The 57,671-nt window shown below is 69.6% G+C and carries 55 protein-coding genes (1 of these 55 running past the window's edge); 37 read left to right on the plus strand and 18 right to left on the minus strand.

The annotated features are described in order from the left end of the window. Positions 1–577 precede the first annotated feature (577 nt). The 4 genes from P2L57_RS29265 to P2L57_RS29280 all read left to right on the plus strand — a co-directional run bounded on the left by P2L57_RS29265 (position 578) and on the right by P2L57_RS29280 (position 4,838). Positions 578–841, plus strand: coding sequence for a hypothetical protein (locus tag P2L57_RS29265; protein ID WP_275819488.1), 264 nt, complete (start codon positions 578–580; stop codon positions 839–841). 2 nt (positions 842–843) lie between these two features. After that, positions 844–1,548 (plus strand): hypothetical protein, encoded by a 705-nt coding sequence (locus P2L57_RS29270; protein ID WP_275819490.1) that lies wholly within the window; start codon positions 844–846, stop codon positions 1,546–1,548. Beyond that, the gene (locus P2L57_RS29275; protein ID WP_275819492.1) at positions 1,532–2,074 is read left to right on the plus strand and encodes a hypothetical protein; all 543 of its coding nucleotides are present in this window, start codon (positions 1,532–1,534) and stop codon (positions 2,072–2,074) included. The genes P2L57_RS29270 and P2L57_RS29275 overlap by 17 nt, the downstream gene beginning before the upstream one ends. A gap of 94 nt (positions 2,075–2,168) precedes the next feature. Continuing rightward, the gene (locus tag P2L57_RS29280) at positions 2,169–4,838 is read left to right on the plus strand and encodes a DEAD/DEAH box helicase (protein WP_275819494.1); all 2,670 of its coding nucleotides are present in this window, start codon (positions 2,169–2,171) and stop codon (positions 4,836–4,838) included. A gap of 215 nt (positions 4,839–5,053) precedes the next feature. On the opposite strand, the gene P2L57_RS29285 is transcribed toward P2L57_RS29280, so the two are convergent. The 5 genes from P2L57_RS29285 to P2L57_RS29305 all read right to left on the minus strand — a co-directional run bounded on the left by P2L57_RS29285 (position 5,054) and on the right by P2L57_RS29305 (position 10,856). Continuing rightward, positions 5,054–6,289: a hypothetical protein gene (locus P2L57_RS29285; protein ID WP_275819496.1), complete on the minus strand. Its 1,236-nt coding sequence runs from the start codon at positions 6,287–6,289 to the stop codon at positions 5,054–5,056. A gap of 125 nt (positions 6,290–6,414) precedes the next feature. Next, a complete protein-coding gene (locus P2L57_RS29290) occupies positions 6,415–6,978 on the minus strand; it encodes a GNAT family N-acetyltransferase (protein WP_275819498.1) in 564 nt (187 codons plus the stop codon). A gap of 260 nt (positions 6,979–7,238) precedes the next feature. Further along, complete coding sequence (locus tag P2L57_RS29295; protein ID WP_275819500.1) at positions 7,239–9,746, minus strand: hypothetical protein; 2,508 nt, start codon at positions 9,744–9,746, stop codon at positions 7,239–7,241. A 70-nt stretch (positions 9,747–9,816) separates the two neighbouring features. Further along, positions 9,817–10,440 (minus strand): hypothetical protein, encoded by a 624-nt coding sequence (locus tag P2L57_RS29300; protein ID WP_275819502.1) that lies wholly within the window; start codon positions 10,438–10,440, stop codon positions 9,817–9,819. A gap of 143 nt (positions 10,441–10,583) precedes the next feature. Then, positions 10,584–10,856 (minus strand): hypothetical protein, encoded by a 273-nt coding sequence (locus P2L57_RS29305; protein WP_275819504.1) that lies wholly within the window; start codon positions 10,854–10,856, stop codon positions 10,584–10,586. A gap of 772 nt (positions 10,857–11,628) precedes the next feature. Here P2L57_RS29305 and P2L57_RS29310 point away from each other — a divergent pair. The 11 genes from P2L57_RS29310 to P2L57_RS29360 all read left to right on the plus strand — a co-directional run bounded on the left by P2L57_RS29310 (position 11,629) and on the right by P2L57_RS29360 (position 23,502). Beyond that, a complete protein-coding gene (locus P2L57_RS29310; RefSeq protein ID WP_275819506.1) occupies positions 11,629–11,955 on the plus strand; it encodes a hypothetical protein in 327 nt (108 codons plus the stop codon). A gap of 284 nt (positions 11,956–12,239) precedes the next feature. Continuing rightward, positions 12,240–12,425: a hypothetical protein gene (locus P2L57_RS29315; RefSeq protein WP_275819508.1), complete on the plus strand. Its 186-nt coding sequence runs from the start codon at positions 12,240–12,242 to the stop codon at positions 12,423–12,425. Positions 12,426–13,406: 981 nt separating this feature from the next. Then, a complete protein-coding gene (locus P2L57_RS29320) occupies positions 13,407–14,303 on the plus strand; it encodes a hypothetical protein (protein WP_275819510.1) in 897 nt (298 codons plus the stop codon). A gap of 110 nt (positions 14,304–14,413) precedes the next feature. Then, the gene (locus tag P2L57_RS29325) at positions 14,414–14,818 is read left to right on the plus strand and encodes a hypothetical protein (protein ID WP_275819512.1); all 405 of its coding nucleotides are present in this window, start codon (positions 14,414–14,416) and stop codon (positions 14,816–14,818) included. After that, positions 14,815–15,849 (plus strand): conjugal transfer protein, encoded by a 1,035-nt coding sequence (locus P2L57_RS29330; protein ID WP_275819514.1) that lies wholly within the window; start codon positions 14,815–14,817, stop codon positions 15,847–15,849. Before P2L57_RS29325 ends, P2L57_RS29330 begins: the two co-directional genes overlap by 4 nt. Continuing rightward, on the plus strand, positions 15,849–16,148 hold the full coding sequence (locus P2L57_RS29335; protein ID WP_275819516.1) for a hypothetical protein: 300 nt from the start codon (positions 15,849–15,851) through the stop codon (positions 16,146–16,148). Before P2L57_RS29330 ends, P2L57_RS29335 begins: the two co-directional genes overlap by 1 nt. Next, positions 16,145–16,768, plus strand: coding sequence for a hypothetical protein (locus P2L57_RS29340; protein WP_275819518.1), 624 nt, complete (start codon positions 16,145–16,147; stop codon positions 16,766–16,768). Before P2L57_RS29335 ends, P2L57_RS29340 begins: the two co-directional genes overlap by 4 nt. Continuing rightward, a complete protein-coding gene (locus tag P2L57_RS29345) occupies positions 16,768–19,365 on the plus strand; it encodes an ATP-binding protein (RefSeq protein WP_275819520.1) in 2,598 nt (865 codons plus the stop codon). The genes P2L57_RS29340 and P2L57_RS29345 overlap by 1 nt, the downstream gene beginning before the upstream one ends. Beyond that, positions 19,362–21,854 carry a hypothetical protein gene (locus P2L57_RS29350; protein ID WP_275819522.1) on the plus strand — a complete coding sequence of 831 codons (2,493 nt, stop codon included), beginning with the start codon at positions 19,362–19,364 and terminating at the stop codon, positions 21,852–21,854. The genes P2L57_RS29345 and P2L57_RS29350 overlap by 4 nt, the downstream gene beginning before the upstream one ends. Beyond that, positions 21,851–22,891 (plus strand): bifunctional lytic transglycosylase/C40 family peptidase, encoded by a 1,041-nt coding sequence (locus tag P2L57_RS29355; protein WP_275819524.1) that lies wholly within the window; start codon positions 21,851–21,853, stop codon positions 22,889–22,891. The genes P2L57_RS29350 and P2L57_RS29355 overlap by 4 nt, the downstream gene beginning before the upstream one ends. Beyond that, positions 22,888–23,502, plus strand: coding sequence for a hypothetical protein (locus P2L57_RS29360; RefSeq protein ID WP_275819527.1), 615 nt, complete (start codon positions 22,888–22,890; stop codon positions 23,500–23,502). Before P2L57_RS29355 ends, P2L57_RS29360 begins: the two co-directional genes overlap by 4 nt. A 395-nt stretch (positions 23,503–23,897) precedes the next feature. On the opposite strand, the gene P2L57_RS29365 is transcribed toward P2L57_RS29360, so the two are convergent. The 3 genes from P2L57_RS29365 to P2L57_RS29375 all read right to left on the minus strand — a co-directional run bounded on the left by P2L57_RS29365 (position 23,898) and on the right by P2L57_RS29375 (position 25,441). Further along, positions 23,898–24,179 (minus strand): hypothetical protein, encoded by a 282-nt coding sequence (locus tag P2L57_RS29365; protein WP_275819529.1) that lies wholly within the window; start codon positions 24,177–24,179, stop codon positions 23,898–23,900. 113 nt (positions 24,180–24,292) lie between these two features. Continuing rightward, positions 24,293–24,841 carry an ATP-binding protein gene (locus tag P2L57_RS29370; RefSeq protein ID WP_275819531.1) on the minus strand — a complete coding sequence of 183 codons (549 nt, stop codon included), beginning with the start codon at positions 24,839–24,841 and terminating at the stop codon, positions 24,293–24,295. A 27-nt stretch (positions 24,842–24,868) separates the two neighbouring features. After that, positions 24,869–25,441: a hypothetical protein gene (locus tag P2L57_RS29375; RefSeq protein ID WP_275819533.1), complete on the minus strand. Its 573-nt coding sequence runs from the start codon at positions 25,439–25,441 to the stop codon at positions 24,869–24,871. Positions 25,442–25,658: 217 nt separating this feature from the next. Between P2L57_RS29375 and P2L57_RS29380 the strand changes: the two genes are divergently transcribed. Further along, positions 25,659–26,558, plus strand: a complete 900-nt coding sequence (locus P2L57_RS29380) for a helix-turn-helix domain-containing protein (protein ID WP_275819535.1) — start codon at positions 25,659–25,661, stop codon at positions 26,556–26,558. Then, positions 26,558–26,782, plus strand: coding sequence for a DUF397 domain-containing protein (locus P2L57_RS29385; RefSeq protein WP_275819537.1), 225 nt, complete (start codon positions 26,558–26,560; stop codon positions 26,780–26,782). The genes P2L57_RS29380 and P2L57_RS29385 overlap by 1 nt, the downstream gene beginning before the upstream one ends. A 170-nt stretch (positions 26,783–26,952) precedes the next feature. On the opposite strand, the gene P2L57_RS29390 is transcribed toward P2L57_RS29385, so the two are convergent. From P2L57_RS29390 to P2L57_RS29405, 4 genes are all read right to left on the minus strand, one after another. Continuing rightward, entirely contained in the window at positions 26,953–27,414 is a 462-nt protein-coding gene (locus tag P2L57_RS29390; RefSeq protein WP_275819539.1) for a GNAT family N-acetyltransferase, read from the minus strand. A 61-nt stretch (positions 27,415–27,475) separates the two neighbouring features. Next, on the minus strand, positions 27,476–28,798 hold the full coding sequence (locus P2L57_RS29395; RefSeq protein ID WP_275819541.1) for a UDP-glucose dehydrogenase family protein: 1,323 nt from the start codon (positions 28,796–28,798) through the stop codon (positions 27,476–27,478). Positions 28,799–28,899: 101 nt separating this feature from the next. Further along, complete coding sequence (locus tag P2L57_RS29400; RefSeq protein ID WP_275819543.1) at positions 28,900–30,138, minus strand: SIR2 family protein; 1,239 nt, start codon at positions 30,136–30,138, stop codon at positions 28,900–28,902. A 36-nt stretch (positions 30,139–30,174) separates the two neighbouring features. Further along, entirely contained in the window at positions 30,175–31,476 is a 1,302-nt protein-coding gene (locus P2L57_RS29405; RefSeq protein ID WP_275819545.1) for an aminotransferase class III-fold pyridoxal phosphate-dependent enzyme, read from the minus strand. A 224-nt stretch (positions 31,477–31,700) separates the two neighbouring features. Between P2L57_RS29405 and P2L57_RS29410 the strand changes: the two genes are divergently transcribed. From P2L57_RS29410 to P2L57_RS29500, 19 genes are all read left to right on the plus strand, one after another. Next, entirely contained in the window at positions 31,701–33,143 is a 1,443-nt protein-coding gene (locus P2L57_RS29410) for an NsdA family TPR-like regulatory protein (protein ID WP_275819547.1), read from the plus strand. A 208-nt stretch (positions 33,144–33,351) separates the two neighbouring features. Beyond that, positions 33,352–33,891 carry a hypothetical protein gene (locus tag P2L57_RS40360; RefSeq protein ID WP_308292524.1) on the plus strand — a complete coding sequence of 180 codons (540 nt, stop codon included), beginning with the start codon at positions 33,352–33,354 and terminating at the stop codon, positions 33,889–33,891. A 105-nt stretch (positions 33,892–33,996) separates the two neighbouring features. Then, positions 33,997–34,509 carry a hypothetical protein gene (locus P2L57_RS29420; protein WP_275819549.1) on the plus strand — a complete coding sequence of 171 codons (513 nt, stop codon included), beginning with the start codon at positions 33,997–33,999 and terminating at the stop codon, positions 34,507–34,509. Continuing rightward, complete coding sequence (locus P2L57_RS29425) at positions 34,506–36,770, plus strand: type IV secretory system conjugative DNA transfer family protein (protein WP_275819551.1); 2,265 nt, start codon at positions 34,506–34,508, stop codon at positions 36,768–36,770. The genes P2L57_RS29420 and P2L57_RS29425 overlap by 4 nt, the downstream gene beginning before the upstream one ends. Continuing rightward, positions 36,770–37,723 (plus strand): replication-relaxation family protein, encoded by a 954-nt coding sequence (locus tag P2L57_RS29430; protein ID WP_275819553.1) that lies wholly within the window; start codon positions 36,770–36,772, stop codon positions 37,721–37,723. Before P2L57_RS29425 ends, P2L57_RS29430 begins: the two co-directional genes overlap by 1 nt. A 343-nt stretch (positions 37,724–38,066) precedes the next feature. Beyond that, on the plus strand, positions 38,067–38,843 hold the full coding sequence (locus P2L57_RS29435) for a hypothetical protein (RefSeq protein WP_275819555.1): 777 nt from the start codon (positions 38,067–38,069) through the stop codon (positions 38,841–38,843). A 170-nt stretch (positions 38,844–39,013) separates the two neighbouring features. Continuing rightward, positions 39,014–39,946, plus strand: a complete 933-nt coding sequence (locus tag P2L57_RS29440) for a hypothetical protein (RefSeq protein ID WP_275819557.1) — start codon at positions 39,014–39,016, stop codon at positions 39,944–39,946. Positions 39,947–40,384: 438 nt separating this feature from the next. After that, on the plus strand, positions 40,385–40,828 hold the full coding sequence (locus P2L57_RS29445; RefSeq protein WP_275819559.1) for a hypothetical protein: 444 nt from the start codon (positions 40,385–40,387) through the stop codon (positions 40,826–40,828). Between the two features lie 35 nt (positions 40,829–40,863). Beyond that, positions 40,864–41,784 (plus strand): ATP/GTP-binding protein, encoded by a 921-nt coding sequence (locus P2L57_RS29450; RefSeq protein ID WP_372515977.1) that lies wholly within the window; start codon positions 40,864–40,866, stop codon positions 41,782–41,784. A gap of 24 nt (positions 41,785–41,808) precedes the next feature. Beyond that, positions 41,809–42,483 (plus strand): SAF domain-containing protein, encoded by a 675-nt coding sequence (locus tag P2L57_RS29455; protein WP_275819561.1) that lies wholly within the window; start codon positions 41,809–41,811, stop codon positions 42,481–42,483. A gap of 4 nt (positions 42,484–42,487) precedes the next feature. Beyond that, the gene (locus P2L57_RS29460; RefSeq protein WP_275819563.1) at positions 42,488–43,351 is read left to right on the plus strand and encodes a CpaE/TadZ family protein; all 864 of its coding nucleotides are present in this window, start codon (positions 42,488–42,490) and stop codon (positions 43,349–43,351) included. A 155-nt stretch (positions 43,352–43,506) separates the two neighbouring features. Beyond that, the gene (locus P2L57_RS29465) at positions 43,507–44,910 is read left to right on the plus strand and encodes a TadA family conjugal transfer-associated ATPase (protein ID WP_275819565.1); all 1,404 of its coding nucleotides are present in this window, start codon (positions 43,507–43,509) and stop codon (positions 44,908–44,910) included. Beyond that, a complete protein-coding gene (locus tag P2L57_RS40365) occupies positions 44,907–45,842 on the plus strand; it encodes a type II secretion system F family protein (RefSeq protein WP_275819567.1) in 936 nt (311 codons plus the stop codon). The genes P2L57_RS29465 and P2L57_RS40365 overlap by 4 nt, the downstream gene beginning before the upstream one ends. Further along, positions 45,839–46,735, plus strand: a complete 897-nt coding sequence (locus P2L57_RS29475; protein ID WP_275819569.1) for a hypothetical protein — start codon at positions 45,839–45,841, stop codon at positions 46,733–46,735. Before P2L57_RS40365 ends, P2L57_RS29475 begins: the two co-directional genes overlap by 4 nt. Positions 46,736–46,781: 46 nt before the next feature. Continuing rightward, positions 46,782–46,985 carry a hypothetical protein gene (locus P2L57_RS29480; RefSeq protein WP_275819571.1) on the plus strand — a complete coding sequence of 68 codons (204 nt, stop codon included), beginning with the start codon at positions 46,782–46,784 and terminating at the stop codon, positions 46,983–46,985. Between the two features lie 44 nt (positions 46,986–47,029). After that, complete coding sequence (locus P2L57_RS29485; protein ID WP_275819573.1) at positions 47,030–47,440, plus strand: TadE/TadG family type IV pilus assembly protein; 411 nt, start codon at positions 47,030–47,032, stop codon at positions 47,438–47,440. A gap of 163 nt (positions 47,441–47,603) precedes the next feature. Continuing rightward, positions 47,604–48,173 (plus strand): TadE/TadG family type IV pilus assembly protein, encoded by a 570-nt coding sequence (locus tag P2L57_RS29490; protein WP_275819576.1) that lies wholly within the window; start codon positions 47,604–47,606, stop codon positions 48,171–48,173. A 62-nt stretch (positions 48,174–48,235) separates the two neighbouring features. Then, positions 48,236–48,622 (plus strand): pilus assembly protein TadG-related protein, encoded by a 387-nt coding sequence (locus P2L57_RS29495; protein ID WP_275819578.1) that lies wholly within the window; start codon positions 48,236–48,238, stop codon positions 48,620–48,622. A 34-nt stretch (positions 48,623–48,656) separates the two neighbouring features. Next, positions 48,657–52,181 carry a LysM peptidoglycan-binding domain-containing protein gene (locus P2L57_RS29500; protein ID WP_275819580.1) on the plus strand — a complete coding sequence of 1,175 codons (3,525 nt, stop codon included), beginning with the start codon at positions 48,657–48,659 and terminating at the stop codon, positions 52,179–52,181. 315 nt (positions 52,182–52,496) lie between these two features. Here P2L57_RS29500 and P2L57_RS29505 read toward each other — a convergent pair whose 3' ends face one another. Then, entirely contained in the window at positions 52,497–53,771 is a 1,275-nt protein-coding gene (locus P2L57_RS29505; RefSeq protein WP_275819582.1) for a DUF2637 domain-containing protein, read from the minus strand. Between the two features lie 263 nt (positions 53,772–54,034). On the opposite strand from P2L57_RS29505, the gene P2L57_RS29510 reads away from it, so the two are divergent. Next, the gene (locus P2L57_RS29510; RefSeq protein ID WP_275819584.1) at positions 54,035–54,181 is read left to right on the plus strand and encodes a hypothetical protein; all 147 of its coding nucleotides are present in this window, start codon (positions 54,035–54,037) and stop codon (positions 54,179–54,181) included. Positions 54,182–54,307: 126 nt separating this feature from the next. Here the strand turns inward: P2L57_RS29510 and P2L57_RS29515 are convergent, their stop codons facing one another. The 5 genes from P2L57_RS29515 to P2L57_RS29535 all read right to left on the minus strand — a co-directional run. After that, positions 54,308–55,219: a hypothetical protein gene (locus P2L57_RS29515; RefSeq protein WP_275819586.1), complete on the minus strand. Its 912-nt coding sequence runs from the start codon at positions 55,217–55,219 to the stop codon at positions 54,308–54,310. Then, the gene (locus P2L57_RS29520; RefSeq protein WP_275819588.1) at positions 55,216–56,073 is read right to left on the minus strand and encodes a ParA family protein; all 858 of its coding nucleotides are present in this window, start codon (positions 56,071–56,073) and stop codon (positions 55,216–55,218) included. Before P2L57_RS29520 ends, P2L57_RS29515 begins: the two co-directional genes overlap by 4 nt. A 221-nt stretch (positions 56,074–56,294) precedes the next feature. Next, positions 56,295–56,426 (minus strand): hypothetical protein, encoded by a 132-nt coding sequence (locus P2L57_RS29525; RefSeq protein WP_275819589.1) that lies wholly within the window; start codon positions 56,424–56,426, stop codon positions 56,295–56,297. A 115-nt stretch (positions 56,427–56,541) separates the two neighbouring features. After that, positions 56,542–57,093 (minus strand): hypothetical protein, encoded by a 552-nt coding sequence (locus P2L57_RS29530; RefSeq protein ID WP_275819591.1) that lies wholly within the window; start codon positions 57,091–57,093, stop codon positions 56,542–56,544. Beyond that, positions 57,090–57,671, minus strand: the 3' portion of a protein-coding gene (locus P2L57_RS29535; RefSeq protein WP_275819593.1) for a hypothetical protein. The gene runs 102 nt beyond the window's last position; the window shows 582 of its 684 coding nt (coding positions 103–684); its start codon lies beyond the right edge, outside the window — the gene reads right to left on this strand; it ends in the stop codon at positions 57,090–57,092. Before P2L57_RS29535 ends, P2L57_RS29530 begins: the two co-directional genes overlap by 4 nt.

Genomic DNA, 57,671 nt, shown 5'->3' on the forward strand with positions numbered 1-57,671 from the left:
CCCCCCCCCCCCCCCCCCCCCCCCCCCCCCCCCCCCCCCCCCCCCCCCCCCCCCCCCCCCCCCCCCCCCCCCCCGCCTTTTCCAGCCTAAGACGGCATACGAGATGAGTCATAGTCTCGTGGGCTCGGAGATGTGTATAAGAGACAGCCTACGGGTCGTAAAGACGACAACCCCCTCCGGGGGTTGAAACAATTCCTCCGGAATTGTTTATGAATTCCTCCGGAATTCATGCAAGATGCTGGGGGGTGGTGCGGGCGGGTTCGGCATGTGCTGGCCTTCTTATGGTGATGGTTCAAGCTAGCGGGCTGCAAGGAGAGGTGACGGTGAGTCGACTGCTGCCTGTCTGGAGCGGGTCCCGGTGATGCGGTGCCAGGTCCTGACCTGGTGTCACCGATGCCTACCTGGACTGACCTTGCGGTCCAGGTTCAAGGGCAACGATACCCTGAGTACCCTTTTCGTGTCTACCTTGCCGTTCCTGATGCATCACCCCATGATGCGGGGTAGAGTCTGTGAAAATACAGCACCTCCCCCGGAGCCAGGAGGCCCGGGTAATTCCGATCACAGGAATGGCCACACCATGCAGGTTGAGGAATTCACCGCACGCGAAGTCATCCGCCAGTCCGTGCAGAAGAAAGCCACGGACATAGACCGGGAAGAGGCAGCCGCGGAGACCGATAAAACCCGAGACTGGGAACACCAGGCAGAGCGCGGAATCAACGAGCCGGGACGTCTGGACACCCTGCGCTGTGCTGAGTGGAAGCACACCCAATACCGCTGCGTCGGTTACGTCATGACGCAGCATCACGAGGAAGACTCCCGCACTGATGACGGGGTGGTGTGACCATGCCCGAGTCCGAGCGGTGCAGCAGCGACCCGGTACGCCGGGTCTCGCAGTACCAGACCGCCGCGGTCAACGCCCGGCTGCGGCTGTTGGCCATCCTTGCCGCCTCGGGCCTGTCCGCGGACGAGGCGGACGAGTTGGTGGGCGCGTTGGAGGCCGGGGCCGTCGCGAGCGCCCACTGCGACGTAGTCGAGTTGGAGGGCAACGCTCCCGATGAGCGGGGCGAGGCGTACGAACACGGCTGGTTCGACGGCACCACGAAGATGACCGGCCAGCTGGTGCAGATCGCCGACCGGACCTGGGAGCAGCGCGGCCGGGCCGCCGGGACGGCCGCGCTGTCCGTGCACCTTGCGGATGCCCGGCAGCAGGAGCGGGCGGAGTTGCTGCGGCTGCGGGCGTTCGTGGACCAGATGCTGGAGCAAACCCACCCGAACACCATGGAGCGGCGGCGGGTGTTGGAGGTGCTGGGTGAGGCTGGCGGTCTGTGTACCGCGCGCACCGTCGAGCACTCCACCGGGGATGTCATCGTCTGCACCCGGGAGGCCGGCCACTCCAACCCCGATGACAAACCTTCTTGGCAGGAGGGGAAGCCTGGCGGCTGGCACCACGCCAATGTCTCCATGTGGGACGACTCGTCCGCCTCCTCGCACCCGCACCAGCCGACTGGCGCCGGGGTCGAGGAGGCCAGTCGTGATCTGGAGCAGTGAGGACCTGGCGCGGGATGCCGTGCGGCGGCAGGGCAGGGGCATGTCCGCCGCGCGTGTGGCAGAGGCCGTCGCCGAGGCCGCTGTACGGGAGCGCGAGACGGCGGAGCCGTTGCGCTCTCCTGTCGGGGCGGAGCGGCCTTGGTGTGCGCCGGATCCGGAGGAGCTCGCCGAGCTGTGGGCTGCCAAGCATGTCGAGTGGTGCCGGGTCCACGTCTTGATGGAGGTCTCGGGCTGGGAGACCTACGACCCGGAACGTGACGGCAGAGGTTGTGCGTGGGCCGCCGAGCGGGAGGCGCGGCGCGCGCAGGCCCTGGCCGAGCACGCCGCTCAGCAGGAGCGGCGGCGGGAGGCGGCGGACGAACTGCGCACGGAGCTGTGGCTGTCCGCGGGCCCCAGTCGGCGGTTGCGGTCGGCCGCGGACTGGGCCGGCCTGACTGCGCAGGATGTCCTGGCGCAGTTGGCGGAGCGCGTGGTCGTCGGCGAGGACGGCATGGTATCGGTCGCGCCCTTCCTGCCGTCGCGATGATCCTCCGTTGCGAAGGACCGCTGTAGATGCTTGGCATAAGCGTGGACAGCGAATTCGTTGGATTGCTGGGATTGTGGAGAATGGAGGGGTGCGAATGAGTGAGATTCCGCTTTGGCGGCATCAGGCGGAGGCCTTGGACGCGATTATCCGGGGGCTCTCGGTGCCGCTGGACGGGGTGGTGCCTGCCCGGGGTCTGCGCGGGACGGTGGTGTCGTCCACGGGGTCGGGCAAGACGATCACGGCGGCCACGGCGGCGCTGCGGATGGTGCCCCGGGGGCTGGTGGGGGTGTTGGTGCCGACGCTGGATCTGCTGACACAGACCGCGGAGGCGTGGCGTGCGGTGGGGCACAAGGGCCCTGCGGTGGCGGTGTGTTCGTTGGGTGCTGACCCGCTGCTGGAGGCACTGGATCTGCGGTGCACGACCAATCCGACGCAGTTGGCGTTGTGGGCGAGCAGCGGGCCGATGATCGTGTTCGCGACCTACGCCAGCTTGTCGCCGCAGGGCCTGGAGGACGACCAGGGCAGCGAGAGTGTGGCCGCGCCGGGCGTGCTGGAGCGGGCCATGCGCGGCAGCTACGGGCAGCGCATGGGCCCGTTCGACCTCCTGGTGGTCGATGAAGCCCACCGCTCTTCGGGGGACTTGGGCAAGGCGTGGGCGGCGGTGCACGACCAGGAGCGGATCCCGGCGGTGCGGCGGCTGTACATGACGGCGACACCACGCCTGTGGGCAGCCTCCCCCACCGCTGCCGCAGTAGCGGGCCAGGAGGGCGGGCAGAGCGGCTCGGGGGCCTTGGGTGGGCGTCTGGTGGCCTCCATGGATGACGTCGAACTCTACGGTCCCGTGCTGTACGAGCTTGGGCTGATGGAGAGTGTGGAGCGGGGCGTCCTAGCCTCGTTCGAGATCGACGTGCTGGAGATCCGGGATCCCGAGGCACCCGGCCCGGATGCCTCGGTGGAGGAGGTGCGCGGCCGGCGTCTGGCTTCCTTGCAAGCCGCGTTGCTCAAGCATGCTGGCACTATCGGTGCCCGCTCGTTGATGACGTTCCACAGCCGCACTCTCGATGCGATGGCGTTCGCCCGCGCACTGCCGGAGACGGCTGCCGAGCTGCACGAGACGGATCGGGCCATCTACCCGAAGCGGGTGGGTGCGGAGTGGCTGTGCGGGGAGCACCCGGTGGCCCACCGGCGGGTGGTGCTGGACCGGTTCGCCGACGGCCTGGACGCCGAAGGGTGGGTGACCGACATGGGCATCCTGGCGAGTTGCCGGGTGCTGGGCGAGGGTGTCGACATCCGCGGCACACGAGGTGTCGGTGGCGTGGTGTTCGCCGATACCCGTAGTTCGCCGGTGGAGATCGTGCAGATCACCGGCCGGGGCCTGCGTCAGCATCCGGGCGAGGGGAAGGTGGCGCGGCTGATCGTGCCGATCTTCCTGCAGCCGGGCGAAGACCCGCAGGACATGATGGCGTCCGCGAGCTACCGCCCTCTTGTGGCCGTGTTGCAAGGACTTCGGGCTCATGACGAGCGGATCATCGAGCGCATGGTGTTGCGGACCAGCACCGCCCGCGGGCAGGCCACTTCCGTGGTCGCCCTCGATCCCCAGCACGAAGAGGAGCAGGAAGCACAAGAAGAAGTCGACGGCGAGGGTGCGGGCGGCGAAGACGTCAGCGTGCCCGAGGGCGGGGGCGAGGGCGGCGAAGAGAGCGCCGTGCGCAGCGAGGCCGGTGGTGGCCAGGAGGAGGAGCCGGAGGCGGCCGGAGTGCCGTTGCTGCGGTTCTCCCTGCCGCGCAACCCCGACGTGATCGCCGATTTCCTGCGCACCCGGGTGCTTCGGCCGGACTCCGAGGTGTGGCTGGCGGGTCTCAACGCCCTGCGCAAGTGGGGTAAGGCCCACGGCGACGCGCAGGTGCCTTTGGACGCCGTTGTCCCGATCGGGGCGACCGAGAGTGACGGTGAAGACGGCAACGGCAACGGGACGTATGCGCTGGGGGCATGGGTCAGTGAGCAGCGGCGGGCTTTTCGTGCGGGGACGCTCAAGGCGTGGCGCGTCGAGCTGTTGAATGAGCTGGGCATGGTCTGGTCGGTCGCGGACGCACGGTTCTACAAGAACCTCGCCGCGGCCCGGGCCTACTTCACGGTGCACCACAGCCTCGCAGCACCCAAAGACGCGTCCATCGACGGGGTAGCGGTAGGCCAGTGGCTGGCCAACTGCCGCAAAACCGGGGGGCTTGGCACGGACGAAGAGCGCGCTGCTGACCGCCGCCGGGCGTTGGAGGCCATCGACCCCGACTGGAACCCACAGTGGCCGATCGACTGGCAGCGGCGGTACGCCGCACTCGCCGCGGTGGTGGCCGACGGGGCGACGCTCGCGGAACTCCAGCCCGGCGTCACCATCGCCAGCCAGGACATCGGCGCGTGGCTGGAGGCGCAGCGTGAGGGCTGGGAGCAGTTGAGCGATGGGCAGCGCGAACGCCTGGCCGCACTCGGCGTCGAACCGCTACCCGCGCCGAAGGAGGACCCGGCGAAGGCCCGTAAGAGTGGCATGGGGGCCTTCGAACGAGGGGTTGCGGCCCTGCAGCAGTACAAAGCCCGCACGGGCTCTGTGACCGTTTCAAGGGGGCATGTTGAGACCGTTGTCATCGGCGGCGAGGAGCACGCTGTGAAGCTGGGCGTCTTCCTGTCGAACAGCAGGTCGAGGCGTGCCAAGCTCACCTCCGACCGGCTCCGGGCGCTGGCCGAGTTGGGGCTGGAGTGGGCCGCGGTGTGACGTCGCCGTGCGCGGGAGCGGCCCCGGCCGTACTGCGTCCCGCCGTCAACGGGGACCGGGGCCTAACCCGCGCACTCCACACCGGCACGGGCCGAGGGGCAGCGTAGTCCGTGCGTGAGCGCGTCCCATCGGCCAGCCTCGGCCGTGAGCAGCGCGTCCAGTCCAGCCAACCAGTCGCTGGCCGAGTTGGGGCTGGACTGGGCATAGCGGGCTGGCTAGTCGACGAGATACGTCTTTTCGCTCATGAGGAGTGGGGCGTCGGCGGGGCCTTTGATGTAGGGGCCTCGCCAGATGATGCGGTGCTCGCCTGCCTTGGGGTACCACTGGCGGACCTTGTGCATCCTTACAGGCCACCGGTGGTGATAAGCCCTCACCTGACGCCCCTCGTCAGCGGCAGCGGCCTGGGAGGCAGTCCTGGGCGCGGTCAGGCGAACGACGCGGACATCTTCCAGGCGGGGCCTGGGGGCACCAGATGAATGGGCCAGGTCCGGTTCGGGAGCGCCAAGACGGGTGACCTGGGTAGAGCCTTGAGCGGTCAGTCGCCAGAACGCGAAGATATACCGGCGGGTGAAGTCGTCGTGCTGGTCGTCGACCTGTCCGCCGGTCCACTCCCCCACGTCGGGGGTCGGCTCGGCCCGCCACTGCGCCTGCTCACGGATGTGCAACTGGCCCTGGCGTGCCAGGGCTGAGCGCTCGTGCAGTTCCTCGGTGGACAGGTTGCTGAGATAGCCGTCCCCGCGCATGCCCTCGAATCCGTCGGGGACCAGGGGCGGGCAGGTCCACCCGGACACCTTGGACGCGGCCAGGAACTCCCGCCATGCCTCGTTCTGCACCGGCCCGTCACGGTCCATGAAACCGGCCACCTGCACGCCGGGCGCGGCCTGAAGCGGGCTGCCGTTGTGCAGCTGGGCGAAGTGCCAGGCGTAGGCGCGGATGTCGGACAGCGCCCCGGTGCGGTTGACCAGCACCACCGGTTCGGGGAGCACCAGCAGCCCGCAGGGCGCGGGCAGGTCGGTGTCGCGCTGGAGAGTGAGGGTGTCGGCGATTTCGAGGGTGGCGGCCGCGGCCATGGCGGCGGCGTGCGCTGCGGGCGAGACGATGAAGACCTCGGCCTGGCGCAGCATTTTCAGCGTCCGCTCGTACTGCCACTTGACGTGCCGGTCGAGGTCGTCGGAGAACGGGGGCTGCACCCCGATCCCGCCGAAGGCGATGGTTAAGGCGAACTGACGGGCCTCGGCATCGCTCATCCCGCTCGCCATGCCGGCGTTGTAGGCGTCGCTCAGCGCGGTGGCGGCATGCTGCTTCACCATGGCCCGCACCATCGGATGGCCGGGCAGATGCGTGAGCGTGTCACGGCGCAGCAGGTGCGCCTGACGCGCCGCGCTGGCCGCAGACCACTGTGCCCCCCTCTCCCGCGTCCGCTCCTTCTTCGCCCGGCTGGCCTTGCCCATAGCCGTCCCCTCCCGCACGGTGATCTCGATCTACCTGCGAGCATGCCCCGGCACAGGCCGGACGACAGGCAGATGCGGAAATCCGCGCACGGGTCCTCACCGGCTCGGGACCGAACCGGTGGTGCTCAGTGCTCCTGTGGGCCGACTGCCGGCTTCTGCCAGCGGCTGGCCAGCAGGCCGTAGAGAAGGGTGTCGGTCCATTCGCCGGTGTTGATGTTCAAGGTGAACTCGGGGCGCCGGCCTTCGAGATCGAAGCCGACGCGTTCCAGCAGGCGGGCCGAGGGGGTGTTGCGGGCGTCGCATTCGGCGGAGACCCGGTGAAGTCCCCAGCGGAAGAGGTGGTCCAGCACGGCGCGGACAGCTTCGGTGGCGTATCCCTGGCCGTGCAAGCCCGGAGCGAGGGTGTAGCCAAGGTCGGCCTGCAGGCGGTTGGCGTGAAGGTTCACGCCGAGGTCACCGACCATGCTCCGGTCGGCTTTGAGTTCGATGGCGTACTGGAACCAGCCGGGCTGCTCGGGGTCCTGTTCGCTGTAGACCCGGGCCTGGTCGGTGGCAGCCTCTGGGGTGAGGGGCGAGGGCCATGCCTGGTAGCGGGCTATGTCCGGGTCATTGCGGTAGGCCGCCATGGGAGCCGCGTCGCGGATGCGGAAACGGCGCAGGACCAGGCGCTCGGTCTCGATCTCGATCATCAACGCAGTGTCACACGCAAGGGCGAGAGGACACTGGTCACCGAACGAAGGGGACTGCGGGCCTGGACAGCTACCTCCCGCCGCGTATGGCCGTCATGGCGCGGAAGGTAGCCGAAGTCCTAGAGGAACCGCAGCGGACTCCCCCGTGACACCTGCGGGTTCGGCGTCGTCGACGGCGCACCTCCGAAGACGGGCCCCAGGGGATGGCATGGCCGACCCCCTGGGCCCGTGCTGCGTTGTGGAGTTGCCGACTCGATCGGTCAGAACAGCGTGAGTGCGTCCCATCGGTCAGCCTCGGCCGTGAGCATCGCGTCCAATCCGGCCAACAGGTCGGCCGCCTCGGCGCTCACGTCGCGCTCCTCGGCCAGCAACGCTCCATCGGTGCCCGCCTCGGGCTCTTCGGCCGGCACCGGGCCACCGGGCAGAGCGGAATAGGCCGGCGCCGGATTCCCCTTGCAGATGCTGGCCAGTCGTGCCCGCTGCTCCCCGATCCCATGGGCCGCCGCTCGCTGCGCACGGCTGATGCGGTCGCCGAGCTGCCCGTCAGTCACGACCGGAGCGGCTCCCGCCTCGGCCTGTGAGACGTCGTCCACCAAGGTCCGCCCGGTTGCGTTCCACTCCCTGCACTTCCCGCAGCGCGCCTCCACCGGGTACACCCCCGCGCACTCGGTGCACGGCGCCAACTCGGCCGCATGACGCGCCTCGCGGGCCTTCCGGGCCTGCTCTTCCTCGGCTTCCGCCGCCGCGATCCGCGCGTCACTCTCCGCCCGCATCCGCTCAAGCCGCACCGACCACGCGTCCATCTCCGCGTGCCACGCGGCCCGGCGACGCGCCTCCTCCGCCCCGCCCGGCAGTACCGGCAGGGACCTCGCACGGCCCTTGCAGTCCTCCTTGCCCGCCCGCCGGTCGGCACGCCGCGCCGCAGCGAACCGCGCCTCGAACGCCGCCCGGTCATCGGCGTGCAAACCTGCGCCACCGGCCAGGCGCACCATGCGCAGCGCCTCCCGCCCGTCCTTGGTCGCGGTGATCAGACCGCCGTTACCGGCGAGGAACCCGGCCGCCATCAGCAGCGCGACCCGCTCGGCCTTGACCAGCCGGCCCTTCCGGCCGACGGCCCCCACGGCACGGAACCGCCCGGTCTCCTCCGCGTACAGGCCACCGCCCGCCGCAATGTCCATCACGACCATCAACTGACGCGACCAGCCCAACGCGGGCACGACCTCAACCGCGCGGCCCTCATCCACGTACGCAGCCACATAGGCGGCCACCTGGTCGGCCTCGCGCCGGTCAGCGGCCACGTCCGGGCAGGCTCCGCCCTCTCCCTCCCACCCCTCGACCGTCCCCGGATCGGACACGACGTCCGGCGCGTACGCGGGCGCCTCCGCCTCCGGCTGCTCCTCGCCCTTGAAATAGCGGCCCTCGGACAACAGCGGGTACCCGCCGGAACGACGCTCCAGAGCGGGCAGACGCACATCCCGAGGCGCGTAGGAGAACATGCCCTGCCGCTTCGCACGGAAGATCAGCCGCCGCACCCTGCGACCCTCCTCGGACAGCCGGAACCGGCGCGCCCCCGGCCCGTTCCCGACCACGTCCAGCAGACCAGCAGCCCACAGCCCAGTCACACGGCCCTTGGCGACGCGCTTGTTCACGTCCCACTTGTCACAGACGACATCCAGGCCCCAGAAACCGTCAACGAATTCGTGCAGCATGTCGTCGCCAGCCCACCGAATGACCGTGTGTTGAGCATCCGAGAGCGACAGGGCATCCACCTCGTCCAACTCTTCGACGCTCAACGCGTCGTCGGCCGGACGGTGCTTCTCCTCGTAGTGCGCGCTCGCGGCGGCGTAGGCGTCGCCCTTGACGTCGTACTCACCCGGCAGAGACGCCCGGCCGCCGCCCTGGCACCGGCCGCACTCCACCCCCCACCAGTCCCGGTACCGGGTCGACGGCAGAGACACGATGTGCAGGCCCGGCGGACACCAGGGCACGCCCGTGTCCACATCGGCCACATCAAGCGCGGCGTTCGCCTCGACGCCGACCACGGGCAGGGCCTCAGGCGTGTCGGCCTGCTCCTGGTGCCCGTTGGCGGTGCTCACGGCCGTCTCGGACGGGGCCGGCCCTTCCCGGTCCGTGACGCTGAGCGTCCGTGCCCACCGGGTCACCAGACCTACCGCGCCCTTGCCGATCGTGTGCGTCTTGCCCGACAGGCCGATGAAGTCCCAGCGGCCGTCGTCGGCGCGCTGCACCGCGTAGCCGATGACCAGCGTGTCCTTGCTGCGGACCGTCCGTGCAACCACGTATCCGCCTGCACGCGCGGCAGTCTCCGCCTCCGATGTGATGTGGACCGCCCTGCCGTTGCTCTCCCGGTACGGCTCAGGCTCAGGCTCAGGCTCAGGCGCGGTCTCGGCGGTCTCGTTCTTCTCCGGCGCGGCAGCGACCGGCGCGACAGCGAACATGCCCGCGTCGACCCGCTCACCGCGCCCCGCCATGCGCGCCGACTCGCACACCATGAACGCTTCATCCAAGGACGCCTCGGCGCGCTCGCGATCGGCCTTGACCGTCTGGCACTTGCGGCACACGGTCAACTCACCTGAAGCGATCCCGAACGACGCCGCGTCAGCCGCACCGAACAGCGACTCTTGCCCCGACCCACCGGCCACGTCCGCCATGTCCACCTCGACCGGCGCCGTCTTCCCGCAGTACGCCCGGACCCCGTTGTCCAGCACGTGAACCGTGGTGTCCTTGGCGTTCACCTTGCCGTACCGCATGATCAAGCCCTCTCTCGTTGGTTGGGGTGCGCCCGGGGTGACCGGTCGGGCGCGGTCCGGTGAGTGCCCGTCAGGCAGCCGCAGCGCAGTCCCATGCCGCGTGCCGCGCGGTCTGCGCCGCCTGCGTCCACCGGCCCGACAGGTGAGCGGTGAACTCCGTCTTGGTGAGGCGACGCTCAACCTCGCTCCAGAACGTGAGCAGTTCCTCGCTCGCCCGGGCGTAGGCAACGTGCGACGGGCCGGAGAACAGCGTTCGGGGGTCGATACCGGCCGCTGCGGCGCGGCGGTTGAGCAGCACACCGCGGCAGTAGTCCTCAGCGGCTAGGTATTGACGCTCGACGTGAGCGGCGTACTGCTCGGTGATCTCACCGCTGCTCATGGTGTGGGCGTTCGCGGCAGCGTCCGCCTCGCGGTCGGCGAGCCACTGCGTGTCCCGCTCGGCCTCGATAGCGTCGGCGAGCATCTGCTCGCCCTCCTCGCGCATCACACGCTCTTCGTCGGTCTCCAGCACGAAGACCGGCTCAACCGGCGCAGTCTCGGGGGCGTAGGCGGTCGCGGTCGCGTACAGCTCCTGCTGAGCGTGGGCACGCAGGACGCGAATGTCCATCACCAGATCGCTGATCTCGTTGCAGAGCTGCTGCATCGCGTCCATGTCGTCGTCTCCCGGCCTTTCGGTGTTGCGCGGTGATGCCACCACCTTAACGTACTCGGTACTAGTACGCAGTACCTTTTTGTGTGAGGCGAGTGACATTCACACCATCGGGGGAAGATCGTCAGTCCTCGCCGCTGGCCCGCTCGACCGGACCGCGGCCCATCAGCCGCAGGGGGGCGCGGAATTCACGCGTCAGGCTGTGCCTGGTGGTGCTTCGCGCGCTGCCGCTGGTTCTTCAGGCTCTGCTCCTTCACGCCGAGGTGAGCAGCCAGACGCCCCAAGCGTCCACGAGCCTCTCCACTCTGGGTGTCCATGGCGGCAGCGAACTTGTCAGCGCTGGCACGCGCGTCAGCCAGAGCCTTCTCCAAGCGCCGCACTTCCTCGGTGGCATTGAGGAAACCGACGACGTCGAGGTCCACCTTGTCGGCATCGTTGAGGTGTTCGCTCCGGATCGACATACCGCACACCGTACTGCCACCGAGTACGTTCCTACAATCTGCGCTGGCCACGTCGGCGCCGCCGACGTATGCACGCGGCGCGAGACGCCGGTGAGCCTTCCAGGCCGCCCCGCCAGCGCACGGGACAAGGAAAGGAGGTCTCTTCTTCCAGAGGAAGAAGAGGTGTCAACGCCGCTTCAGCGGTTGCGCAGTAGGCGCGACCTGGGACCTTCCGATGGATGACGCATGCCATCTCCCCCGCGCCGCTCCCCCAGCCGCACCCCACTCGGTTCCCCTAGCCGCTCCCCATACAGCTCCCCCTGCCGCTCTCCGCAGCACATCGGCCAAGGCTGCCGTGCACCGGCAGTCGCTCGCGGCCCACCTCTACGCCCTGGACGCGGCGACCGCGCAACATCACGCCTGGCCTGGCTCGCCGACATCAACGCCAAGGCCCCCAACCGGCTGGCGTGAGCCCTCGCCCCGGGCCTTCCTCTGGCCGGTGGCCGCAGCGGGACAAGCCGCTGCGTAGGGGGCCGTCACGGACAAGAGCCGGGCTGCCTGCTCCCCTTCCCGGCGGGGACGCCCGGCACTGCTGCGGGCCGGTTGACGGACGGTTGCTCGGCCGCATGCCGGGCCGTGGATTCCCCACGTGCAAGCGGTCACCCCTCGGCTCTTCCGCATTGAGCAAGCAGTTGAGCAAGCGCTGGCGAGCACAGTGCACCAGGTGAGCGGCCGCTGAGGTGCCGCCTATTGGACGCGACTGTCGCGGATGTCCCGACGGAAGGAAAAGGCCATGATGTCCTCACGCAGGTCGACCGCGCTGTATGTGGCAGCAGCTGGAGTGCTGATCGCCCTGTTGGTCCTGGTGTGGTCCCGCCCCGCCGTCGGTCTCGCTGCGGCCCCCCGATCGCACGCCGCGACCACTACCAACCGCGGAGGCGATGGGTGCAGTGCGGTCATCGGCCCGGCCAAGGAGTACTGCACCAGCAACGCATCGCCAACGGCTATGGCGCCCGTCGCCAACACGACATCGGGGCAGGGTGCTGTCCTGATGCTCGCCACCGCTGGCGTCGCAGTCGCTATCGGGCTGGCCATGCTCGCCGAGCGGCAGGCACGGTGAACAGGCTGACAGCGACTCCCCTGCCGTTCTCCGCACATCGGCACTCGCCCAGCGCACTGGCGCACGTCTGCCTCACGCGCCGTTTGCAATCGACGCATGGCCTCCCATCGGTGTGAGGGTGAGCCTCTCACGTGTCGCAGCAAGCCTTGCCTGATCAGCTCGGGGACCCGGCATGTGGCGCTGCCTCCCGACCGGCCTCTGGCGCCGGCGAAGGGACAGTCCGGCTGATCCATACCCGTTCGGGGCACTGCCGGGAGCTGCTCCCCTGCGGCACACTGAAGCCCGTGGATGAGGAGACGGCTGCGTTTCTCACGTGGGCGGAAGGCTTGTCGGCCGACGAACTGGCCGCCGAGATCGCCTTGCTGGAGGCACGCGAGGCCCAGACCCTCCAGGATCTTGCGGACGTCACATGGGAGCTGGAGATGTTCCGGAGTTTCTCTGCGGCCCCGCCCCCACCCGGGATGGACTGAGGAAGGCCGCAGCGACTCCCGAACTGATCGATGTTGATCATGGGCGGGAGTCGTGAAGTGATTCCCGAAGTCGTCGACAAACCACTCCCGTTCCAGGCCTCAGGCCAGTTCATGGCGACCGTCGGGCAGGGCTGTCTCGGTCCACTCGCCGACGCCAGGCCAGTTCCACATCGGACACGCTTAGTGAGCGTTGCCGGATTCCAGCGAGTTCCAGGTGCACCTGCTCGGAGTGGCGGACGCTGCGGCAACTGGGCCGTGGGATCGTGCACGGCGGAGCACAGACCAAGCGGCCTCCGGCGTGCTTCCACCGGCTTGAGAGCCGGTGGAACGGTGGTGGAACGCCGCGTGCCGGAGACGCGGGGGACGACGGAGGCGGGTTCGGGTTGGGCTAATGAGCTTGCGTTGCGAAGCGTCTGTGGTTCGCTGACAGGCCCGGTTGCGCAGATGCTTGCGCACTCGAATTATCGCTGTTCAACACGGGTTCCGTCGTGGCGAAGTGGAGTGAGTCGGGAGCTTGCTGCAGCCATTGTCGACCGCTGTCGTGGCGCTGGGGGATGTCTGGCTTGGTACGCCAGCTTGGCGCGTGGGAGACGCGTGGGCGGCAGCGGGTTGGAAGGGGCAAGCGATCGCGTCAATGGGGCGGATTCCACCGATGGCGCGGGGCTGGAACGGCGATTGGAACTGACCCGGTGACAGGGTGCTGGCGGCCACTTGCGCCGGGCGTCGGTTGCGCGGGTGATTGCACAGTGTGATGAGTGTGGGGTGCGTCGAGGCTGCTTTCGCGATCTTGGCGAGGCGGACCTTGGTGGCCGGCCGTGGCCATCGGGGCGGGCTGTGTCGGTCGGTTGCGCGAGTGCCAACCGTCCGGCTGGTCCCCGGTTGCTCGCCTATCCGTGGTGTGGCGGGTGGGTCTGAGCAAGCAGGTGCGCAAGGGGGTGTGCGGATGGTGAACGGCACGTTCGTTTCGAAAGGAACCGTGCCGTGTCCGCACCCTCTCTCACCGTCCCGTTCAAGGACGAGACCGCCTTTGACCGTTTGCACCACGACTGGCAGATGGTGTGTGCCGTCCCGGGTCATGCCGAGTCGGTGATCGGCTGGCTAGTGGAGGCGGGTGTCGTCGTCGGCGAGCAAGCTCCAGCGGACTTGCCGGAGCTCCTGCGCACGCTGTCGCGCCTGCACCGCGCCGTCGGCCGTGTGGGGAGCGACGCCTGGCTGCGCGTGCTGTTGGAACGCGCACGGGCTGGTGGCGACGATGGTCGGCTCGCCGCCGCGGTAGTGGTGCAGGCGATGCTTCCGAGCGCCGTACGTACCGCTGGTCGGCTGCGTCGTGGCGGCCGCGGCTTCGCTGATGCTGCCCATGTTGTGGCCGGGTGCCTGTACGAGGCAGTGCTCACCTATCCGCTCGAGCGGTGTCCGCGCCGCATCGCGGCGAACATCTCGCTGAACACCTTGCGTGAGGCCCGCCGGGAGCTGGACGGGGAGATCAGCAACGAGGCGTGCGAACCGCTCGATGGTGAGCTCGACGTCGCTCGTCGGGCTCCGGACGGGGTCGAGCCGGATGTGTTCGAGGAGGTCGCGGCCCGTCAGCTCGCGCAGGCGGCCGTCGCGGTGGGGATGGCACCAGGGGGTGATCCGGATGAGCAGCTGATCGGGGCGCGCCGTGAGCTGGTCGAGTTGCTGTTGTGGGCGCGGGAGCAGCAGTTGCTGGGCGCGGATGCCGTGGAGGCGATCTGTGACCACTACCGGGACGGTGCGCTGCCCGATGCGGTGGCCGCGTCGGCGGCGGGCGTCGGTATCGCGGCGTGGAAGAAGCGGCGCAGCCGGGCGGTGGGGCGGCTGAAGGGGGCGGCTGGCCTGTGGCTGGCTGAGGCGGCGTGAGCGGGGTGTGTGGACGAGTTGGGCTGTGGGTGTCACTTGGGGGCTCCGGCGGCTGCTTCTACCAGGTGAGGGCCCGAGGTGCGGGCCGTGGGACGTGGAGGGGGTCTGCGGTGAGTGCAGGTCAGCGGTTGGGCGGTGGAGAAGAGTTCAGCGAGTCGGAGAGGTTGCTGGTTGCGGCGCGGCGGCGTGCGGGGATGTTGGCGGTCGCGTTGGTGAGCGATCCGTTCGCTGCGGCAACGGTGGATGCGTTGCGCTCCTACCTGCAGGAGGCGCCGGCGGCTGTCGAGGCGTGGGCGCGGCTGTGTGCCCAGCCAGAGAAGGTGTTGCGGGCGCGGATTGCCGAGGTGTTGGCGTCCGGTGCCGGGGATCAGGTGCCGGTAACTGAGCCCTTCGTCGGGCGTGTTGGTCGCGGCAAGTCCGTGGCGCTCAAGTCCGCTATAGCGGGGGTGCTCCGCGAGGGCGGGCGGTTGACGGTCATCGACCCGCGTGGTGACTCCTTCGGGGGGCAAGCATGAGGTGGGGCAAGCGCCGGTCAGACCAGGAGCAGTGGGAGCAGGTGGAGGCGGCGTGTGCCGCCGATGAGTGGGACGTCGGCGTGTGGCGCGTGGGTGCGTCGACCGGGGCGGTGGCGCAGGCGGCGGGGCTGGCTCGCAGGTTCGCGTGGCTGCTGCTGTTCTCCGGCCCGTTTCTGGGTGGGGCCGCGCTGCTGTCGCAGGCTATGGCGCCGGCCCACGCGGTCGAGCAAGGCACTGCGGCACAGCGCCCGGTGGCTGCCCCAGGCGATCAGGTCGGGCCGGCCGGGTGGGCGGACTTGTACGTCGACGCCTACGTCGCGGCGGGGCAGGGTGGCGAGCAGCAGCTGGCCGCCTACTACCCGGCGGCGGCGCAGCTGAGGCTGTCCGGCACGCCGGGAGCGCAGCATGCGGTGGCCACCGATGCGGTGCACGTCCAACAGGTGGGGGCGGGGTACTGGGCGGTGACGGTCGCCGTCCAGGTCGCCGACTTGGGCAAGGATTCGGGCGGGCCGTCGCAGCTGCGGTACTTCCAGGTTCCGGTGCGCAGCGCGGGCAAGGGGTTCGTGGCGGCGGCGCTGCCGGCCGCGGTGTCCGCTCCCGGCGGGGGTGCGGCGCCGACGTTGGCGTATGGGCAGTCGAAGCCCGCGACCTCGTCTGATCCTGCGACCGCCACGGTGAGCGAGTTCCTGTCCGCGTATCTGACCGGGAACGGGGATCTGACCCGGGACCTGTCGCCCGGCACCGTCATCTCCCCCATCTCGCCCGCGCCGTATGCGTCGGTGAGCGTCACCGACATCGCCCAGGTCGGCGGCGGCCAGGACGGTTCGTCGAGTACGGCGGTGCCTGCGGACGGTACACGCCGCCAGGTGCTCGTCGACGTCGAGGCGAGTGACACCAGCGGGGTCGCCCGCCCGCTGACCTACGCGATCGAACTGCGGGCCCGGGCCGGGCGATGGGAGGTCGACCAACTGCAGTCGGCCCCGCGGCTCGCCGGCAACGGGCCCGCCACAACGTCAGGAGCACAACAGTGATGCACGCGGCGCACCTGGTCGTGATGGCCGGAATCATCAGCGACACCAGGACCCTGGGCAATCAGATCAACGACCTGCTGCTGAACACCGTGATGCTCGTGATCACCTCGATGGTGGTGTTGGGCACCTACGCCACCACCCGATCAGTGACCAAAGCCTTCTGGGCAGCGGTCGGGGCGGCCCTGTTGTGGGTCGTGGTGGCGAACATGGCGTGGTTTCGGGACCAGATCGGCCAGGACGTCCAGCACCCGTCCAGCGCGATCGTCATCACCCATGAGCGCGTGGACCGGCTGCCGTGAGCACCACCGTGCCCGGCGCGGCGGCGGCCGATGCGCCGGAGTGGGTGGGCCGCACCTATACCAAGGCGCGGCGCCGCACGAAGGTGACCGGCCAGTGGCCCGGCGGCGGGTACCTGCCGTTCGGCCCGTACACGAACACGCAACTGGGCGTCATGGTCGGCAGCTTCGCGCTGCTGGCAGTCGTGATGTATGTGGCCGACCCGTTCGGGTGGCTGGTCGACCTGGTGCTGCTGGTCGGTGTGCCGGTCGCTTTGGGGTTTGCGGTGCGCACCGTCCAGGTGCAAGGGCGCAATCCGCTGCTGGCCGCGGCGAGTGCCGTCCTGCTGCTGACCGCGCCTGAACGGGGGCGGCTGCACGGCAGGCCGGTCAAGCGGTTGCGACCCACGCGGCTGGAGGGCCTCGTCACGATCGGCTGCTGCCCTGTCGGCGAGCCCACCACGCCGCTGCCATCGGCGACCAGGCCGACGTCGCCGTCGACGACGGCGGCCTGGTCGCCGATGGCGACAGCGCCGATCCCCGCAGCTGACACCGGGCAGCCTGCGGCGGGGCGGGGCGGTGTGCAGACCTTGTTGAACCGGCGGCGCGCGCAGCTGACGGCAGCACCGAAGGGGGAGAACTGATGCGGCTTCCGATCCGGCACGTCGCCGGCAACGTCATCTGGACCGTTCACGGCACCTGTTGGGGGATCTGGAAGGTCGAGGGCTCCGGCTCCGCACACGCTTCGCTCACCGCGAAGAAGCGCCGGCTGGCCACGATCGAGGCGCTGGTCAAGGCGGTGCCCGGGGAAGCGATGCTGCTGAGCTTGTGCCCGCAGATCGACCCGGCCACGGTCGTGAAGCGGATGACCTGCGGGGTGGACCTGGAGCATCCCGGCTCCGAGCGCTACGTGGAGCTGTCGCTGCGGGTGCTCGACCAGCTCGAGGGCCTGGAGCTGACCGGCCGTACCGACTGGCTCGCCATCCCGCTGTCGACCGGCCGCCGCCTCGATGCGGTGCGCTCGGCGGTCTCGGCGGCACGGGCCGACCTGACACTGGCCCTCGGGCTACTGCCGGCACCCATCCCGGCCAGTGAAGAAGTCGCGCGGCTGGAGGAGGCCACGCGGCTGCGGGCGAAGTGGCCGATGGGGCTGCGGCTGCGCCCCGCCCGGGAAGCGGAGATCTTGTGGATCTACGGGCACGCCGCCCGCCGCGGTGTGCTCGAGCCGTTGCTGCCCGATCCCCGCGCGGCGCGCGAGGTGTTGGGGCGCGGCAGGAATGTTGCCGCGCTCGGCGAGGTGATCCTCGCCGAAGGCGCCCTGGCCGACGCCGACGAGGGCGGAGCGCCCAGTGGTGTGCGGGGCAGTGCCCGGCGGCAGGAGGCGCCTACGCGGTTTTCTCGGCGCTGGTTGAAGGTCTCGACCCAGTGGGGGGACTCCTATCAGGCGCTCTTGGGGCTGTCGGAGATGCCGCGCGCGTTTGCGTGGCCCGGCGCGGAGCTGCTCGCCTCGCTCGATGAGCACGCCTTCCCGGTCGACTGGGTGGTGCGGCTGACGACGACCGCTGGCCGTGTGGCCGAGGCGAAAAGTCGCCGGGCAGCCCGGGAGTTGGCGTCGCAGCCGGAGGAGTACGGCGCCGACCCGGCCGGCGTGCCGGACTCACTCGAGCAGGACAGCGAGGACCTGCGCGAGTACCGCACCCGGTTGACCGCGAACTCCACCGAGGTCGAGGTGTGCGTGATGGCGGCCATGTGCGTGTGGGGCGCCACACCCGACGAAGCAGTCGCGCGGGCGGATCAGCTCGCGCAGAACTACTCCGGCAGCGACTACGCGCTCACCCGCACCCTCGGCGAGCAGGAGGCGCTGTGGTACGGGATGTTGCCCGGCGCCCGCACCCCGAGCGTGCTGCTGTCCTACCGGCAGCACACCCTCGCCCGCGACTTCGCGATGACCGGCCCGTATTCCACCTCCGCCCTCGGTGACGAGAGTGGCCCGCTGTTCGGGTTGCAGCTGTGCGGTGGGGGGTTGCGGCCGGTGCATGTGGACTTCGCCGCCGCGCCGAGGAAGCAGAAGGCTTCTGCGGCGGCGGCGTTCCTGGGCGAGCTCGGCAGCGGCAAGAGCACCGCGATGAAGTCCGCCACCTACCTGACCTTGGCCTCCGGCCACCTGCTGGGGCGGCCCGGCTCGCGTTCGCGTGCCGTCATCGTCGACCGCACCCCGCAGCAGGAATGGGTGCGCTTCGCCCACGCCTGCCCTGGCACCCAGCAGGTCATCACCGTCGGCACCGCGGCGAAGGTCTCCCTCGACCCGCTGCGGGTCTTCCACGCTGATCCCAAGCAAGCCGCCCGGTTCACCGAGTCGTTCTTGACCTTGCTGCTCGGTGTGGCGCCGATGAGCGAGGAGGGCATCGCCTTGTCCGAGGCGATTGCGGCCGTCCTCGCCCGGCCGGGCGCCTCGATGAACGCCCTGCATGACGAGTTGGACGCCCGCGGCCGCGTCGACGCCACCTGCGGCCTGCTCGCGCGCAAGCTCGCCTCGCACCGCGCCAAGGACCTCGCCAAGACCCTGTTCGACCCCGCGCTGCCGATCCTCGACATGGCCAGTGCCGATGTCATCGTCTTCTCCGTCGCCAATTTGGAACTGCCCACCAAAGAAGAACTGACCGGCGCCCGATGGGACCGGCTGGAATACGAGAAGGTCTTCGGCCGCGCCGTGCTGTATCTGGTGGGGGCCATCAGCCGGCAGATCGCCTTCAACCCGCAGCGTGCGGCCAACCCTCATCTGCCGCCGGAGTTCACCCTCGCCGTGTGGGACGAGTGCTGGTGGCTGACCTCCTCGCCCGAGGGCCTCAAGCTGCTGCTGGAACTGCTGCGCGACGGCCGCAAACACGACGCCGGCGTGCTGGTGGGCTCCCACGACGGCGAGGACATCGGCCCGTCCGACACCGAGATGGGCCAGGTGGTACGCGGCCTGATCAAACGGTGGTTCCTCTTCCGCCAAACCGACGCCGAACTCGCGCGGCGCGGCCTGGCCGTCATGGGCCTGCCCGCCAGCGAGGAGTTGCTCACCACCGTCCAAACCGAGCTCTCCCCAGTCAGTGAGGACCCCGAAGAGCAAAAGCTGCGGGCCGGCCAGTGCCTCCACCGCGACCTGTACGGACGCACCGGCGGCATGCAGGTCATCATCCCGCCGGACGAGAAGGTCGCCGCGGCCATCCACTCCGACCCCGTGCCCGCCTCATGACCCGGAAACCACCTCGCGCCGCGTCCCGGCGCGTCCGGATACCGCTGCCCGCGCGCCGCGCCGCCTGGTGGGCGCTGATCCTCGCAGCCTGCGCGGTCATGCTCTGGGCAGCCGCGCCCGCCACCGCCGCCCCGGCCCCCACGCCCACCCCGGGCCCCACGCCGACGCCTGGCGCCGCATCGACGGGGCCAGCGCCCGCGACGACGCCGTCGCTGGCCCCCTCGCCACTGCCCACCGCAGCGCCGTCGACGTCCGCCACTCCGGCGGCCGGGGCATCGAAGTCCCCCTCGAAGAAGCAGCAGCAAGTCAACTGGCAAAAGGCGCTGGCGGCTTACCAGAAGTCCAATCCCGGCGGTGTGCTGGGCACGTTCGGTGTCACCGACGCCCACCACATCCCCATCAGCGCCTACACCATCAACGAGGACACCGGCGGTGTCACCGACTGGGATCTGAAGCTCTACCATCTCGGCGCCAACGGGTTCTTCCTGGCCGCCCAGTGGTGCGTCGCGCTCGCCTGCTGGCTGCTGACCTGGGCGCTGTCCTTCTCGCTGGCCAAACTGCTGATCAAACCGGTGCTGTCGGTCTCCGACTCCCTCTACAGCCAGCTCATGCTCGCCATGGGCCTGCCGGGGCTGTTCCTCACCTTCGCCGGTGTCACCGCGGCCTGGCATTTCTTCTTCGGCAACCGCTCCCGCGGCTGGGGCGAACTGGCCGCCTCCCTCCTGATCTCCGCCCTGTCAGTCACCACCTTGGCCGCGCCCTCCCAACTGCTGCTGGGCAATGGCACCACGGGCGGCGCGGTCGGCTACGCCCAGCAGTTCAGCGTCGCCGTCGCCGACGTCATCCTCGGCCACAGCGACCCCGCCGGCGGCACTGACCAGGCAACCTCCGCCGTCGCACAGCCCATCACCGACGCGCTCACCCAAACCTTCGTCGTCGATCCGTCGATGCTGCTCAACTACGGGCAGACCTTCACCGGCCGGTGCGCCGATGAATACGCCTCCACCCGCATCTCCGAGGCCGTCTACCAGCAGCAGATCTCCGCCGCGAAGAACCAGATGTCAGGCGACCTCGCGAACAACCCGATCACCAACCCGCTGTACGGGGTCCCGGGCGGGCAAAGTCTCGACAAGGCGCTGAGCAAAGCGATCTTCGGGTGGGCTCAGTCCACCTTCGGCACCAGCGACCCCGACCAGCAGTTCGCAAAGGACTGCCACGCCGCAGCCACCCCGCCCTCGCTCGACAAGGTCATCGGCGCGTTCTTCTGCTTCCTGGCCACCGTCCTGGTCTGCCTCTTCGTCATCGCCGCGACCTGCACCTTCCTGTATGCACAAGGCACGGTCGCTCTCGAGGCGATGATCGCGCGGTGCGCCCTGGCCTACGGGGTGCTGCCCGGACCGGGGCGCGCGTGGCTGTGGGAGCGCGCCTGCTCGATCGGCCGGGCCCTTTCGATGATGGTCGCCTCCATCGCCGGCCTGGCGGTCTTCATCGTCGTCGTCAACGCCGTCGTCGCCCTACCCGCCAGCGCCCTGCAGTCGGCGGCGCAAGCCGCCGGCACCACACCCACCGGCGGCAGCGCGTTGATCAGCCGGTTCGTCCTGATCGACGTGCTGTGCCTGGTCGCGCTCGTCAAGCGCAAGCGCCTGGTACGCCGCTCCCATACCGTCGCGCAACGGGTGCGCAACCGGCTCGGCACCAGCCCGCTCGGTGGCGGCCCCGCCACCATCCCCACCTCCGACCGGCGAAGCCGACTCGGGCGCATCGCCCGCGCCGGCCTGGTGATCGGCGCGCTCGCCGCCAGCGGTGGCGCGGCCGGCTTCGCCGCCGGCAGCTCGACCGGCAAGCGCGCCGCATTCCGCGCGCTCACCTCCCGCCTCGGCGGCCTCGCCCGCTTCGGCGGCCGCACCGCCGGCGGCGTCGCCAAAGCCGGGGTCAAGGCCGGCAGGTTCGGCCTGAAGTACTCCGTCGGACTGCCGGTGTACGGGCCGCGCGCGGCGCGCGCCGCGCAGGCCGCAGCGCGCGCCATGCCCACCACCGCCGCCGGGAAAGTCACTCAGCTGCGCGAGCGCCTCGAAGAGGTACAAGCCCGATACGCCCCGCCAGCACGGGACTTCGCAAACGAGTACTGGACCGGCGTCGGCGGCCGCTGGATCACCCGACGCCTGCGCGGCGCCAATCCAGCCCCCGCACCGGCCGCCCCAGCTCAGGCGCGGCGCACCCGGCCGGCGGGACCGGCCGCGCGCCCCTCCGGGCTGCGGCCGCAACCCGGCGGACGGACACGGGTCCGGCTCGCGGCACCGCGTCCCCCCAGCCACGCCACGGCCACCGGCCGCCAAGCCGAACTCCAGCAACGGCTGCACCGGGTGCGCGCCCGCCGCTACCAGCCACCGCCCACCACCTTCAACCCGCCCACCCCGCCGCCGCGTTCTGCCGGTAACCGAGGCGGTCGGGGCCGCGGCGGCGCAGGCGGCCCAAGGCGCAGGTCGTGAGCCGCAAGACGCTGCTGGGCTTGATGTGTTCGGGCCTGGTGATGGTGGCCTTCGCCATCACCGCGACCGTCGCGGCGATCGCCTCGGTCTCTTCCGGCCAGCAGGACAACAGCACCAGCGCGATGAACACCTCGCAGATGCTCACTCCCGGTGCGGTGCCACCCGCATACGCCGGGCTCGTACAGCAATGGGGCCATCGCTGTGCGGCGCTCACCCCTGCGATCCTTGCCGCCCAACTGCAGCAGGAATCCGGGTGGAACCCGACCGCGCGCAGTGACGCGGGCGCGGAGGGGATCGCACAGTTCCTGCCGAGCACGTGGGCCACCTACGGCATGGACGCCAACGGCGACGGAGTCGCCAACATCTGGGACCCAGCCGATGCCATCCCCAGCGCCGCGGTCTACGACTGCACGCTCGCTCAGCAGGTCGCGCGCGTGCCCGGGGATCCGACCGCGAACATGCTCGCCGCCTACAACGCCGGCCCCGGCGCCGTCCTGGCAGCCCAAGGCGTCCCCCCGTTCCCCCAAACACAGGACTACGTACACAGCATCGAACAGACGGCCGCCCACTTCGCCGCCGCGCCGGTCGCCGGCTCGGCAGCAGCACAGACCGCGATCGCCGCCGCGCTCTCCCAACAGGGCGTCCCCTACTCCTGGGGCGGCGGCGGACCAAGCGGCCCCACCACCGGCTCCTGCTGCTCCCCCGGCGGCCACTCCGGCGAAGGCATCCGCGGCTTCGACTGCTCCGGCCTGACCCAATACGCCTACGCCCAGGCCGGGATCATGCTGCCACGCACCGCTGCCGAGCAGGCCGCCGTCGGCCAACGCATCCCCGCCTCCGCTGGCATCGGCGCACTCCAGCCAGGCGACCTGGTGTTCTTCGCGACCCTGCCCGGCAGCGACGGCACGATCTTCCACGTCGGCATTTATCTGGGGAACGGACAAATGATCAATGCGGCCCGCCCGGACACACCCGTCAAGATCGACCCGATCACCGCGATGGGTTCCAGCTTCGCGGGAGGTGCCCGGCTCGTATGAACCGCATCCTGATCAGCCTCGGGCTCCTCGCCGCCTCGAGCCTGCTGGCCGTCGCCGGCCTGTTCATCCTCATCGAGGCGGGGCACATCACCAGCGCCCGCCCGCCGCGCTCGCCAGCACGGTCTACCCTTTCGGCTGCGCAGCCGACAACCTCACCAACTCCCGGCAACGCCAGGCCCGCCGGTGACGGCGCGCCATCCATGATGTTCACCTTGGCGCCGAGTACGACAGCGACGCCGCCCGCGGTGGTCGCTGCGGGCGACGGACCGGCCGGCGACCACGCCCTCCAGCAGGTCCTGGATGCCTCCTCCCACCCCAACCTTCCACCGCGCCAAGCCCAGCAATTGGTGGCACTCGGCGACCAGGTCTGGCTCGCCCAAATCACCGGCATCGGGCGCGGCCAGTGGCCGACCTACTTTCACGGCGTCAGGAGCGGGTTCGTGTATCACGCCGTACGGATCCAGGCCGCGATCGCCCGCGCCAGCGGCAGCGGCCAGGTGACCGTTCACCTCGTGTGGGCCGGAACCGACCCGGCCGGACAGCCCCTCACTGACCAACCCGCCACCATCCGCCTGCAACACAGCGGCACCAACTGGCAACCAGTGCACTGAGACCGCCAGGCACGAGCGACATCAAAGAACGCGGCCGCCCCGTCAGGGCCGCACCCCGGTCCCCCTGATGCCTGCCCCAGATGGCATGCGCCTGTCCGTCCGGCTTACGGTGACCACGCCTACCGGCAGGACGGAAGGCCGGACGGATGGGTCCGTGCCAGGCGCACGTTGACGGGCCCATCCGTCTGAAGTTCGCCGGGGTCGAGGGGCTGAAGGCCGCGCAGCGCGGTGCGACGAAGCCGCAGTCCACTTGCGTTGAGCGTCCGGTGCGATGAGGCTCCAGTGACTACGATCGGGCGCATGGTCGATGAGCTGGAGACAGCGTTCGGCGGGACCGTGCCACCGCTCGGCCAGGAAGAGTGCTCTGGGCGTGCGGGGCGTTCATGGGCGGTGGGCTACACCAGCGGCGGAATCATCTGGGCATCCGGGATAATGACTTGGCCGCGCACGCCGTAGACCAGTGCGGCCACGGTGTCGGCGTCGAGTTGGCGCATGAGCGACGCGGCCCACTCACGCAACCGGTCGGCGTACTCGGGCGACGGAGCCACCGGGACGTAGTACGACGTCAGCTCTTCCGGCGTCGTGGGCGTCGCTCCTTGGCGCTGCCAGTGCGCGCGGGCGGTGTGGACCCGGTCCAGGTAGAGGATGCACGGTCCGCACGCCTCGACCAGGGCCATAGTGCCCGTCCAAAACGAGTGGCTGGACCCGCATACCGTGACGTAGGCCACCTGACCGCAGCGCCAGCAAATCCCCGGTGACCATGCGTAGGACTGCCATAGCGTCAGCGTCCTCATGCCGCGCCCCCGCCGGGCCCGTCAGCCGGTCGCCGCCTGCTGCGACCGTTGCTGCCTTGAGTAGCCGAGCGCGGGAGGTTGACCCTCGCCCAGACCAGCGCACGCTGCGTGCCGTAGGCGCGGTAGCCCCACCCGTCGGCGCACCCGGCCACGACGGCGAGGCCGCGCCCGCATTCAGCCTCAGCCCCCGGCACGACCGCTCGTAGAGTCTGTGGCGCGGCGGGACCGATGACGGCGATCGTGACCGCATACCGCTGATGCGACACCACTACGGCGATTCGCGGACTGGGGGCGTGGGTCACGGTGTTCGTCGTCAACTCGCTGGCAATCGTGACGATGTCGTCAGCCGTCGCTGTGGTTACCTGCCAGTCGTTCAGTACTGTGCGCACCACAACTCGGGCACGCTTGGGCGTGGCGAGGCTGGAGCCGTCCAGGTCAAAGACCCGGCGGCGGCCGCGGCAGATGCGGCGCGCAATGGCGCGGGAGGCGAGGTCTGCGGGGATCGGATAGGGCTCCCCGGCGTGCGCTGTGCGTGTGGAGGGCATGGCGCGGCGACTCCTTGGCGGTGGGGGTTATTGGGAGGCAAGCGTCAGGCGGCGGGCGCCGTGGTAGCGCTCTCGCTCCTCATCCGGATCGTCCGGGACGTGCCTGCGGCGGTAGCGGTCCCGGGCAGTGGCTACCGCTTCGTGTAGGGCTTCGGCGTCGGTGTATGCGATGGCGCTGGGGGCAAAGGCCCACACCCGCTCGTCAACCGGGATGCTGCGCGCCGTGATCGTGGGGGGTGGGCACCGTAGACGTCCCTGGTTTACGGCCACGCACACGGTGTGATCTATCAGCGGCCAATCGGCCGCCGCAGCAGGTGGGATGACCACCTCCAGCATCGGGTGGGAGAGGACCTCGACCACCGGCCCGAAGTGATGCCCCTCGGCGCGCATGATGGCCAGCGCGGCCCAGCCGACGGGAGCGATCACCCGCAGGACGTCGAACGTGGGGCCGATCGGGACATCAACTAGGTGGTCGGAGTGCCAGGCGTGCAGAACGTCTCCAACCGCCAACCCCGGAGCGGTTGCCCACTTCACTGCCTCTTGCGGCATCATCACGCTCGCCTGTCCAACACGCAGATCAGCGGAAGTGTGTACGGCCATAGGAGCCGCTCCTCGGACGCCGTCCCGGACCCCTGGACCACGCAAAGTGATCATGCAATTGCATGGGGTGCCTTACGGTCACAGAATGCCATTGGATTCCAACAGCTGGAAGCCGAACGGAGGGATTCCAACCAGCAGAGTGACTAAGGGCTGGACGGGCATGGGGTGAGCAAGTGCCGCGTACGCTCACCGTGTTGGTCCGTCACCGGCTGGTCTGGTGACCGTGCGCATGGGAGGGCTGGTCTCCGTGACCTCGGGATTCGCGGGTGCTGCGGGGCGGATGCAGATCGCTCGCGGTCTACAGTCGCTGCGAAATCGGGCTGGTCTGACGCTGGCACAGGTCGCCGACCGCTCAGGGTTCAGCAAGTCCACGGTTGCCCGATACGAAGGCTGGCAGGACCGTGCCCAGATCCGCTGGTCGACCGTGAAGAACATCGCCGAGGCCTGCGGCGGAAAGCCCGAGGAGATTGCCCTCCTCGTCAAGATCGCCCAAGCGCCCGACGAAGGCTGGTGGGTGGGCAACTCGGCAGTGCCCGAGTGGATGGACCCGCTCGTCAGCTTCGAACAGGAGGCGGATTACGAGCACGTTTACGCGAACACAATCGTGCCGGGCCTCCTCCAGACCCCTGCCTACGCCCTCGCCACCCACCAGGCGCAGGAAGTCCGCATCCCCGCGGAGGAGATCGAGCGCAAGGTGAACGCCCGCATGCAACGGCAGGACATCCTCAAACGCCAACCGCCGCTGCACCTGTGGGTAGTGCTCGACGAAGCGGTACTGCGACGAGTCGTCGGCAACACCGCGGTGATGGCGGATCAGCTCGATCACCTACGCCACATGGCACGGCAGCCCAACATCGACCTACAAGTGCTCCCGTTCACCGTCGGCGCACACGCCGCAGGCAGCGGCGGGCACTTCGTACTCCTCGGCAGAGATGACGAGCGGCACCCGCTCAACAGCATGGCGGTCGCCTACATCGAGATGCACCGGCGCGGCCTCTACCTCGATCACCCCGATGACCTGCGGTCATATAAGGTCACGTTCGCCTACCTGCGCTCTCAGGCCCTCAATGTTTCAGCCTCGGAGCAACTGCTGGCCGACGTACGCAAGGAGTACTGATGACCCGACCGTCCGCTGACCAGCTCGCGAGCGCGAACTGGTTCAAGAGCACTCACAGCGCCGCCAACAACGAGTGTGTAGAGGTGGCCATGGCCGGCGCTTGGGTCTGTGTACGTGACTCCACAGATCCCCATGGTCCGATGCTCAGCTTCACAGCCAGCGCCTTCGCGTCGTTCGTCGAGGACGTACAGCGCAACAACATCGCCTCCGGGATCGGCGCGTGAACGAAGGCCGACCTGATGACAGACGGTGAAGGCGGTCGTCGCCCGAACTCGGGGTGACCGCCTTCACCGTCAACGTGCCGGACCTGGCCCTGGCCGCCGTGGCAGATCGCTCGGGTAAAGCGGGCGGCGGACCGCTCACCCCCGGGTCTGACCGCTCTCCTCACCCGGTGTTACTTCTGGGGCTGCCAGACGTAGCGGACGTCTGGCTCTCGCTCCTCGTTGCGCAGCCCGTCTGTTCGCTCGACTGCTATGAAGCCGTGCCGTTCGTAGAACCGTTGTGCCGCTTTGTTGATCTGGAACGTCCACAGCGCCAGCCCGTCTGGCTGGCGCTGCTTGGCCAGGGAGATGAACCGATCGCCCAGCCCCCGCCCGCGCCATGTTGGATCGAGGTAGAGCTGCTTCAGCTCCTCGCCGTTGAGTACCAAGAGCCCCACCACGCTGTTTTCGGTGACCGCCACCCAGGTCTCGTACTGCGGCACGAGTACGTGTGAGAACCAGTTCCGCACTTCGGCATCGTCGTGCGCACACCGCACCGATGGCAGCGCGGCGGTGAAGGAACGCAGCCATACGTCGGCCGCGGGGAGCGCGTCGGCGTCGTCCGCACGACGGAGTACAACGTCGTCACTGTTCACAGCGCGAGTCCTCCAACCTTCCAGGGATGACGTCTTGCGGCTTCCCTACTCGGGGGTGGTGCTACTTTCCGGGTCGTCCGAGCTGGTGGACGGTCCAGCCCGTCGTGCGCCAGGGCGCGGGGTCCAAAGTCGTGCGGCAGTCGACGAGCAGGGGGCTGGCGGGGCGGTCCACGAGGGCCTGGGGGGTGGCCTGCTGGTACTCGGGCCATTCGGTGGCCAGGACGACGAGATCGGCGCCGTCGAGGGAGGCGGGCAGGTCGTCGGTGTAGTCGAATTCGGGGTTGCGGATCATGGCCGTGGCCACGGCCTGCGGGTCGTGAATGGTGATGGTGGCACCGGCCTGCTGGAGGGCGTGGGCGAGGGCGAGGGCCGGGGATTCACGGACGTCGTTGGTCCCTGGTTTGAACGCGGCGCCCCATACGGTGATCCGGGCGCGCTCGATGGGGCGGTCGCCCAGGGCGCGGGTGATGAGGTCCATGGCGACGTCGGTGCGGCCCTCGTTGATCTGCTCGGCCGCGCGCAGGAGGGCAGCGGCCTGTTCGGCGCCGAGTTGCCGGGCGGAGGCGGTGAAGGCGCGGACGTCCTTGGGGAGGCAGCCGCCGCCGTAGCCGATGCCGGGCCTCATGCCGCCGCTGCCGATGCGGGGGTCGATGCCGAGGATGTCCACGATCTGGGAGACGTCGCCTCCGGCGGCCTCGCACATGTCGGCGACGGCGTTGATGTAGCTGATTTTCAGGCCGAGGAAGGTGTTCGCCGCGCCCTTGGCGAGTTCGGCGGTCTGCGGGTCGGTGACGAACAGGGGGACACCGGCGTCCAGGATGGGGGCGTAGACGGCGCGGATCGTCTTCTCGGCCTCGGCGGTGGTCAGACCGGCGATGAGACGGTCCGGGCGCAGGGTGTCTTGCACCGCGTGCCCCTCGCGCAGGAACTCCGGGTTCCACACGACGTCGACGCGTTCACCGGCGGGGGCCAGGCGCTGGGCGAGGGCGGTGACCTGGCGCGTGGTGCCGACGGTGACGGTGGACTTCCCGACGATCGTGCACGGCCGGTCCAGGTGGGGGGCAAGTTGACGGATGGCGCCGTAGACCTGTCCGGTGTCGTAGGAGCGGCCATCGGCATCGATCGGCGTGCCGACGCCAATGAAGTGCACCTCGGCGAAGGCGGCAGCCTCGGAGATGCTGGTGGTGAACCGCAGGCGCCCGTCCGCGGTGTGACGGGCGAGCAGCTCGGGAAGCCCGATCTCGTAGATGGGGCATTCGCCGGCGTTGAGCCGGTCGACCTTGGCCTGGTCGACGTCTACGCCGATGACCTCGTGGCCGAGTTCGGCCATTGCCGCCGCGTGCGGGATGCCAAGGTGACCACAGCCGATCACGGAAACGCGCATGCTTGCTGTCCTTCTCGGTTGATGCCGGGGGCCGCACCGAGTGTGCGGCCCCACGACGCTATCGCCCTGGAACAGGGCCAGTTGGGCCTTGCGGAGGTCTGTTACGCGGTCACGTTGAGGAGTTCGCACAGGCGCCCGAGTGCCGGGATCGCCGATGCCCGGACCACCGTGTCCCCGTCCCGGGCCCCCTCGATCGGGTATTCCTTGAAGACGTTGTTCTCCACCAGCCCTTCCGGGTCCATGTAGAAGATCTTCATCCCTTTGGCGCGGGCACGCGCCTGCACCGCGCGCCGGTCGGCGTGAAGGCCGATCACCAGCAGGGACCGGGCCTCATCGAGCAGGGGCACGGGCGGGATCTTCTGGTCGTACCGGCGGACGAACACCTCCGGCAGCCCCGCCCGCGCGGAGAGCACGTCGAAGTTGTGGGTGATGACCGGCCCGATCATGTGTCCGGCATCATGCAGCGCCTTCAACGCCCGGTGAGCGGAGGTGGGCTGCGCGACGAAACATGCGGCGAACATCCGTGTCAGATCCCGGGCCTTGGCCGGGGCGTCCAGCAGGAGTTCCTGCACCAGGGTGTCGGCCTGGGGGGAGAGGGTGAACGCGTGCGCCTGCGTGAGCGCGTTGTCCTTTCGCGCGGTCACCCGGTACACCTCGTGCAGGTAGTGCAGCGGCGGGATCCCCGCCTCGATCGAGGTGCCGCACCCCACCTCCACCTGGAACGGCAGGAAGTCCAAGATCCCGGCGAGGTCTTCGGCAATGGCCGGGTTGCCCCGCTGCTCCTTGACGCGGATACCGCCGGCCAGCACGTCCCAGGGAAGGTTCCGCAGAGTGCGCGCCGGGCTGCTGTAGCCCTCGGAGGTGAATAGAACGTCCAACGAGCGGAACCCTGCGGGCGTGGCCCGGTCGGCGCGCTCGTCCTGCGGGTGCACGTCGAACTCGCAGACGGATACCGCCAGGTCGCGGCGCTGCCAGATACCCGGCTGCCGCGGTTTCCATCGGCCTTCACCGAGCCACTCCTGGACGGACTTGGCGTAGGCGCTGATCTCCTCGGTCGGCGCGGTGTACGACACGTACAGGTACATCTCGGCCAGTACCAGCCTGGGGACCGGGTGGGTGTAGTCCAGCGTGTAGTCGTTCCGGTAGTGCACAACTCGCCGACGGCCTGAGGCGTCCTCGGTCCAGCCGGATTGCTCCGCGTTGGCCGGGTCCTGGGTACGCCGCCAGATCCCCTCCTCCACGCTGCGGGGCCGCTCGTGGCCGTCGCCGACGAAGTGCCGGTTCCACATCGCCACCTGCTCGTCGGACAGTTGCTCAATGACGGGATGGGGCAGGAACACGATGTCCTCCTTGATTCAGTCGATTGGTGGTACGGCTCAGCCGTTTGGGTCCAGGGCGGTCACCGCGTCGCGGAGCGCCGCGGCCATAAAGTCGATGTCCTCGTCCGTCGAGATCAGCGGAGGGGCGACGACCAGACCCTCGCTCCTCGGGGCACCAGCTCCGGTGAACGGGTAGAAGAACACGCCCCGCTTCTCGGCCTCCTCCATCAGGGGCCAGAGCAGTCCGGGCGCGAGTTCCACTGCGTACAGATGGCCAAGACCCCGGACGTCCCGTACGCACGACCGGTCGGTCAGGGTCCGCAGGAGTGCCCCGAGCCGTTCTCCGCGAGCCTGGAAGGCGTCGGTATCCATGGAGTCCAGTTCGTCCAGGACACCGAGGCAGGCCGCCGCCTGGAGGGGGTGGGCGGCCATGGTGCCCATCGCAGGCAGCGGGTCCGCGTCTTCGTGCCGTAGCAGCGGCGCGATCTCGGCAGACACCAGCACCGCGGCCACACTGGTGTAGCCGGCGCCCAGCCCCTTGGACAGGATGCACAGGTCCGGCTCGGCGCCGTCCCAGTGGTTGCTGGCCAGGGGCGTGCCGGTGCGCCACAGCCCGGTTAGGACCTCGTCGTGGATGACGAGCACGTTCCGCTCCCGGCAGATCTGCGACACGCGCCGCAGGTACCCGTCAGGCGGCACATAGGCGCCGCCGGTGGTGCCGTTGACGGGTTCCAGCAGGACGGCGGCCACGTTCTGCGCGCCCCTGGTGTCGATCGCCTTCGCCACCTCGTCGGCACACGAGGCATCACACGCACGCTCTGCGTGGTCGTGGACCGGTGGGTAGGGCGCCGGGAAGGCCGGACCGAGGCCGAACGCGTCCTCCGGGCGCGGGCGCCGGGCGCCGTTGCCGCCGAGCGCGAGGGTCAGCGCGCTCATCCCGTGATAGCTCAGGTTGGACGTCAGGATATCCCCGCGCCGCTTTTCGCCACGGACACGCGCGATGTTGCGGGCCAGCTGGACGGCGACCTCTACGCCGAGCGTTCCGCACGTGACCAGCGCGACGGAGTCCTGCGGACGTCCCACGGCGTGGCACAGGCGGTCCATCAGCTCCATCTGGACGTGGGGCCGCACGACAGCGGCGCCGGCGAACGAGGCGCTGTGGAACTGCTCCTCGATGCGGGAGAAGACCGCGGGGCTGCCTTGGCCCACGTTCACGCAGATGAGTCCGCTCGATCCGTCGAAGAGCTTGCGGCCGTCAGCGCAGTGGAGCCAGGGCCCACTCGCAGCCACGACATCGAAGTCCGGCAAGGGCCTGCTGGAGGTCAGCAGCCGGTTGCGACGGGCCACGTACCGATCCACAGAGAACTCCCTTCCTGGGTTGCACTCATTGGGGGCAAGCTGACGCAGCACCAGAACACCAGGGCTTGCGGACGCGAGGAATTCGGCGGTGGTCGGCGGTCGGCGGCGCTTGCCTCGGCGGGAATCGGCGACCGGTTCGGCGAATTACGGCGAAGAACGCGATGGCGCCCCCAGCCCCTGGCACTCCTCCTACGCTGGGAAGTTCAGCGGCAGATGGAGGATCCATGGGCAGGCCCCGGCTCACGCGGCGGCCCAATGAGCTGCTGGCGCACTGGCTCGCGCGCTCGGGGATGTCCCGCGTTCAGCTCGCCCGCGCCGTAGCCGACCGTGCCAGGGTCCGCGGCCTGCGAGGCATCCACCCGGACGAGAGCCGCGTCAGGCGGTGGCTCGCTGGAGAGATCCCCCGCGATCCGGTCCCCGTGCTGATCACGGAGGTCTTAAGTGGGCGCCTCGAGTTGGCTCTTACCTGCGCGGACCTTGGCTTTCCCAGCCCTTCGCATCCGGTCCCCAACGACGGCCCCGATCTCCCGTGGCAGTCCGCCAGCACCATCGACGCCATCGCCTATCTCACCCGGAGCGAAGCCATGCTGCCGCACACCCGCACCAGCGCGGATGCCGTACACATCCACTGCGGCGACGATCTACTCGGCCCCTTGCAGATGTGGCCCGCCGCCAAGCCCTCCGCCCTGATCGAACGCCCCGGCGAGCACACCGCATCCGGACGCATCGGCACGAGAGAAGTAGAGGGCATCCGGGCCATCACCAGCATGTACCGCGATGCCGACAACCGATTCGGCGGAATGCTCTCCCGACGAGCCGTGATCGCCCAGATGGCCGATGCCAACACGATGTTGGACTCCTGCTCGTACAGCGAGGCAACCGGCCGCGCACTGTTCTCCGCCGTCGCCGACCTCGGCTCAGTCGCCGGCTGGATGAGCTTCGACGCCGGCCTCCACAAGACCGCCCAAAGGCTCTTCATCACCGCCCTCCACGCGGCCAACGAAGGAGGTGACAAGGCGTTGGGCGCCCACATCCTTCAGTGCATGGCGCGCCAGATGAGCCACCTCGGCCACTACGAGGACGCCCTCGAACTTGTCCAGCTGGCCCAGTACGGAGCACGGCGCCAGGCCAGCCCCGCCACCCGCTCCATGCTGGCCGCCCTCGAAGCCCGGTTCCAGGCCATCCTGGGCAGCCTCGACGACAGCGAACGCAGCGCCGGACAGGCCGAAGAGACCTTCACCCGCGTCGCCTTCGCGGACGAACCGTCATACATGACCTTCTTCGACGAGGCCGAACTGTCCGCAACCCTCGGCGTAGCCCACCAGATCGCGGCCAAACACGACGACGACGCCACCCGCCGAGCACGCCGCGCCGACAAGGCGCTCAGTCGGCTCGGCACAGCCCTAAGCCTCCGGCCCGAGCACCGCGTACGGTCCCAAGTCTTCGACCACATCGGCCTGGCACGCACACACCTGACCGTCGGAGCCCTCGACGGCGCCCTTCAGGAAACCGCCACCGCGGTGAGCTACATCGACAGCATCGGCTCCAAACGCGTCGCCGACCGGCTCATCGAACTCCACGACGAAGCAGAACCCTTCGCACGCAGCGCCGACGCGGCAGCCCTTCGCACGCAGATCAAACACGCCGTAACCGGCTCAGTCGCCTGACGCCGATGGCCGCCGCCCCGACCTCCGGCTCTACCGCCTTCGCCCTGGAGCCCTTCCCCACGCTCCAGCCCGGCGACGACCTGGCCAGCGCCATCACCGACGTCCTCATCATCCTCGGGTAGCGCGGCCGCGGCGCTCCCGTCGCCGTCCTGCGCGGCATCGCCTACACCAGCGACTAGGGAGTTTCAGCGATGCTCCACCACCGTCCGTGACGCACCCGAGCACGTCCGCGGCCCGGCAACTCGCCATCCTCGGCTCACCCGTCGCACAGGCCCTCTCCCCGGTGCTGCACCGCGCCGCCTACACCGCGCTCGGGCTCGACTGCCACTGGACATACCGCGCCATCGACTGCACCCTCGAACGCCTCCCGTCCTTCCTCGCCGGCTTGGACGACGGCTGGGCGGGGCTGTCGCTGACCATGCCGCTCAAGCGGGCCGCCGTTCCTCTGCTCGACGAGGTCTCCGCGACCGTGCGGGCCACCGGCACCGGCACCGCCAACACCGTCACGTCCGCGGCGGCCGCCTCCTCGGCGAGAACACCGACGTCGACGGCATGCGCCGGGCCCTCCGCGACGCCGGGATCACCCGGGTCGAGTCGGCCTGCGTGCTCGGCGCGGGTCCTGCTCGATGCACCGGGCGATCGTGCGGTGGACCTGGGCGGTGTTGTAGTCGGTGGCCCACTGCTCGACGCGGTCGACGGCCCGGCGCCGCCGGTTCGAGCAACTTCTTCGGCCGGTGCGGTCACCTGACGGCCTCATCGGGTGCTTATCCCAGGTAGATACGGCGTGCTGTGCGCCGCATGGCCGGGATAGGGAGGGCTCGATGGTGAAGTCTCGTGGGTGCGGGGGGCTGCGATGAGGCTCGTGCTGCCGGGATTGGTGGATGGCGTGTGGGATCTGCCGCGCTGGTTGGGCGCCCGCATCGCGGAGAACGGATGGTGGCTCGCTGCCGGCTCCGTGGCCGTGGGCGCCGGTGTAGTTGCGGTGCACGTGTGGTGGCGCCGGCAGGCGCAGGCGGCCTTGCGGGAGCGGTGCGCGGTGGAGCTGGTGCCCTCGGTCACGTTCGATCCGGCGGATGCGGAGGTGGAGTGGTTCGCCGGGCAGGTGGCGTCGGTGCGCTCCGCCGCAGGTGCGCTTCCGGTGCGGGCGGCGGCGACCCGGGTGCGGCTGACGTGTACGGCCGGGGAGATGCACTACCTGTTGGAGGGGCCAGCGCGGGCGGCGAGCCTGTTGCGGATGCCGGGGTTCGAACAGGTTGAGGTCGTCGCGGCGTCCGCGGGTGCGCCGTCGACGGTGGGGCGGATCCGGTTCGAGGGGGCTCCCCCGCTGCCCGCAGACACAGCGTCGCTGCTGGGTGGTGTGCGGTGAGCCCGGTCGAGTTGCGGAAGACCACGGTGTCGTCGGCTTGCCAGGGGCCGGAGCGGCGGCTGTATACGGCGCGGGCCGAGCTGGTGCTGGCCATGCCTGACCATCGTCCTTTGGCTCAGGCGGCTGGCTTTGCTCCCGATCCGCTGCAGCGTGTGGCTGCGGCGATGGCCGGGGTGCGCAGTGAGGAGGGCGAGCAGGCCGATGTGGTCCTCGATGTGATCCCCGTCTCGGCCGGGGCGGTCGCTCGTCGGCGGCGGGTGTTGATGCGGCGGGCGAAGCAGCGTGGTCCCCAAGCCTTCGGTGAGCAGTTGGGCGGCGGGCTGGGCTGGTGGGAGGCGCTGGTGGAGGGGTTGAACGGCGGCCGACGCCCGGGTGTGCGTGGGCGGGCGGAGCGGGTTCCGCGGCAGGTCGACGTCAAGGAGGGGGTGGGCAAGTTCACTCCCGGGCAGCAGGTCTTCGCGGTGCAGCTGCTGGTGCGGGTGATCGCGACGCATCCGGTGCGGGCCAGGGCGAGGCTCAATCAGCTGCTGGCGGCTGTGGAGGTGTTCGCGGGGGAGAACCGGTTTCGCCCGGTCGGGCCGCGGTTGCCGTGGTGGCGGCCGTACTCGAATGTGTGGTGGCGTCGGCGGTCGTTTGACCGGCGGCTGGAGTCCGGCGAGTTCGCTCCGGCACGTCGGCAGTGGGTCACTGTGCCGGAGATCGCTGGCCTGCTCAAGCCGCCGACGATCGGGTGCACGGCAGTGAATGTGGCGCGCTGTGGTGGGGTCGTTCCGGCTGCGCCGGTGGGGCTTCCCACGTTCACCGGGCAGAAGGACGTTGTGCCGCTGGGGCTGGTTACCGGTGCGGACGGGCGGGTGACGTTCGGGGGCGTGCCGGAGGCCGGGTTGCTGTTCGGGGCGTTCTTCGGGAAGTCGGGTTTCGGTAAGACCGAGTTGGGGCTGCTGCAGGCGATCTGCCGGGCGTATGCCGGGGCCGGGGTGTGGTTCCTCGATCCGCATGGTGAGGCGTTGGCGCGGGCGAAGCCGTATTTGGCGCATCCGGCGATCGCCTCACGCATGTGGGAGATCAACCTGGCCACGCCGAAGATGTCGGATCGGGTGGCGTCGTGGAATCCGTTGGCGATGGAGGGCCGACGGAGCGAGCAGGTCCAGGAGGTGATCGCCGCGATCGTCGGGGGGTTGGCGGCTGCGCAGGAGTGGGGGGCCTATCCCCGAGCGCGGAGCATCTTGTCGAACGCGGTGCGCACTTTGGCTGAGCTGTCGTTGCTCCTGGTCGCCGACGGCCGGCCGGACCTGCAGCCGACGGTGTTCCAGATCAAGTCGCTGCTGATGAATGACGCGTGGCGCGAGGTGGTCATTGAGCACCTGCCGCCGGAGATCGCAGGGTTTTGGACCACCACGTTCCTGGACTACTCCCGGGACGCGCTGCCGACCGTGGTGCAGGCGCTGGACCGGCTGGACAACTCGCTGTCCCTGCGCGCGTTCCTCGGCTCGCCGCGCAGCTCCTACAACGTGCGGCGCGCCATGGATGACGGGCGTGTGGCGTTCGTCTGTCCGGCGGGCAGCGGTGAGGACGAACTGATCTGCAGCCTGCTCATCTTCGATCTGTTCCTCGCGGGCCTCTCCCGCAAGGACACCCCGCCGGGGCTGCGGCGTGCGCTGTGGGGATTCATCGATGAGGTCGCTGCCATCGACCGGGCCGCGCGCGACTACTTGGCGAAGATCCTCGAGCAGTTGCGCAAGTACCAGGTGCGGTTGATGGCGATGACGCAGATGGCGATGCGGTTGTCGGAGGTGACGCGCTACGCGCTGATGCAGAACCAGTCGATCCTCTCCTCGACCGCAGCGGACATCGACGAAGCGAAGTTCGTCACCTCCCGCTTCTCCCACGTGGGGCCGCAGACCATCAACCATTTGCGGCAGTTCGAGTACGTGATGAGCGTGCGGCTGAAGGGGCAGGCCAGCTCGCCGTTCAAGGTCCGTGGCGTGCCGATCGACCAGGCCTTGGCCGACTACTACAACCCGCGCGGCGTACCGGCCCTGGAGGCGGCGATCGACACCAACCTCGAGCGCCGTTCCGTCGCCGAGATCGTCGATCGGTTGCGCACGCTCGATGACGACATCGCCGCGCACCTCGCCGTCCGGGGCCGCCCCGGCACGTCCGCCACGGGACCGGTGGACCGTACTCCCGGGCCGCGGCCGGGAGGTGAGGTCGTCCACTCCTGGCCCGACGCCCCACACACCGAAACGGACGTGGCCTGATGCCCTACCCCAGCTGGCTGTCTCCCCGCGCCCACGGGTTGTCGCCCCTGGCAGCTGAGGTGCTGCCCGTTCTCTACCAGCACCGGCTACTGAGTCTGCGTCAGCTCCATCGGCTGCTGACCGCTCACCGCAAGCGGCCGGAGTACCTGCGCACCCAGCTCGCCCGACTGCGTGAGCTGGGGCTAGCCACCGCGACGGTGCGGCACCGCAGCGGACAGGGCGAACTGCTGTGGTACGTCACCGGGCTCGGCGCCGAGGTCGTCGAGGCCAGCGGCGAAGTCGCCGTGCGGACGCACCGGATGAGCGATCAGGCGGCCGCCAGCCTGCTGCAGGAACACACCCTCGCCGTCAACGACGTTGGGGTTGCCTTCGTCGAGGCGGCGCGACGGCTAGGTCACGAGTGCGGACCGCTGGATTGGGAGCCGGAGCGGGCCCACCGCGTCCGCGACGGCGACCGGCACGGTGACGACGCCGTCGTCATCGCCGACGCCGTGCTGTCCTACATCCACCAGCACGCCGACCGCCGGCGCGTGCTCACGTATTTCATTGAGGTCGACCGGCATACCGAGACCGTGGTGCGCCTCGCCTCCAAACTCCGCGGATACGCCCGCTACCTGACCTACATCCCCACTCCCCCACCCGGCCGCGGCCGCCCCAGCCGACCAGCGCACGGAGAAGCGTGGCGAGACCGATACACCACCTTCCCGCGCCTCCTGGTCGTCCTGGACGGCAAGACACCCGCCGCCCTGGAGCGCCGCACCGCCGACCTGCGCGCCATCGCCCAAGCCGACCTGCGGCTGCGGCACGTCGCCGACCGGCTGATCAGCGGCGTCACCACCTTGGAGCTGCTGCAGACCCGCGGCCCATGGGACCGCGTCATCACCCCTATTTTCGGCGACCCCACCCCGACCGACGCCCTCCTGCAACTCGACGGCCAGACGAGGGCCGCGTGACCGCGGGCGAGCAGGTGTCGAGGGCGCGGCGTCATGCAGCGAGGTGGCAGGAAATGTCTTACGGGCAGCCGGGTGCCGGTGCGGTGTGCAAAGGTTCACGATCACGGATCGCACGGGAGGGGATCGAATGAGGGGGTACGCCGGGATAGTCGAGCCGTTCGAGCAGGCGCTGCCACGGCGCGGGCCACTGCAAGTGCTGCGGGGGTCTTTGCGGCGCCGCGCGTTCTGCTACATAGTCGCGTGCTATTCCGCCGGGTTGTATCTGACGATCGCGGTCTTAAGCGCGTGGCCTTTGGCGCAGGCTCCTGCATCGGGTCACGGCAGTGGGTACTCGTCCATCCCCGTGAGCCATGAACTGGAGACGGGGCTGGCGCTGGCCTTCTGCGCCGCGATGACCCTGTTCATGCTGAGCTGGGTTGAACAGCCTGCGGCGTACGGCATGATGCACTGGCCGGCGCGGCGGCTGCTGGCGGCGACGTGTGCGGTCTTCTGCCTCGCCGACCTGCCCAATTTTGTCCTCGGAGCGTTGTGGAACGTGGCCCAGGACCATTCCGCGTCCCTGGCCTCGCACTCGTCCGGATCGCAGCACAGCGTGCTGTGGGCCGATCTCCTCTCCTCCGCTTTCGCCGGGTTCGGGGAAGAGGTCGTCGTCATCGTGTTCCCGGCACTGTTGGCGTGGCGGATCGCTCGGTACGTCGCCAATCCCCGCCTGCGCCGGGCGTGCTTGACGATCCTGGTCATCGCCATGGTGGGGGCGCGGCTCTCGTATCACATCTACTACGGTCTGTCGGCGCTGACTTTGGTGCCGTGGGCGCTGATCTGTGTCCTGATCTACGTGCGTACGCGCGCCGCCATCCCCCTGATGCTCTCCCACACCCTCTACGACGCCATGCTCGCCGTGGACAACCGGGTCGGCGCTCGCTACGGGTACACGGCCTACATCACCCTCGGCGCTCTCGTCTTCGTCGCAGCAGCCGCGCTGCTCATCGGCCTTGGCAAGCGCGGCCGATCCGGCTCCCACCAGCGGGAGGCCGAGCATCCGCACAGCACACCCGTCGAGGTGGAGCGCAATCCTGCGACGCTGACCGCCGGGGCCACCGAAGTGAGGACGAACCGATGATCGAACGGTCGATGAGCCAGCACGCCACGTCGGCTCTCGCACGGAAGGGATCGAGGAGGAACGCGGCGACCTGGCTGGTGTGCGGGGCAGCCGTGATGCTGCTCGCCGGATGCTCCAGCGCCCCGCGCCAGTTGGCCCACGCTCCGGACACCTCCGCCCGACCTCACGTCATGGCGCAGGCCCTGCCTGCCTGGATCCATCCGCTTGGCGCGAGCGTCCAGGTTCCCGGTGCGGTCAACGGACAGGACGCCACCGCCTGGAGCATCCGGTTATCGCAGCTGACCTCGACGACCCCCAGCGACCGCGCGGCCGGTCTTCCGCATGGGTGGCGGGCGGCGAAAGCGCAGGTGACGTTCACCAATGCCACCGACCAGATCCAGTCCCTACCGCGGGTCGAGCTCACAGCCCGCTACGGCGCTGCCGGTCGGCCAGCCGTGGAGTTCACGGATCCGCAAACGGGCATCAATGGCATCCCCCAACAGGACCCGGCCAGCGGCGATACGCCTCGGGCGGCACCGCAGGGATCGCTCACCGCCACCATCGGCGTCGCCCTGCCCGCCAGCACTGAACCGAGCGATGCCACCGTCACTTTCACCCTCCATGCCTGGATCGCTGGAGAGGGCTCTTCGCGGGCACCGCTGTTCTTCGAAGGCGGCTTCCCCGGTGCCACCCGCTCCATCGCCCAGCCGCTGCAAACTCGCGTGGCACGCAAGACCGTCTTGGCGCTGGGTGAGTGGAACGACGACGGCGATACGCGCCTGCGCCTAGCCCCGGTGCACGTCGACGGTCCCTCAGCAGGCGGTCAGCGCGCCTGCTCGATGGATCTGACCGTCATCAACGACGCCTCCGACGACAGCCTGACCACCTCGATGAGCACCATCGTCAATATCTCTTATGGCCAGGCGCTCACTCAGGGGCCGAGTATCGGCCCGGGCCCCGGTCCGGACTCCTATGCGGATGCGCCGATCGCTCCAGGCCGGGCCGCCACCGAAACCCTTCACTTCACGTTGCCGGCATCCGCGATCCCCGGTCCCGTCACGATCGACGTCGGCGACGGTGAGGGTTCCGCTCACCGCGTCACCTACGAAGGAACCGTCGAGTAGAGGAAAGACGGGGCAACTACATTCATGATTCAATAAATTCCGCGGGCGACCGCATCCCCTGCTTCACACGAAGAGGATGATCAACCCTCAATAAACCTACCGTCCGCCCGGATTATTGTGACCAAAGTGATGCAGGTTGCGAACAGATACCTGTACATAACCAGTGTCATGTTGGCCAGAATCTAGCTAGTCTCTGTGCCCCGAGTTGTGTGCAGGTCGCTGACCTGGTGACTCGCTCGGGTGAGCACCACAGCGGGGGAAGCTACCACCAGCCTTAACGCACATGGGGGGACTGCCGTGGAGCCGTCAACTCCGCTCCGAAACAATCGAATCATCCGGTATCCCAAGGCCCTCGTCGTCGGGCTCGTGGGGGCAACGCTTCTGATGGCCGGCTGCGGATCCAGCAGTTCAAAGCCCGGACAGAGCGTTTCTCCCACAGTGAGCGATACGCCGTCACCGAATCCGACCGCGCAGGCCCAGCAACAGGTCCTCAGCTCCTACCAGAAGATGTGGACCGCCACCGAGAAGGTCTACGCGAGCGGGTCCTACCAGGGCGTCAACTTGAACCTGTACCTGCAGGACAAGGCCTTGGAGAACGTCAAGCTGACCGAGGCGTACCTTCAGCAGAACGGGATCGTCATCCCCGGCCAGCCGAAGCTGGCCCCGACGGTTACGGCGATCAACTTGGGCGCCCAGCCGCCCACAGCCACGATCAAGGACTGCGTCGACAGCACCAACTTCGTCGGCGTGTACAAGGTGACGAACAAACCCGTTCAGACCGCTGATAACAACCGCCGCCACGTCAACACCTTCACCGCGCAGAAGTACGGCGATCAGTGGTACTTCACCAACTCGGTGATTGATCGGACCGGGACATGCTGACCCGACGGGCAGCACGTTCCCTTACGGTGGCCGGCGTGATGACGATGGCCGCACTCATACCGGGTGCGGCCATGGCAGACGGCTCTCCGGGTTCTGGTGGTGTGAACTGTCCACCCGGCCTGCCTAACTGCTACGTGCACGTCACGGGCCCCGGCAGCGGCGGAGGTAGCCAAAAGAGCGGCGGCGGAAGTACAGGCGGCGGGGGCGGCGGCGCAGCGACCTGCACGATGAACCCACCCAGCGGCGACGGCTCTGCCCAGACCGTGCCCTGCTACCGCTCGGACCTGGGCTGGTTCAACTCCCAGGACAACTGCTACTGGCAGCGCGACGACCCACAGCCGGCGGCGAACGATCCAGCGTGGAATGGCCACAAACCCGGTGATGGCGCCTTGTACAACGTCAGCTGCACGTACAACGGCGGGCAGATCAATGGCGGGACGACCTGGGCCCAGAACCCGCCACCTGGCATGGGCGGTGGGGTGAACGTCGCGCAGTTGGCGCAGCAGGCGATGAAGAAGCTGCCCTTGCTGCCTCCGCAGATCGACATCAATCCGCAGCCCGGTGGCAAGGGGCTGGTCGGGATGCCGGTGTGGATGGCGGTCACCCGCACTGCTGGGGACTGGGGTCCGCAGACGGCGTCGGCGTCGGCTGGCGGGGTGACGGTGACGGCGACCGGCACGGTGCAGCAGGTGGTGTGGTCGATGGGGGATGGCCAGTCGGTGACGTGCACGGGCCCGGGCACGCCCTACAACCCGAGCTATGGCAAGGCGTCCTCGCCGGACTGTGGCTACAGCTATGCGCAGGACTCCAGCACGCAGCCGGGCGGGAAGTACACCGTTTCCGCGACGGCGACCTGGGACGTTCGCTGGGCGGGTGCCGGGCAGCAGGGGGACATCACCACCAGCCGCACCTCGACGGTGCAGATCACCATCACGCAACTGCAGGTCGTCAACTGACATCAGGGAAAGGGCACGCGCTCGATGAGTACCTCCACCCCCTCGCTGCCGCCGCAGGCCCAGCCGGGCGGCCGCTTTACCGCGCAGTTGCCGTCGAGCGAGGGTGCGCCCAAGCGTCAGCGACGGTTGGGCTCCGCGGCGCTGCTGATCCTCTTGGCGCTGGTGGGGGCGTTGGGGGCGGCCATGCTGGTCTCGCGTGCTGGCCATCGGGTCAACGTGTTGGCGGTCGCGAAGGATGTGCCGGCGGGTCAGGCGCTGCAGGCAAGTGACTTGACGCAGGCGGCGATCCCTGCGGATCCGGCGCTGTCGCCGGTGTCGGCCTCGGATGAGTCCAGTGTGGTGGGGCAGCGCACGTCGGTGGATTTGAAGAAGGGCTCGCTGCTGACCCGCTCGGAGTTGACGGCGGGTGGCGGGGTGGGCGCTAGCCAGGCGCTGGTGGGGGTCGAGGTCAAGCCCGGGCAGGCTCCGCAGGGCGAGTTGGCGCCGGGCGACAAGGTGTGGGCGGTCAGCGTGCCGGCTGCCGGTCAAGGAACGCCGAGCGGGACGTCGCCGATTGAGGGACAGGTGGTGTCGGTCGGCACCTTGGATTCGACCGGTGCGATGGTGGTCAACCTCGCGGTGGCGCCGTCGGAGGCGACCGCGCTGGCGCAGCGGGCCGGGACCGGGGCGGTAGCGCTGGTGCGCGAGCCGAGGTCGTAGCCCGATGTCCGTGATCAGTTTGGTGTCGGCGAAGTCCGACGGTGTGACGACCTCGGCGTTGGCGTTGGCGTTGGCGAGCCCGAGGAAAGTGCTGCTGGCGGAATGCGATCTGGCCGGTGGCACGATCCGGATGGGGCTGCGCCGCGGTGAGCTGGGGGATGAGGTGGGGCTGCACCAGTTGGCGCTCGCCGACCGTGAAGAGGCTCTCGCGCGGGGGCTGGATGAGAACCTCGTGCCGTTGGACGATTCCGGCGCCCGCTTTCTGCTGCCGGGGCTGATCGATCCGCGGCAGGCTGCGGCGCTTGCGTCGACGTGGCCGCAGCTGGCTCAGCTGCTGCAGGCGGCTGACGAGCAGGCCGAGTGTGATGTGGTCATCGACGCCGGCCGGGTGCTGGTGGACTCCGGGCGGGTCCATCCGGTGTTGTCCCCGGCGACGCTGCTGCACCGCAGCGACCTGGTGCTGCTCGTGGTGCGCTCCAGCGGACCGTCGCTGAAGCTCGCGCTGCCCATGGTGCAGGTCCTGGCCGGCGATCTGGCCGAGCGCGGGACGGGGGCGGATGCGTTGGGGCTGCTGCTGATCGAGGAACCGGGTGGCTTCCGGGCCCATCAGGTCAGTCAGGCGCTGGGGGTGCCAGTAGCGGCCGCGCTGCCCTGGGATACGGCGACGGCCTCGTACCTGGCCACCGGGGAGCGCAAGCCGCGTATGTTCAGCCGGACTGCGCTGCAGCGGGCCTCACGCACGGCAGCGGATCCGCTGCGTGAATGGTCGACCCGCCGGCGGATCCATCAGGAGTCGCCGCGTGCGCTGTCGCCGGCGGCGGTCGGCATGGTGCAGCGGCTGGCCCGAGCACGGCAGGCGGCACGATGACACCCAACGGGCAGCCGAGCAACGGCCACGCCGGGCATGTCCCGCGCACTCCCTTGGGGCACGCGTTCTTCAACGCCCAGCCGGCCCGCCCCGAGCCTGTCGGCCCGCCCGTGCCCGAGGCACCCGCGCCCGCATCTCGGGTAGCGGCCGGAAGCGTGAGCGCGACGGACGTGAGCGGGTTGCCGGGGGCGTTGCCGGTGCCGTGGGCGGTGATCCAGGACCTGCGCCGGCAGGTCTCGGACGATGTGACCGAGGAGCAGGAGCGGCGCGCGCAGCTGGGTCAACGGCTCGTCGGGCAGGCTGAGGAGGCCTTCAGTCGCTCGGCGATCGCCCGCCGGGTCGCGGCGTGGGCCGCGCAGTACGCCCAGGCGCACGAGCCGTTGACGCGCGGGCAGGAGACTACGGTGCAAACGGCGGTCTTCGACGCGATGCACCGGGCCGGGCCCGTGCAGCGGTACCTGGATGACCCGTCGGTGGAGAACATCGCGATCGACGGCTGGGACTTGGTGTTCGTCCAGTACAACAACAAGTCCCGGCAGCGGGTGCCCGGCTTCTTCAGCACCGACCAGGAGCTGATCGACTGGGTCAACCTGATGGCAGCCCAGTCCGGTTACGGGGAGCGGGCGTTGTCGCCGGCGACGCCGGAGGTGGAGTTCCGGCTGCCGGACGGCTCTCGGGCTACTGCCACGCTGCTGACCACCAGGCCGACGGTGGCGATCCGTCGGCACGGGTTGATGCGGCACGGCCTGGAGCAGTTGGTGAAGTGGGGCACGATCGACTCGGTGCTGTCGACCTTCCTGCAGTGCTGTGTGCTGGCGCAGAAGAACATCCTGATCGCCGGCCCGATGGACGCCGGGAAGACCACGCTGCTGCGGGCGCTGGCGCGCTGCGTGCCGGCTGAGGAGCGGATCGCGACGCTGGAGTCGGATCGGGAGCTGTTCCTCGATGACCGGCAAGCGTTCGGGATCGAGCCGCACGTGCTGGCCTTCGAGGCGCGCAAGAGCAACGGCGAGCGCGACCGGTCCGGCAATCTGATCGGTGAGGTGAGCGTCGGGGACATGGTGCCGATGACGCTGCGGTTCAACGCGACCCGTGTGATCGTCGGTGAGGTCCGCTCGATCGAGGCGTTCGCGATGTTGGATGCGATGGCCTCCGGCGGTCTGGGAGGCATGTGCACCATCCACGCCCGGCAACCGTCGGTGGTTCTTCCCCGCCTGGTGCAGTTGTGCACGCGTACGGGGATGACCGTGGAGTCGGCGCACATGCTCGTGTCGCAGACCATCGACCTGGTCGTGTACATCAAGCGGGTCGACCGCACCCGGCTCGGCGGGCGGGTGCAGCGGTTCGTCACCGAGGTCAACCAGGTCGATGGGCTGACCGAGAACGGCCGCCCGGCCTTGGTCCCGTTGTTCGGCCCGCGTGCGGATGATCCGCGCGCTTATCCGCAGCACTCCCCGTCTCCGGAGTTTATAGAGGACCTGAGCAACGTCGGTTTCGATCCCCGCTGGCTGCAGATCGGCGGCCAGTGGGGCGAGTTGGAGCAGGAGAAGGCGCAGTGAGTACGGGGTCGGATGCGACGCTGGCGGCGGTGTGCGGGCTGGCGGTCGCGCTCGGTGGAGCGGGGGCGGTGCTGGCAGTCCGCGGCAGGATCGTCGAGCCTGGCCGGCCGGCTCGGATCAGTCGTTGGCAGCGGGTGCGGGCCGAACTGCCGGCCTCCTGGCGCCAGCGGGGCCGCTGGCACGCCGCAGCCATCGCCGTGGCGGTGGTCGCTACCTGGGCGTATACGGGCTATCCGATGCAGGGGCTGATCGCCGGGCTAGCCATGGTCGGCCTGCCGTTCCTGCTGCATCCGGAAGGCGCGGCCGGTGCGCGGCCGCGGATCGAGCGGCTGGAGGCGCTGGCGCAGATGCTCAATCAGCTGGCGGCCGTGCACAAGGCGGGCTCAACCTCGCTGGACCGGTCCTTGATCGCCGCGGTGCCCAACGTGCCACCCGTGATTCGTGCGGACATTGGCCGGCTCGCCGCGCGACTGGAGGCGGGCTGGTCTCCGCCGAACGCCTACCGGGCGTTCGCCGACGAGCAGGCCGACGGGGTGATCGACCACGTGATGCTGCTGTTCCAGTCCCACTGGCGCAACAAGGGCTCCGGGCTCGCCGCGGCGCTGGAGGCTCTCGCGACAGGCATCGCCCAGCAGGCGGCCGGTCTGCGCGATGAGGAAGCACGGCGGGCGGGGACGCGGAAGGAAGCCCGCCTGGTGAGCTTGATCTTCCTGGGGATCGTGGCCGTCTGCACGATCAACGGGCAGTGGGTCGGCCCGTATGACACCTGGTACGGGCAGATCCTGCTGGGCGTCTTCGCCGTGATGTTCGTCGGCGCGTTCGCGTGGCTGCGGCGCATGGCCCGTCCCGAACCGGAACCGCGGCTGTTCGCGCCCGCCCAGCCGGCCCCAGGGCGCACCACGCATCCGGCGTCTGAGGGAGGGGTTCAGTGATCTCGACGCTTGCGTTGGTCTGCGGGGGCGTTGCGGGGGCGACCCTGGGGCTGGGGGTGCGCCAACTGCGGCCCAAGCGCCAAGACTTGGACGAGCTGCTGCACCCGAGTACCAGCCGGGCTCGGCGCACCCCGACCGTCGAGCAGGCACCGGGCGCCGGGCAGTGGTCGCAGCGGCTCGGGCAACGGCTGCTGGCCAGCCCGCTGGCGGATGTGGCACGGCTGCGCCGGGCGGACCTTGCCCTGCTGCAGATCAGCCCGGCCCAGCAGATGGGCAAGCAGGCCGGTGCCGCGCTCGCCGGCCTGATGATCCCGGCATGCCTCGCCGCGCTGCTGGCGCTGGTCGGCATCACCCCACCGCTGGCTCCCCCAGCCGCCGCCGGCGTGCTGTTCGCCATCTTCCTGTGGACCAGGGCCGCGGCCGAGACGCGGACCCAAGCCCAGCAGGCCCGGGCCGGCTGGCGGTATGAGGTCGAATCATTCCTCGAGCGCGCGGCGCTGGCACGGCTGGCCGACGCCGGCGGCGCGGAGACCCTCTACCGGACCGCCGAGGTCGGCGACGGGCCAGCCATGGTGCGCATCCGCGCCGCCCTGGAGCATGCGCGGCTGGCCGCCATCGACCCATGGGAAGCGCTGCGCACGCTCGCCGACGACGTCGACATCCCCGAACTCGCGCGCCCGGCCGAGGCGCTCGCGCTCGCCGGTAAGCAATCCGCCCCCATCTACATCACCTTGCAAGGCCAAGTCGCGCAGCTGCGCAGCGCCCGCGTGGCGGACATGCAGGCCAGGGCCAGCGAGGCCTCACACAAGATGGGCGTGCCCGTCGTGGTCCTCGGCCTGGTCACCTTGCTGTATGTGGCCTACCCGGCCTTCTCCCGGATCTTGTCCGTCTGATCAATCACCCGAGCCCGCAAGTGGATTCGGAAGGTAAGGAGCCCTCGTGAAGCACACGCGACAGCGGCTGTGTGTCGCCCTACTGCGCCGCTGGATCACCCTGCGCGACGCGACCACGGAAAGAGACCGGGGACAGTCCACCGCCGAGTGGGTCATCATCCTCGCCGCGGTCGCCGTCTTGATCGGCCTGGTCTACGCCGCCGTCCACGCCAAGGTCCTCCAGAAGATCGGCATCATCAACGGGGCCTGACCAACCGGGAGAAGAGGGGAGAGGGGCGTGGGGGAGTGAGGGCGATGCTGGCGTTGATCCGTCGCCGACTGCGTACGGCCGCGGCATCGGGTGATCGGGGTGCGATGGCGCTGGAGCTGTCCGTCATCGCACCCGTGGTCATCCTGCTGCTGTTCGCGACGATTCAGGCTGGCCTGTTCTTCCACGCCCGCGAAGTCGCCCACCGCGCGGCGCAACTCGGCGTCGACGCCGGCAGGTCGATCAACGCCGCGCCGGGCGACGGCCCGCGCGCCGCGACTTCGTTCCTGGACCGCATGGGCGGCTCCCTGCAGCACCCGCACGTCTCCCCCGCCGGTTCCAGCGCGACGGAGACCGTCATCACCGTGGCTGGCGATGTGGCCACCCTCGTCCCGGGCTTGACCTGGCACGTGGTCCAGCGCGTGCAGGCCCCCCACGAACGATGGATCAACCGATGACCCAAGCTCCCGAAGATTCTTCCCTGCTGGAGGTCACCTCGGGCCGCCGGGGGCGGCTTGATACAGGTAGCGGCCCCTTCATGCCGCGGTGGGGACGAAGGAGAAGGGCCATCACGCGATGACCAACCGGTGCACAGCAGCGCGGCCGGGCGTTGCGGCAGGCATGCGTGGCATACGCCGCAGGCTGCGCCCCGATCAGCCCCATCCCCCCAGGCGGCGCCCGGGATGGTGGGGGCGCGACAACGGTGGGATCGCGCTGGAGACTGCGGTGATGTCCGTGGTCTTCATCCTGCTCCTCGGCCTGCTCGTGGCAGCAGGAAGGATCATGCTCGCCCGCGGCGTCGCGGACAACGCCGCCCACGCCGCAGCCCGCGAAGCCTCCCTCGCCCTCACCCCCGACACCGGGCAGCAAGCCGCGCAAGCCGCAGCCCGCACCTCGCTGCAGGACTCCGGATTCCACTGCTCCAACATGCAGGTGACCGTCAACTCCCAAGGTGTGGCCTCCCCCGTGGGACAAGCCGCCACCGTGACGGCCACCGTCTCGTGCACGGTCGCCCTCTCCGACATCGCCCTGCCAGGCCTGCCCGGATCCAGGACACTGACCGGCCACTTCACCTCGGTCGTCGACCCCTACCGGACCAGAGCTCTTGGATTCACGAATTCTGAAGGGACCTCGGCCGCACCGACGTTGCCGTCCCTGGCAGCGGCTGAGAGCGGGGTGGGGGTGCTGTGAGGACGCTACGCACGCGCGCCAGCCGCCATCTGTTGCGTGTCTTGCGGCGGGATGACGGCGCCATGACCGTCTTCTACACGGTCATGGCCTTGTGCTTGTTCGTGGTCGTGGGGCTGGTCTGGGACGGCGGAGCGGCCCTGGACGCAGCCTCGCGCGCCGATGAGGTCGCCCAGGAGGCGGCCCGCGCCGGCGGCGAGCAGATCGACCCCACCCAAGCCATTCCCGGCAAGGCGATCGTGGTCTCCCCAACCGCCGCCGAGTCGGCCGCCCGCTCCTACCTGAGCCAGGCAGGGGTGAACGGCACGGTGAGCATCGCCCCCGACGGACAGACCCTCACCGTCGAGGTCACCAGCAGCTACCAACCGGTGTTCGCCACCTTGTTGGGGATCACCAGCATGCCGATCCACGGACACGGCACCGCCCATCTGCTCCACCAGGCCGGAGGCTGATTCCACGATGTCCCCCGCCCGCACCCGTCCTGCCATGCAGCGCCGCATGCGGCCCGCCGCCCTCGCCCGCGCCGCGGTCTGCCTGATCGGACTGGCCGCGCTGCTCGCCGGCGTGCCCTACCTGCTGTGGCACTGGGGCACCCTGCCCACCCACGCGCCCACCTTGAGCCAGGTACGCGCCGCGCTGACCCAACCCGACGACGGCAGCCTGCTGTTCACCGTGCTGACGATCGCCGCATGGGTCGCATGGGTCTGGTGCCTCGTGCCGGTACTCATCGAGATCATCGCTGTCCTGGCCCGGCGCACCACACCCCGCCTGCCCGGACTGGCCGCACCCCAAAGGCTCGCAGGCTTCCTCGTCGGGGGCATCCTGCTGATCGCTACCCCGGCCACCGCCATGGCCGCTACCGCTCCCACTGCCGCCGCGGCCCCCGCCACCGCAACCGCTCCACAGCGCACCGCACCTGCTACCACTCCGGCCGCCGCCGCGGCGCACGCACCGACCGCTGGCCCGACGCACACCGTTCGGCACGGCGACACCTTGTGGGACCTGGCCGAGCGGTACCTCGGCGACGGGATGCGCTGGAAAGACATCGCCGACCTCAACCCGGGTACGCAGGCCGGCGCCCTGGTCGACGGCAGCGAGCTGAGGCTGCCGGCCGACGCCCACTCCCCCGCCACGGCGACCGGCCCGGACACCAGCAACACCCAGGCGGCACGTCCCGACCGGGCGGCATACACCGTCCGCAGCGGCGACAACCTCTCGGGCATCGCCCACGACCAGCTGCACGACGCGTCCGCATGGCCAGCCATCTACAACCTCAACAAGGGCGAAGCCCTCCCCGACGGCGGCCAGTTCGACAGCCCGGACCTGATCGAGCCCGGGCAACAGCTCGCCCTCCCGGCACAACCAGCAGGCGATGGCACCGCATCGCACCCCACCAGCACACCCACCCCACCCCCAACACACTCAGCCGGCGGCCAGGCCACCACGCAACCGGTGACACCGTCGGCACCCGCCACCGCGGTGCCGACTACACCGTCGCCGACCTCCACACCAACGCGGGCAACGCCCGCACCGGCCCAGCAGACCACCCCTGCCGCACCCACCAAGCCGCCCACACCACAGCAGACACCAGCCCCCACCACGCACTCCCCCACACCGACCACTATCGCGCCGGCCGGGACCACACACCCGGTCAACCGCAGCATCCTGGTCATGCTCGGCGGCGGGCTACTGGCCTCATCCCTGCTCACCGCCCTTGCAGCACGCCGCATCTGGCAGCAGCGCGCCCGACGCCCCGGCCACCGCATCGCCATGCCCACCGGCAGCACCGCCGCAACCGAACACGCACTACGCGCCACCGAAGACCCCGATGGCACCACCCTCATCGAGGGCGCGCTGCGTACCGCCGCCGTGTACCTGGCCCAGGCCGCGCGGCCCCTGCCGCACCTGATCGCCGCACTCCACGGAGACGACGGGCTCACCCTCTATCTGGCCGATCCCGCCCCGCCGGTGGCCCCCTTCACCACCAACGACGGCGATCTGACCCGCTGGCACTGCCCGGCGGACACCAGCGAGCTCCTCGGACCAGACCACACCGGCGACGTCGACGCCCCCTACCCGTTGCTCCTGCCCATCGGCGGCGACGGCGACGGCCGCTCCGTGCTGGTCGACCTCGAGCACTTCGGGCTCATCCGACTCACCGGCCCGCGGCGCGAGCAGGTGCTGCGCACCCTCGCCATCGAGGTGGCCACCAGCCCGTTCGCGGACTGCCTCACCGCCCACATCCTCGGCCCCGCCTGTCCCGGGCTGACCGAACTGGTCCCCGAACGGCTCACAACAACCCCCGATCCGACCGCCGCCGTCCATGGTCTGGCCGCCTGGCACCGCGACCAGCAGACCGCACTGGAAGCGGTCGACGCCGACAGCATGCGCCACGCCCGCGCCGGCGGCGACAACCTGGCCTCCTGGACCCCCCATGTGCTCCTGGCCGCCCACGACTTCACCGAGGACCACTGGAACGATCTGCAGGAGGCCGTCACTGCGCGGCCGCGCAGCGCCACCGCGCTGATCACCACCAGCGCCCCACACCCCACCCTCGAGAGCGGATGGGAGCTGGCCACCGACGAGCGCGCCGTGGCGATCCCCGGGACCGACCTGACCTGCATCCCGTTGAGCCTGGCCGACGAGGACTACCACGACATCATCGACTCGCTCGCCACCACCGGGCAGCCAGACCACCTCGCGCCGGCCCGCCCAGCCGAAGGGCATCCCAGCGACGGGCAGGACGAGGCCGCGTGGTCCAGCGACCAACCGTCCACCCCTGTGGAACCACAGGTGGAACCACAGGTGGAACCGGTCGGCTCCCCGCTGGAACTGCAGTTGGAACCCGCCGCCTCTGCGTTGGAATGGGACTGGGAACCGACACCGGATGAGGACGAACCCGACGCGCCGCGCGGACTGCAGGAGTCTGCCGTCGACGACGAGCCGGCCGAGCCTGGCGCAGCGATGGACGCGGGCGCGCCCGAGCGCAGTGATACGGAAGGCGGCGACGCGGGCACTGATGCGCTCATCTCGCAACTCGCTGGCCTCGATGCCGACAGCCCCGGGCAGGCGCAGCTGGAGGACACGCCAGCCCCACACGACGAGCCACGTCACGCGCCGAGTCCCACGTCCCCCGCGGACATCAGCGCGGTGATCATCCCGGCCGTACTGCCCGCAGGGCTCCCCTCCCCCACCATGGCCCCGCCCCCAGCGTTGGCAGCCGAACACCCCGCACAACCGGCACCGGCAAGGGCCACGGAGCCCCCACACAACCCAGAGCCCACTGGCCCGGTCATCCGCGTCCTCGGCCCCGTCGAGATCACCGGAGCCCGCGGCGAACTCGACCGCTACCAGCGCCCCTCAACCGAGATCGCCGCCTGGATAGCGCTCCACCCCGGACGCGACCACCATGCCCTCGACGAGGCGATCTGGCCGGGCAAGAACGTCTCCCGCCAATCCCGGAACTCAGCCATCAGCCGCCTGCGCGCCTGGCTCGGCGTCGACGAGCACAACCACCCCTACCTGCCACACGTCAGCGACACCGTCGATGCCCGCTACCGCCTGGCCGACGCAGTCACCTGCGACTGGGCCGTCTTCCAACGACTGGCCAGCCATGGGATGCGCACCAGCGGACCCGACGGCGACCAAGCGCTGCGTGAGGCACTGGAATGGGTCCGCAGCCGGCCCTTCGCCGGCGTTCCACCCCGCCGCTACACCTGGGCCGAACACTGGATCCAGGAAATGATCTCCACCATCGTCGACGTCGCCACCGAGCTCGGCGACCGCCGACTACAGGTCTGCGATCCGCGCGGCGCCCTGTGGGCGGCAACCAAGGGACTGGACGCCGCACCCGAGATGGAACAACTCCACCGGATCGCATTCCGCGCCCACCACGACCTCGGCGACCACCACGGTCTCGAGCGCGCCGTCCAGCGCCTCGAAGACCTCCTGATGGAACTACAGGTAGACATGGACGAGGAGACCTCAGACCTCCTGCACACGCTCGCCTGACCGCCCGCCGGCCAGCCGATCGAACAGCTACCGGCCGGTTGCGCAGATGCTTGCGCAACCGGCCAACGCCTGCAGCCATGCTCGAACTCCGCCGACTCCGACCACCTACCCGCCACCGGGGTACGCACCAGACCGCTCACCCGGGAAGGCCCCAAGCCCAGGCATCACCGCGCAAGCATCTGCGCAACCGGCACGATGTACGGCGCGGATTCCACCGACGGGCGACACCCGTTCCAACTCCGGCCACAGCCGTTCCACACACGACGCCCCTGGGATTCCACCGAGCCCCGCCGGGTTGGAACCACACAGACGACGTCAGCCCCGCGTCCGCTCCTGCCGAACCTCACCGATGTACTTGCGAGTGGTGCCCACCGACAGATCCAGCACGGGCGCCAGATGGGGCGCAAGGGAATTCGCCGACCGACCCCGCAACTCACCAGGCAAGCACTTCAAGAGGGCCTCCACCGCCTCACGCCCCTGCAGCCCGTCGACTCCCGCGACACTCACGGTGTGGCCATCGATGAGCGCCACCGGGTCCAACCCGTCCGGCTCCAACCCATGGTCCGGTTCCAACTCGCCGTCCGGTTCCGCGTCCTGCAGTTCCCCTTCAATGGACAGGTCATCGAGAGGGAGCCGAGCGTGCACAATCGGCACACGGTCGGCCTGGGTGCGAGCTGGAGGCGCTCCCGCGTAGGCGACCTCTCGCTCCACCCGCCCCTGGACTGCCCCTTCCAACCGGTCATCTGCAGTGTCGCCGTGCACGTTGTTCCATCCGCCGGCAGGTTCCAACGCCTCCCCGCCAGCAGAGCGAGCGGCCGCAGAATCGGCCTCGACGGTCGGCGCCGGTTCCAACCCTTCCAACCCGGCGGCGCCAGGGACCGCGTTCACCTCAGGGCCGGCGAACCAACTGCCTACCGGCGCCTCGATGCTGGCCGCCGCGAGACCGGCCGCCGCCGTCTCGGTGAGGGGGACGCCGTACCGGGCCAGCCGTAGCGGCATCAGCGACTCGACCGGGGCCTTGCGCCGCCAGCCCCGCCCGAATCGCGAATGCAGCCGCGCCTGATACACGAGCCGCTCCTGCTCCAGCCTGATGACCTGGTCGTAGGAGCGCAGCTCCCACAGCTTCATACGCCGCCACAGCAGGAACGTCGGGACCGGCGCCAGCAGCCAGCGCGTGATGCGCACGCCTTCCATGTGCTTGTCGGCGGTGATGTCGGCGATGCGCCCGATCGCGTGCCGGGCGGCCTCGACGGAGACCACGAAGAGCACCGGGATCACCGCGTGCATCCCCATGCCCAGCGGGTCGGAGGCCGCTGCGGCGTTGAACGCCACGGTCGCGATGGTCAGCAACCACGCCGTCTGCCGCAGCAGCGGGAACGGAATCCGGAACCAGGTCAGCAGCAGATCGAGAGCGAGCAGTACGACGATCCCGGCATCGACGCCTATCGGAAAGACGTTCGCGAAAATACCGAAGCCTTTGCGTAGGGCGAGTTCGCGCACCGCTGCGTAGGAGCCAGCGAACCCGATCGTGGCGATCGCCAGAACGCCGATCGCGACCACGCTGATCAGGATCCGGTGAGCACGCGTCAACTGCGCGGGCCCTCCCGACGTCACCGATGCCACGGCCCCCTACCCCTCCCGTTGTGCATGATCTCAGGAACGCGCCCAAGACTCTCACGCGGATCGAGCAGATAGCACGGCGGCGAACATGCCCCTGGTGGTGAGCAGTGACGTTCGCAGTACCAGCGGCAGTGCCGCTGATCAGGCGAGCCCGCTGGCGCCCGGCATCTATGAACTCACCTGGGCCGGGAACGGCCGCGCCACATGGCAGTACGGCCCGGAGATAGTTCGCGGTGCCCAGCACATCATCTGGCGCCGCATCGGCACTGGTCCGGCGCAGCGAGGGATTCGCCAAGCTCGGCGACACGCTGGAGCAGTCCGACGTGCGTCCCGCGAACCCGTCGTTCTACGGGGTGCGGAGCACTGAGTTCCAGAGCTAGGCCACCAGCACAACGTTCCTCAACTCACGGGATCTTGTGGTCTGTCGGCGAGTAGGGTGCGTTTGTATACGCGGCGGGGCGCCCGGCCACCACCTTTGGCCGGGCGCCCCATCGTGTGTTCGGTCTTCAGCTGTTGCTGGTCTTCATCCGCTCGAAGACGACGTCGAAGACTCGCGAGTCCCTTTCGTCGGCGAAGGCGGCCAGGAGGTGAGTTAGGACCTCGTTGCGGGGGATGCGCCCACGGTCCAGCCGGTCGGCGAGCGCCACGGAGCGCCGGTCGACCTCACGCTTGAGTTCGGTGGGCAGGGCCGTCGACGGCTTGGGGGCTGGCGGTGTCGCTCCCTCTATGGCTCCGGCCAGGGACTGCGCGATGACGTTGACGTCATCCTCGTCGCTGAGCGCCAGGTCGCCGGGGAACAACTTCACGGTTTCGCGTAGGCGCTTGGCCGTGACCTTGTCCGCGCCAATGGCCTGGACGACCATCTCGTACACGCCGACCGCGGCCTTGAGGCCATGCCGGTTGAAGAACGGCACGAGCTCGCGCACCTGCCCCTCTGGGGCTTTGTAGCCGCGGGCGTTGAGGACCTCGCCGATCTGCCAGCCGTCGCGGAGTTGGCTGCACCGGGAACGGCTGATGCCGTGCTCGATCTCCGCCCACTCTTCGATCGTCGTGTAGCAGCGCTCCGGTTCCAGTTTGTGTACGAGCTTGCGGAACAGGCGGCCGGTGGCGACGGTGTCGAGGGACTTGCCCGCGACCCAGGTTGCGGTGGACAGCAGCTCGATGCCGGCCACGCAGGCATCGAGGCGTTCCTGTTCGTCGGCGGTGAGGTTTCCGGTGCCTGCCGGGTCGACGGGGTCGGGGATCTTGTCGACTCCGGGGCGGGCGGCGTTGACGGCGGCGGTGATCCGTTCAGCAAGGGCCTGCTCGGTCAGCGCCTGGCGCTCCTCTTCGACCCGCGCAGCGGTTCGGGTCAGGCTGGTGGCGGCGTCGGTGGACGCCTCTTCGTCGTCCCAGCCGTCCAGTTCGAAGTCTTTCATGCTGCGGTCACCAGCTTGGCGTTGACGGCGATGGTGCGGAAGAAGCCGGCGGTGTCGGTCTTGGGCCGGTAGAACACAACGGGCAGGCCCTTGTTGCGGGCTTCCTTGAGGTCGGCGGAGCGGACGGGGATCTCGCCCAGGAGCGGGATGCGCGGGTGGTTTCGCAGCTGCTTGTAGACGGCGGCGTCGAAGTCACCCATGGGCTTCATGACGCGGCCGATGACCATACCGATGACGTCCAGGTCGTCGGCAGGACGCCCGAGGTTGGTCATGATCTTCTTGTGCTGGGCGACCTGCATCTTGACGGCCTTCATTGCCCATTCGTCGACGTCGACCATGATGATCGCGCCGGTTGCAGCGGCGGTCTGGGAGTCGGTGTCCGTGTCCAGGGCGGGGCGCATGTCGAGCAGGATGTCGTCGTACTCGCCTTGGAAGTGCCCCAACATCCGGGCGTAGAACTGGAGCGCAGCCCCTGTCTCGCGCAGCCGGGACGGCAGGAAGGCCATGTCCATGCTGGCGGGCAGGACGTCGATGTTCTCGACCTTGGTCTTGGCAACCAGGGGGTGCGGGTCGGACATGTCGATGACGACGGTGGCCTGAGTGGGGCCCTTTTCGTCGTCCAGCATGGGCACCTTGAAGGCGGTGGTGGAGTTGCCCTGGGGGTCGCAGTCGCACACCAGGACGCGCCGACCGTACTCGGCAAGCGCCCCGGCGAGGTTGATGGTGGTGGTGGTCTTGCCGACCCCACCCTTCTGGTTGCACATGGCGATGATGCGGGTCTGCCCGCCCTCACTGATGCGAGGTGCTGGCAGCCCGAGGGCACCGGAGAGCGGGCCCGAAGCGGTCTCTGTCATGGCAGGGACCATATCCAGGGCGTTGAGGTTCTTAGCCCAGCACACCCAGATGCAACCCCTACTGGCAGCCCTTCCGGAGCATCGAACCACCCTCCGACCAAGATCATTCTTCCACAATTGTAGAAGAATGATCTTGATCGGAGGGTGGGCCTGAAAACGCAAAAAGGCCCCGCACTCCCCGGAGAACGTCGGGGAGTGCGGGGCCTCGATATAGCTGCCGCCTACGCAGCGGGCCGGGAGACGGCGAGCAGGCCGTGTCCGTAGGACAGCATCCACGCCTCGAAGAGGGTGTACTGGGGGTTGGTCGGCGGGGTGGGCCAGATACGCCGCCAGGTCAGATGCCGCCCTCCCAACGCGACTTGGTCCAGGCGGTCGTGCGGCCCACCCGGGTGTCGGAGTCTCTGGGCGTCGGGGCGGCCGGGCAGGGGGCCGGCGATCACCCCGGGCTAGTCAAGGTCCGGGCGCCGCTCAGCAGCGGCTGCCCTGGTGTCGGGGGGCGAAGGTCGCAGGGACCTGCCCGTGGTCGGGGTTGGGGATGGTGGCGGCTGCCGCTCGCGCGGCCGGGTGACGCATGGCGGTGACCGGGATGGCGCCGGGCTCGGTGGGCGGGGCCCAGACCAGGCGCCAGGTGTCGTCCCACTCGCAGCCGCAGGGGTGGTCTGGGTGCGGGTGGTACAGGACCACGGCGTGCGTGTGGACGGCGCGCGGGATGCGGGGGTCGAGCTCCGCTGGGTCGTCGCCGGGGTAGAGGTGGAGGTTCCGCCAGCCGTGAACGCGGTCCATGTAGGCGGTCGCTGCCTCGATGACGGCGAACCACCGGTGGTGCCCGAGCACGAGGAACGCGACCGGGTAGAGGTGATCGTCGGCGGAGCCGTCGAGCCCGGTGACGTGCAGGGCGCGGTGGGCGAGGAAGCCGTTCTCCACCGCGTCCTCGCCCGGCGTCCAGATCTGTTCGGCGGGGTGTGGGGTGCCGTCGTCGCCCTCGCTGGTCTCGATCTCGTACAGGGCCGGGGCGGTCACGCGCTCACCCCCGTGACGGCGGCGTCCAGGAGCGCCACGGCGTCGGCCTCGTACGGGTCGGCGAACAGCCGGTGGTCGCTGACGTCGAACGGCCCGAACCTCGCGGAGACGCGGTGTCCGGGCACGAGGGTGGTCTCGCGTCCGTCCAGCGCGGCGGTGAGCCGGTCGTAGTCCTGCTGAGCGTGCCGGGTCTGGGTGTACGGGCCGAGGCGCAACAGGGTGAAGCCGTCCAGGCTGCCGTCTTCGCGATTGCGGGCCTCGATGTAGAGGGCGTAGTGCGCGGGTTCCATGCCGACGTCGTCGGGCAGGGGCAGCCCGGCGGCGGCGTGGGTGAGCATCGCGTAACCCGGCTGCCAGAAGCCCAGGATCGACGTCGTCTCGCAGCGCAGCCAGCCGCGGTTGGCGTAGCCGAGCTGGCGGCCGTGGAGGTAGGCGCTGGCGTGCGGGGTGTCGGGGTGGACCAGGGCGACGGCGATCAGGTCGTGGTCGTCGCCGGGCCGGGTGTGCGCGCGCTCGATGAACGGGCCGATCCGTACGGCGATGTCCTGGGCACTGCCGGGTGTCCAGGGCTGCGGGTT

Source organism: Streptantibioticus ferralitis (assembly GCF_029223525.1).
Classification (GTDB): domain Bacteria; phylum Actinomycetota; class Actinomycetes; order Streptomycetales; family Streptomycetaceae; genus Streptantibioticus_A; species Streptantibioticus_A ferralitis.

Bases quoted from the DNA above. Each gene is read 5' to 3' on its own strand.
- P2L57_RS29265 (WP_275819488.1), top strand. From the start codon at position 578: ATGCAGGTTGAGGAATTCACCGCACGCGAAGTCATCCGCCAGTCCGTG.
- P2L57_RS29270 (WP_275819490.1), top strand. From the start codon at position 844: ATGCCCGAGTCCGAGCGGTGCAGCAGCGACCCGGTACGCCGGGTCTCG.
- P2L57_RS29280 (WP_275819494.1), top strand. From the start codon at position 2,169: ATGAGTGAGATTCCGCTTTGGCGGCATCAGGCGGAGGCCTTGGACGCG.
- P2L57_RS29285 (WP_275819496.1), bottom strand. From the start codon at position 6,289: ATGGGCAAGGCCAGCCGGGCGAAGAAGGAGCGGACGCGGGAGAGGGGG.
- P2L57_RS29290 (WP_275819498.1), bottom strand. From the start codon at position 6,978: ATGATCGAGATCGAGACCGAGCGCCTGGTCCTGCGCCGTTTCCGCATC.
- P2L57_RS29295 (WP_275819500.1), bottom strand. From the start codon at position 9,746: ATGCGGTACGGCAAGGTGAACGCCAAGGACACCACGGTTCACGTGCTG.
- P2L57_RS29305 (WP_275819504.1), bottom strand. From the start codon at position 10,856: ATGTCGATCCGGAGCGAACACCTCAACGATGCCGACAAGGTGGACCTC.
- P2L57_RS29310 (WP_275819506.1), top strand. From the start codon at position 11,629: ATGATGTCCTCACGCAGGTCGACCGCGCTGTATGTGGCAGCAGCTGGA.
- P2L57_RS29330 (WP_275819514.1), top strand. From the start codon at position 14,815: ATGAGGTGGGGCAAGCGCCGGTCAGACCAGGAGCAGTGGGAGCAGGTG.
- P2L57_RS29335 (WP_275819516.1), top strand. From the start codon at position 15,849: ATGCACGCGGCGCACCTGGTCGTGATGGCCGGAATCATCAGCGACACC.
- P2L57_RS29345 (WP_275819520.1), top strand. From the start codon at position 16,768: ATGCGGCTTCCGATCCGGCACGTCGCCGGCAACGTCATCTGGACCGTT.
- P2L57_RS29350 (WP_275819522.1), top strand. From the start codon at position 19,362: ATGACCCGGAAACCACCTCGCGCCGCGTCCCGGCGCGTCCGGATACCG.
- P2L57_RS29360 (WP_275819527.1), top strand. From the start codon at position 22,888: ATGAACCGCATCCTGATCAGCCTCGGGCTCCTCGCCGCCTCGAGCCTG.
- P2L57_RS29365 (WP_275819529.1), bottom strand. From the start codon at position 24,179: ATGGCCCTGGTCGAGGCGTGCGGACCGTGCATCCTCTACCTGGACCGG.
- P2L57_RS29370 (WP_275819531.1), bottom strand. From the start codon at position 24,841: ATGCCCTCCACACGCACAGCGCACGCCGGGGAGCCCTATCCGATCCCC.
- P2L57_RS29375 (WP_275819533.1), bottom strand. From the start codon at position 25,441: ATGGCCGTACACACTTCCGCTGATCTGCGTGTTGGACAGGCGAGCGTG.
- P2L57_RS29385 (WP_275819537.1), top strand. From the start codon at position 26,558: ATGACCCGACCGTCCGCTGACCAGCTCGCGAGCGCGAACTGGTTCAAG.
- P2L57_RS29395 (WP_275819541.1), bottom strand. From the start codon at position 28,798: ATGCGCGTTTCCGTGATCGGCTGTGGTCACCTTGGCATCCCGCACGCG.
- P2L57_RS29410 (WP_275819547.1), top strand. From the start codon at position 31,701: ATGGGCAGGCCCCGGCTCACGCGGCGGCCCAATGAGCTGCTGGCGCAC.
- P2L57_RS29420 (WP_275819549.1), top strand. From the start codon at position 33,997: ATGAGGCTCGTGCTGCCGGGATTGGTGGATGGCGTGTGGGATCTGCCG.
- P2L57_RS29430 (WP_275819553.1), top strand. From the start codon at position 36,770: ATGCCCTACCCCAGCTGGCTGTCTCCCCGCGCCCACGGGTTGTCGCCC.
- P2L57_RS29440 (WP_275819557.1), top strand. From the start codon at position 39,014: ATGGCGCAGGCCCTGCCTGCCTGGATCCATCCGCTTGGCGCGAGCGTC.
- P2L57_RS29455 (WP_275819561.1), top strand. From the start codon at position 41,809: ATGAGTACCTCCACCCCCTCGCTGCCGCCGCAGGCCCAGCCGGGCGGC.
- P2L57_RS29460 (WP_275819563.1), top strand. From the start codon at position 42,488: ATGTCCGTGATCAGTTTGGTGTCGGCGAAGTCCGACGGTGTGACGACC.
- P2L57_RS29485 (WP_275819573.1), top strand. From the start codon at position 47,030: ATGCTGGCGTTGATCCGTCGCCGACTGCGTACGGCCGCGGCATCGGGT.
- P2L57_RS29490 (WP_275819576.1), top strand. From the start codon at position 47,604: ATGCGTGGCATACGCCGCAGGCTGCGCCCCGATCAGCCCCATCCCCCC.
- P2L57_RS29495 (WP_275819578.1), top strand. From the start codon at position 48,236: ATGACCGTCTTCTACACGGTCATGGCCTTGTGCTTGTTCGTGGTCGTG.
- P2L57_RS29500 (WP_275819580.1), top strand. From the start codon at position 48,657: ATGCAGCGCCGCATGCGGCCCGCCGCCCTCGCCCGCGCCGCGGTCTGC.
- P2L57_RS29515 (WP_275819586.1), bottom strand. From the start codon at position 55,219: ATGAAAGACTTCGAACTGGACGGCTGGGACGACGAAGAGGCGTCCACC.
- P2L57_RS29520 (WP_275819588.1), bottom strand. From the start codon at position 56,073: ATGACAGAGACCGCTTCGGGCCCGCTCTCCGGTGCCCTCGGGCTGCCA.